The organism is Methylobacter sp., from assembly GCF_036845245.1.
In the GTDB taxonomy this organism is placed as follows: Bacteria; Pseudomonadota; Gammaproteobacteria; order Methylococcales; family Methylomonadaceae; genus Methylobacter_A.
The window spans coordinates 57,672-111,707 of the sequence record NZ_DAIUEH010000002.1 but is presented as its reverse complement, the minus strand read 5'-3'; the positions used below and the strand labels follow the sequence as shown (position 1 = coordinate 111,707).

General features: G+C 52.4%; 72 protein-coding genes and 1 tRNA gene (2 of these 73 running past the window's edge). 65 read left to right on the top strand and 8 right to left on the bottom strand.

Features of this window, described 5'->3' with window-relative positions; genetic code table 11:
* On the bottom strand, positions 1-552 hold the start of the coding sequence (gene speA, locus V7051_RS01460) for a biosynthetic arginine decarboxylase (protein WP_333873112.1). It extends 1,287 nt beyond the left edge of the window; only the first 552 of its 1,839 coding nucleotides appear in the window; it begins with the start codon at positions 550-552; the stop codon falls past the left edge of the window.
* An 89-nt stretch (positions 553-641) separates the two neighbouring features.
* Here speA and speE point away from each other — a divergent pair, with 89 nt between their 5' ends.
* The 5 genes from speE to V7051_RS01435 all read left to right on the top strand — a co-directional run bounded on the left by speE (position 642) and on the right by V7051_RS01435 (position 4,294).
* A complete protein-coding gene (gene speE / locus V7051_RS01455) occupies positions 642-1,490 on the top strand; it encodes a polyamine aminopropyltransferase (protein WP_333873111.1) in 849 nt (282 codons plus the stop codon).
* A gap of 186 nt (positions 1,491-1,676) precedes the next feature.
* Positions 1,677-1,955, top strand: coding sequence for a ubiquinone biosynthesis accessory factor UbiK (gene ubiK / locus V7051_RS01450; RefSeq protein ID WP_333873110.1), 279 nt, complete (start codon positions 1,677-1,679; stop codon positions 1,953-1,955).
* Positions 1,956-1,995: 40 nt separating this feature from the next.
* Positions 1,996-3,504 (top strand): YifB family Mg chelatase-like AAA ATPase, encoded by a 1,509-nt coding sequence (locus tag V7051_RS01445; protein WP_333873109.1) that lies wholly within the window; start codon positions 1,996-1,998, stop codon positions 3,502-3,504.
* 257 nt (positions 3,505-3,761) lie between these two features.
* On the top strand, positions 3,762-3,995 hold the full coding sequence (locus V7051_RS01440; RefSeq protein ID WP_333873108.1) for an addiction module protein: 234 nt from the start codon (positions 3,762-3,764) through the stop codon (positions 3,993-3,995).
* Entirely contained in the window at positions 3,992-4,294 is a 303-nt protein-coding gene (locus V7051_RS01435) for a type II toxin-antitoxin system RelE/ParE family toxin (RefSeq protein WP_333873107.1), read from the top strand. Before V7051_RS01440 ends, V7051_RS01435 begins: the two co-directional genes overlap by 4 nt.
* Positions 4,295-4,735: 441 nt before the next feature.
* On the opposite strand, the gene V7051_RS01430 is transcribed toward V7051_RS01435, so the two are convergent.
* Complete coding sequence (locus V7051_RS01430) at positions 4,736-5,638, bottom strand: XRE family transcriptional regulator (protein ID WP_334181107.1); 903 nt, start codon at positions 5,636-5,638, stop codon at positions 4,736-4,738.
* Positions 5,639-5,763: 125 nt separating this feature from the next.
* Between V7051_RS01430 and V7051_RS01425 the strand changes: the two genes are divergently transcribed.
* From V7051_RS01425 to V7051_RS01315, 23 genes are all read left to right on the top strand, one after another.
* On the top strand, positions 5,764-6,213 hold the full coding sequence (locus V7051_RS01425) for a helix-turn-helix domain-containing protein (RefSeq protein WP_333873105.1): 450 nt from the start codon (positions 5,764-5,766) through the stop codon (positions 6,211-6,213).
* A complete protein-coding gene (locus tag V7051_RS01420; protein ID WP_333873104.1) occupies positions 6,200-6,643 on the top strand; it encodes a hypothetical protein in 444 nt (147 codons plus the stop codon). The genes V7051_RS01425 and V7051_RS01420 overlap by 14 nt, the downstream gene beginning before the upstream one ends.
* On the top strand, positions 6,640-7,488 hold the full coding sequence (locus V7051_RS01415; RefSeq protein ID WP_333873103.1) for a DUF5131 family protein: 849 nt from the start codon (positions 6,640-6,642) through the stop codon (positions 7,486-7,488). Before V7051_RS01420 ends, V7051_RS01415 begins: the two co-directional genes overlap by 4 nt.
* Positions 7,481-9,481 (top strand): Mu transposase C-terminal domain-containing protein, encoded by a 2,001-nt coding sequence (locus V7051_RS01410; RefSeq protein ID WP_333873102.1) that lies wholly within the window; start codon positions 7,481-7,483, stop codon positions 9,479-9,481. The genes V7051_RS01415 and V7051_RS01410 overlap by 8 nt, the downstream gene beginning before the upstream one ends.
* Positions 9,482-9,851: 370 nt before the next feature.
* Complete coding sequence (locus V7051_RS01405) at positions 9,852-10,583, top strand: ATP-binding protein (protein ID WP_333873101.1); 732 nt, start codon at positions 9,852-9,854, stop codon at positions 10,581-10,583.
* The gene (locus tag V7051_RS01400; protein ID WP_333873100.1) at positions 10,580-10,831 is read left to right on the top strand and encodes a hypothetical protein; all 252 of its coding nucleotides are present in this window, start codon (positions 10,580-10,582) and stop codon (positions 10,829-10,831) included. Before V7051_RS01405 ends, V7051_RS01400 begins: the two co-directional genes overlap by 4 nt.
* Entirely contained in the window at positions 10,831-11,226 is a 396-nt protein-coding gene (locus V7051_RS01395; RefSeq protein WP_333873099.1) for a hypothetical protein, read from the top strand. Before V7051_RS01400 ends, V7051_RS01395 begins: the two co-directional genes overlap by 1 nt.
* The gene (locus V7051_RS01390) at positions 11,219-11,491 is read left to right on the top strand and encodes a hypothetical protein (RefSeq protein WP_333873098.1); all 273 of its coding nucleotides are present in this window, start codon (positions 11,219-11,221) and stop codon (positions 11,489-11,491) included. The genes V7051_RS01395 and V7051_RS01390 overlap by 8 nt, the downstream gene beginning before the upstream one ends.
* Before the next feature lie 2 nt (positions 11,492-11,493).
* Positions 11,494-11,721, top strand: coding sequence for a hypothetical protein (locus tag V7051_RS01385; protein WP_333873097.1), 228 nt, complete (start codon positions 11,494-11,496; stop codon positions 11,719-11,721).
* 9 nt (positions 11,722-11,730) lie between these two features.
* Positions 11,731-11,937 (top strand): hypothetical protein, encoded by a 207-nt coding sequence (locus tag V7051_RS01380; protein ID WP_333873096.1) that lies wholly within the window; start codon positions 11,731-11,733, stop codon positions 11,935-11,937.
* Between the two features lie 4 nt (positions 11,938-11,941).
* Positions 11,942-12,157 (top strand): hypothetical protein, encoded by a 216-nt coding sequence (locus V7051_RS01375; RefSeq protein WP_333873095.1) that lies wholly within the window; start codon positions 11,942-11,944, stop codon positions 12,155-12,157.
* Complete coding sequence (locus tag V7051_RS01370) at positions 12,157-12,552, top strand: hypothetical protein (protein ID WP_333873094.1); 396 nt, start codon at positions 12,157-12,159, stop codon at positions 12,550-12,552. The genes V7051_RS01375 and V7051_RS01370 overlap by 1 nt, the downstream gene beginning before the upstream one ends.
* 18 nt (positions 12,553-12,570) lie before the next feature.
* Positions 12,571-13,185 carry a DUF3164 family protein gene (locus tag V7051_RS01365; RefSeq protein WP_333873093.1) on the top strand — a complete coding sequence of 205 codons (615 nt, stop codon included), beginning with the start codon at positions 12,571-12,573 and terminating at the stop codon, positions 13,183-13,185.
* 2 nt (positions 13,186-13,187) lie between these two features.
* On the top strand, positions 13,188-13,895 hold the full coding sequence (locus tag V7051_RS01360) for a DUF2786 domain-containing protein (RefSeq protein WP_333873092.1): 708 nt from the start codon (positions 13,188-13,190) through the stop codon (positions 13,893-13,895).
* Positions 13,892-14,356, top strand: coding sequence for a gp16 family protein (locus tag V7051_RS01355; RefSeq protein WP_333873091.1), 465 nt, complete (start codon positions 13,892-13,894; stop codon positions 14,354-14,356). Before V7051_RS01360 ends, V7051_RS01355 begins: the two co-directional genes overlap by 4 nt.
* The gene (locus V7051_RS01350; RefSeq protein WP_333873090.1) at positions 14,353-14,592 is read left to right on the top strand and encodes a hypothetical protein; all 240 of its coding nucleotides are present in this window, start codon (positions 14,353-14,355) and stop codon (positions 14,590-14,592) included. The genes V7051_RS01355 and V7051_RS01350 overlap by 4 nt, the downstream gene beginning before the upstream one ends.
* On the top strand, positions 14,592-15,068 hold the full coding sequence (locus V7051_RS01345; RefSeq protein ID WP_333873089.1) for a hypothetical protein: 477 nt from the start codon (positions 14,592-14,594) through the stop codon (positions 15,066-15,068). Before V7051_RS01350 ends, V7051_RS01345 begins: the two co-directional genes overlap by 1 nt.
* Complete coding sequence (locus tag V7051_RS01340; protein ID WP_333873088.1) at positions 15,055-15,510, top strand: hypothetical protein; 456 nt, start codon at positions 15,055-15,057, stop codon at positions 15,508-15,510. The genes V7051_RS01345 and V7051_RS01340 overlap by 14 nt, the downstream gene beginning before the upstream one ends.
* Positions 15,500-15,991, top strand: a complete 492-nt coding sequence (locus tag V7051_RS01335; protein ID WP_333873087.1) for a hypothetical protein — start codon at positions 15,500-15,502, stop codon at positions 15,989-15,991. Before V7051_RS01340 ends, V7051_RS01335 begins: the two co-directional genes overlap by 11 nt.
* Positions 15,988-16,419 carry a hypothetical protein gene (locus tag V7051_RS01330; protein ID WP_333873086.1) on the top strand — a complete coding sequence of 144 codons (432 nt, stop codon included), beginning with the start codon at positions 15,988-15,990 and terminating at the stop codon, positions 16,417-16,419. Before V7051_RS01335 ends, V7051_RS01330 begins: the two co-directional genes overlap by 4 nt.
* A 334-nt stretch (positions 16,420-16,753) precedes the next feature.
* Complete coding sequence (locus V7051_RS01325) at positions 16,754-17,287, top strand: hypothetical protein (RefSeq protein WP_334181106.1); 534 nt, start codon at positions 16,754-16,756, stop codon at positions 17,285-17,287.
* A gap of 256 nt (positions 17,288-17,543) precedes the next feature.
* The gene (locus V7051_RS01320; protein WP_333873084.1) at positions 17,544-18,101 is read left to right on the top strand and encodes a BRO family protein; all 558 of its coding nucleotides are present in this window, start codon (positions 17,544-17,546) and stop codon (positions 18,099-18,101) included.
* Positions 18,098-18,325, top strand: coding sequence for a hypothetical protein (locus V7051_RS01315; RefSeq protein ID WP_333873083.1), 228 nt, complete (start codon positions 18,098-18,100; stop codon positions 18,323-18,325). Before V7051_RS01320 ends, V7051_RS01315 begins: the two co-directional genes overlap by 4 nt.
* Here the strand turns inward: V7051_RS01315 and V7051_RS01310 are convergent.
* Positions 18,307-18,651 (bottom strand): hypothetical protein, encoded by a 345-nt coding sequence (locus V7051_RS01310; RefSeq protein ID WP_333873082.1) that lies wholly within the window; start codon positions 18,649-18,651, stop codon positions 18,307-18,309. The genes V7051_RS01315 and V7051_RS01310 overlap by 19 nt on opposite strands.
* A 58-nt stretch (positions 18,652-18,709) precedes the next feature.
* Here V7051_RS01310 and V7051_RS01305 point away from each other — a divergent pair, with 58 nt between their 5' ends.
* The 30 genes from V7051_RS01305 to V7051_RS01160 all read left to right on the top strand — a co-directional run bounded on the left by V7051_RS01305 (position 18,710) and on the right by V7051_RS01160 (position 37,973).
* Positions 18,710-19,270, top strand: a complete 561-nt coding sequence (locus V7051_RS01305) for a lysozyme (RefSeq protein WP_333873081.1) — start codon at positions 18,710-18,712, stop codon at positions 19,268-19,270.
* The gene (locus tag V7051_RS01300) at positions 19,267-19,809 is read left to right on the top strand and encodes a hypothetical protein (RefSeq protein ID WP_333873080.1); all 543 of its coding nucleotides are present in this window, start codon (positions 19,267-19,269) and stop codon (positions 19,807-19,809) included. Before V7051_RS01305 ends, V7051_RS01300 begins: the two co-directional genes overlap by 4 nt.
* Positions 19,810-19,868: 59 nt before the next feature.
* The gene (locus tag V7051_RS01295) at positions 19,869-20,081 is read left to right on the top strand and encodes a hypothetical protein (RefSeq protein WP_333873079.1); all 213 of its coding nucleotides are present in this window, start codon (positions 19,869-19,871) and stop codon (positions 20,079-20,081) included.
* Positions 20,078-20,341, top strand: a complete 264-nt coding sequence (locus V7051_RS01290; protein ID WP_333873078.1) for a TraR/DksA C4-type zinc finger protein — start codon at positions 20,078-20,080, stop codon at positions 20,339-20,341. The genes V7051_RS01295 and V7051_RS01290 overlap by 4 nt, the downstream gene beginning before the upstream one ends.
* 2 nt (positions 20,342-20,343) lie before the next feature.
* Positions 20,344-20,694, top strand: coding sequence for a DUF2730 family protein (locus V7051_RS01285; RefSeq protein WP_333873077.1), 351 nt, complete (start codon positions 20,344-20,346; stop codon positions 20,692-20,694).
* A 10-nt stretch (positions 20,695-20,704) separates the two neighbouring features.
* The gene (locus tag V7051_RS01280) at positions 20,705-20,998 is read left to right on the top strand and encodes a VpaChn25_0724 family phage protein (RefSeq protein WP_333873076.1); all 294 of its coding nucleotides are present in this window, start codon (positions 20,705-20,707) and stop codon (positions 20,996-20,998) included.
* Between the two features lie 2 nt (positions 20,999-21,000).
* A complete protein-coding gene (locus V7051_RS01275; protein WP_333873075.1) occupies positions 21,001-21,558 on the top strand; it encodes a phage protein Gp27 family protein in 558 nt (185 codons plus the stop codon).
* Positions 21,558-23,141 (top strand): hypothetical protein, encoded by a 1,584-nt coding sequence (locus V7051_RS01270; protein WP_333873074.1) that lies wholly within the window; start codon positions 21,558-21,560, stop codon positions 23,139-23,141. The genes V7051_RS01275 and V7051_RS01270 overlap by 1 nt, the downstream gene beginning before the upstream one ends.
* Before the next feature lie 8 nt (positions 23,142-23,149).
* Entirely contained in the window at positions 23,150-24,517 is a 1,368-nt protein-coding gene (locus tag V7051_RS01265; RefSeq protein ID WP_333873073.1) for a hypothetical protein, read from the top strand.
* Positions 24,514-24,648 (top strand): hypothetical protein, encoded by a 135-nt coding sequence (locus tag V7051_RS01260; protein ID WP_333873072.1) that lies wholly within the window; start codon positions 24,514-24,516, stop codon positions 24,646-24,648. Before V7051_RS01265 ends, V7051_RS01260 begins: the two co-directional genes overlap by 4 nt.
* Positions 24,645-24,905, top strand: a complete 261-nt coding sequence (locus tag V7051_RS01255) for a hypothetical protein (protein ID WP_333873071.1) — start codon at positions 24,645-24,647, stop codon at positions 24,903-24,905. Before V7051_RS01260 ends, V7051_RS01255 begins: the two co-directional genes overlap by 4 nt.
* A gap of 211 nt (positions 24,906-25,116) precedes the next feature.
* Positions 25,117-26,568 carry a hypothetical protein gene (locus tag V7051_RS01250; RefSeq protein WP_333873070.1) on the top strand — a complete coding sequence of 484 codons (1,452 nt, stop codon included), beginning with the start codon at positions 25,117-25,119 and terminating at the stop codon, positions 26,566-26,568.
* Positions 26,552-26,767, top strand: coding sequence for a hypothetical protein (locus V7051_RS01245; RefSeq protein ID WP_333873069.1), 216 nt, complete (start codon positions 26,552-26,554; stop codon positions 26,765-26,767). The genes V7051_RS01250 and V7051_RS01245 overlap by 17 nt, the downstream gene beginning before the upstream one ends.
* A gap of 348 nt (positions 26,768-27,115) precedes the next feature.
* Positions 27,116-27,763: a hypothetical protein gene (locus V7051_RS01240; protein WP_333873068.1), complete on the top strand. Its 648-nt coding sequence runs from the start codon at positions 27,116-27,118 to the stop codon at positions 27,761-27,763.
* 13 nt (positions 27,764-27,776) lie between these two features.
* Complete coding sequence (locus V7051_RS01235; protein ID WP_333873067.1) at positions 27,777-28,730, top strand: major capsid protein; 954 nt, start codon at positions 27,777-27,779, stop codon at positions 28,728-28,730.
* 7 nt (positions 28,731-28,737) lie between these two features.
* Complete coding sequence (locus tag V7051_RS01230) at positions 28,738-28,920, top strand: hypothetical protein (protein WP_333873066.1); 183 nt, start codon at positions 28,738-28,740, stop codon at positions 28,918-28,920.
* Positions 28,920-29,381, top strand: coding sequence for an HK97 gp10 family phage protein (locus V7051_RS01225; protein ID WP_333873065.1), 462 nt, complete (start codon positions 28,920-28,922; stop codon positions 29,379-29,381). The genes V7051_RS01230 and V7051_RS01225 overlap by 1 nt, the downstream gene beginning before the upstream one ends.
* Positions 29,374-29,721: a hypothetical protein gene (locus V7051_RS01220; protein WP_333873064.1), complete on the top strand. Its 348-nt coding sequence runs from the start codon at positions 29,374-29,376 to the stop codon at positions 29,719-29,721. The genes V7051_RS01225 and V7051_RS01220 overlap by 8 nt, the downstream gene beginning before the upstream one ends.
* 3 nt (positions 29,722-29,724) lie before the next feature.
* Positions 29,725-30,036, top strand: a complete 312-nt coding sequence (locus V7051_RS01215) for a hypothetical protein (RefSeq protein ID WP_333873063.1) — start codon at positions 29,725-29,727, stop codon at positions 30,034-30,036.
* Complete coding sequence (locus tag V7051_RS01210; protein ID WP_333873062.1) at positions 30,033-30,401, top strand: hypothetical protein; 369 nt, start codon at positions 30,033-30,035, stop codon at positions 30,399-30,401. Before V7051_RS01215 ends, V7051_RS01210 begins: the two co-directional genes overlap by 4 nt.
* Before the next feature lie 9 nt (positions 30,402-30,410).
* Positions 30,411-31,034, top strand: a complete 624-nt coding sequence (locus tag V7051_RS01205; RefSeq protein WP_333873061.1) for a hypothetical protein — start codon at positions 30,411-30,413, stop codon at positions 31,032-31,034.
* Positions 31,035-31,037: 3 nt separating this feature from the next.
* Positions 31,038-31,244 carry a hypothetical protein gene (locus V7051_RS01200; RefSeq protein WP_333873060.1) on the top strand — a complete coding sequence of 69 codons (207 nt, stop codon included), beginning with the start codon at positions 31,038-31,040 and terminating at the stop codon, positions 31,242-31,244.
* Complete coding sequence (locus V7051_RS01195; RefSeq protein WP_333873059.1) at positions 31,245-32,066, top strand: phage tail protein; 822 nt, start codon at positions 31,245-31,247, stop codon at positions 32,064-32,066.
* A gap of 20 nt (positions 32,067-32,086) precedes the next feature.
* A complete protein-coding gene (locus V7051_RS01190) occupies positions 32,087-32,473 on the top strand; it encodes a hypothetical protein (RefSeq protein ID WP_333873058.1) in 387 nt (128 codons plus the stop codon).
* A 3-nt stretch (positions 32,474-32,476) separates the two neighbouring features.
* Positions 32,477-32,902 (top strand): hypothetical protein, encoded by a 426-nt coding sequence (locus V7051_RS01185; protein ID WP_333873057.1) that lies wholly within the window; start codon positions 32,477-32,479, stop codon positions 32,900-32,902.
* A 2-nt stretch (positions 32,903-32,904) separates the two neighbouring features.
* Positions 32,905-33,078: a DUF7210 family protein gene (locus tag V7051_RS01180; RefSeq protein ID WP_333873056.1), complete on the top strand. Its 174-nt coding sequence runs from the start codon at positions 32,905-32,907 to the stop codon at positions 33,076-33,078.
* 25 nt (positions 33,079-33,103) lie between these two features.
* Entirely contained in the window at positions 33,104-33,850 is a 747-nt protein-coding gene (locus V7051_RS01175; RefSeq protein WP_333873055.1) for a hypothetical protein, read from the top strand.
* Positions 33,850-34,164 (top strand): hypothetical protein, encoded by a 315-nt coding sequence (locus V7051_RS01170; RefSeq protein WP_333873054.1) that lies wholly within the window; start codon positions 33,850-33,852, stop codon positions 34,162-34,164. Before V7051_RS01175 ends, V7051_RS01170 begins: the two co-directional genes overlap by 1 nt.
* Positions 34,165-34,314: 150 nt before the next feature.
* Positions 34,315-37,605 (top strand): tape measure protein, encoded by a 3,291-nt coding sequence (locus V7051_RS01165; RefSeq protein ID WP_333873053.1) that lies wholly within the window; start codon positions 34,315-34,317, stop codon positions 37,603-37,605.
* On the top strand, positions 37,602-37,973 hold the full coding sequence (locus V7051_RS01160) for a hypothetical protein (RefSeq protein WP_333873052.1): 372 nt from the start codon (positions 37,602-37,604) through the stop codon (positions 37,971-37,973). The genes V7051_RS01165 and V7051_RS01160 overlap by 4 nt, the downstream gene beginning before the upstream one ends.
* Positions 37,974-38,036: 63 nt before the next feature.
* Here the strand turns inward: V7051_RS01160 and V7051_RS01155 are convergent, their stop codons facing one another.
* Positions 38,037-38,333 carry a hypothetical protein gene (locus V7051_RS01155; protein WP_333873051.1) on the bottom strand — a complete coding sequence of 99 codons (297 nt, stop codon included), beginning with the start codon at positions 38,331-38,333 and terminating at the stop codon, positions 38,037-38,039.
* 25 nt (positions 38,334-38,358) lie between these two features.
* On the opposite strand from V7051_RS01155, the gene V7051_RS01150 reads away from it, so the two are divergent.
* The 7 genes from V7051_RS01150 to V7051_RS01120 all read left to right on the top strand — a co-directional run bounded on the left by V7051_RS01150 (position 38,359) and on the right by V7051_RS01120 (position 49,099).
* Positions 38,359-41,898, top strand: a complete 3,540-nt coding sequence (locus V7051_RS01150; RefSeq protein WP_333873050.1) for a hypothetical protein — start codon at positions 38,359-38,361, stop codon at positions 41,896-41,898.
* Positions 41,899-41,913: 15 nt separating this feature from the next.
* Positions 41,914-42,327 carry a hypothetical protein gene (locus V7051_RS01145; protein WP_333873049.1) on the top strand — a complete coding sequence of 138 codons (414 nt, stop codon included), beginning with the start codon at positions 41,914-41,916 and terminating at the stop codon, positions 42,325-42,327.
* Positions 42,327-43,430 (top strand): LamG domain-containing protein, encoded by a 1,104-nt coding sequence (locus V7051_RS01140; protein WP_333873048.1) that lies wholly within the window; start codon positions 42,327-42,329, stop codon positions 43,428-43,430. The genes V7051_RS01145 and V7051_RS01140 overlap by 1 nt, the downstream gene beginning before the upstream one ends.
* On the top strand, positions 43,431-45,935 hold the full coding sequence (locus tag V7051_RS01135; protein WP_333873047.1) for a hypothetical protein: 2,505 nt from the start codon (positions 43,431-43,433) through the stop codon (positions 45,933-45,935).
* Between the two features lie 305 nt (positions 45,936-46,240).
* Positions 46,241-48,244: a DNA helicase Rep gene (gene rep / locus V7051_RS01130; protein WP_333873046.1), complete on the top strand. Its 2,004-nt coding sequence runs from the start codon at positions 46,241-46,243 to the stop codon at positions 48,242-48,244.
* 32 nt (positions 48,245-48,276) lie between these two features.
* Positions 48,277-48,353, top strand: a tRNA-Arg gene (locus tag V7051_RS01125).
* Positions 48,354-48,940: 587 nt separating this feature from the next.
* Positions 48,941-49,099 carry a hypothetical protein gene (locus V7051_RS01120; protein ID WP_333873045.1) on the top strand — a complete coding sequence of 53 codons (159 nt, stop codon included), beginning with the start codon at positions 48,941-48,943 and terminating at the stop codon, positions 49,097-49,099.
* A 203-nt stretch (positions 49,100-49,302) separates the two neighbouring features.
* Here the strand turns inward: V7051_RS01120 and V7051_RS01115 are convergent, their stop codons facing one another.
* The 4 genes from V7051_RS01115 to V7051_RS01100 all read right to left on the bottom strand — a co-directional run.
* Positions 49,303-50,400: a CDP-alcohol phosphatidyltransferase family protein gene (locus V7051_RS01115; protein ID WP_333873044.1), complete on the bottom strand. Its 1,098-nt coding sequence runs from the start codon at positions 50,398-50,400 to the stop codon at positions 49,303-49,305.
* A gap of 64 nt (positions 50,401-50,464) precedes the next feature.
* A complete protein-coding gene (locus V7051_RS01110; RefSeq protein WP_333873043.1) occupies positions 50,465-51,271 on the bottom strand; it encodes an SDR family oxidoreductase in 807 nt (268 codons plus the stop codon).
* Positions 51,272-51,451: 180 nt separating this feature from the next.
* The gene (locus V7051_RS01105; RefSeq protein ID WP_333873042.1) at positions 51,452-53,188 is read right to left on the bottom strand and encodes an FAD-binding oxidoreductase; all 1,737 of its coding nucleotides are present in this window, start codon (positions 53,186-53,188) and stop codon (positions 51,452-51,454) included.
* A 204-nt stretch (positions 53,189-53,392) separates the two neighbouring features.
* Positions 53,393-54,036, bottom strand: the final stretch of a protein-coding gene (locus tag V7051_RS01100) for a thioester reductase domain-containing protein (protein ID WP_333873041.1). The gene runs 12,763 nt beyond the window's last position; 644 of the gene's 13,407 nt are visible here — the last part of the coding sequence; its start codon lies off the right edge, out of view; it ends in the stop codon at positions 53,393-53,395.

Sequence of the window (54,036 nt, the reverse complement as noted above, 5' to 3'; positions counted from 1 at the left end):
TTCCTCGATAATCAGTTCCAGCTCTAAAGGCTTTTCAATGACCAGATAAAGATTTAGCCCCATTTTCAGGCCGATCAGCGCCAGACGGATATAAGCGCGGTCTTTGTAGCCGTTGCAGATCACCACGCCTTTATTGGATAGCGCCATAATCGCCAACAATTCCGGCTTGCTGCCCGCTTCGAGGCCGATGTTGTCGGCCGCCAAAATGCCTTCAACGACTTTGCGTTGCTGGTTGACCTTGATCGGGTAAACCGGCGTGTAGCTGCCTTGATAATCGTTATTGACGCAGGCTTTTTGGAAGGCGTTGGATAGCTGGGTCACGCGGTCTTTTAAAATATCGGTAAAGCGCACCAGCACCGGCAAGGATAGCTTTTTGTCGTTTAGCGATTGAGCGATTTCGTACAAATCCAGCACCACGTCCTTATCGGAGCAAGGCTTTACCGAGACATGCCCGTCGGCGTTGATGGAAAAATAGCCTTGTCCCCAGTTATCTATCGCGTAGGTTTGTGCAGACTGCTCGGTAGTCCAGGTTTTGCCATGACTTAAATTCACTATTTAACTCCGTTTTATGCCTAAAAGATGCCGAATTCTAATATAATGCCCGCTTATTTATTTGTTTATTTTTTCCAGGAATCCACACTATGAATCCATCTGAATGGTTTACCGAGCAACACTCAGACGCCGGCTCGGCCTTTTCGCTAAAAATTAAACAAAAGCTGCACGAGGAGCAATCCGAGTTTCAACACCTTGAAATCTATGAGACTGAAACCTTCGGTAATTTGATGATCATCGACGGTTGTACGATGGTATCAACCCGCGATAACTTTTTTTACCATGAAATGATGAGCCATCCGGCTATATTCACTCATCCCGATCCAAAAAGAGTGTGGATTATCGGCGGCGGCGACTGCGGCACGTTAAGGGAAGTGTTAAAACATCCATCGGTAGAGCACGCGGTGCAGATTGATATTGACGAGCGGGTCACGCGTCTGGCGGAAATTTATTTTCCGGAGTTATGCGAATCCAATAACGACCCCAGGGCCGATTTGAAATTTATCGACGGCATTAAATGGGTGAAAGACGCCGAGCCGAATTCGGTGGATATTATTATCGTCGATAGCACCGATCCGGTCGGCCCGGCTTTAGGCTTGTTCAGCGAAGAATTTTACCGCGACTGCTTCGCCTGTTTGTCGGAAAATGGCATGGTCGTACAGCAAAGCGAGTCGGCGCTGTATCACATGAAGCTGATCGGCGAGATGCGTGATGCAATGAGTAACGCCGGTTTGAGCCATTTGCAGACCTTGTTCTTCCCGCAATGCCTGTATCCTTCCGGCTGGTGGAGCGCAACGATTGCCGGCAAAGGCGATCTGAGCAAGTTCAGGGAAGCGGATAGCGCGAACAAGCCGTTCGACACGACTTACTACAACGTCGATATACACAAAGCGTCTTTGGCGCAGCCTGAGTTTGTTAAAAAAGCGTTTAATTTATAAGCAGATTTTTCACCACGAACGACTGCATGGATGCAGGAGGTAGAGCAATGCAGGAGCAATTGCCGAGGCACGAAGAACACGAAGACAAACAATAAAACTTCGTGTTCTTCGTGTTCTTCGTGCCTTCGTGGTGATGCTTTTATAGGTTTGCCCGACTAATCCTCTTATTACTATGAGATTACCCTAATGTTTGATCCTAAATCCCTTGACGATATTGCCAGCCGTCTGGCCGGCGCGATACCTCCCGGCTTGAACAGCCTGAAAGAGGATCTTGAAAAAAGCTTCCATGCCATTTTGCAAGGCGCATTAGGCAAGCTGGACTTGGTGACCCGCGAAGAGTTCGAAGTGCAAAAGCTGGTGTTGGCGAAAACACGGTCAAAGCTCGAAGACCTGGAAAAGCGCGTCGCCGAGATGGAACAGCAAGTGTTAAGCAAGGAAGACACGCACACATCCGCTCCGGACTGATTACAACATCCCCGACAGTCGTAGTCGCATACACATTGTCATGTCCTTAGCCGTTATTTACAGTCGCGGTCGCTCCGGCATAGAAGCGCCGTTGGTGACCGTTGAGGTTCATGTTGCCAACGGTCTGCCCGCATTGAATATTGTCGGCCTGCCGGAAGCTGCGGTTAAAGAAAGCAAGGACCGGGTCCGGGGCGCGATTTTAAATTCCAAGTTCGAATTCCCGATGCAGCGGATCACCGTCAATTTGGCTCCGGCTGATTTGCCTAAGGAAGGCGGCCGATTCGACTTGGCTATCGCATTGGGCATACTGGCCGCATCCGGCCAAATTCCGATAGCTCATCTTCATCATTACGAATGTGTCGGCGAATTGTCATTGGGCGGCGAACTGCGAGCTATCAACGGCGTGTTGCCGGTTGCGATACAAGCCCGGAACAACCACCGGAAACTGATACTGCCGAAGCAAAACACCGCCGAAGCGGCGCTGGTCAAGGATATTGAAATCATCCCTGCCATGCATTTGCTGGAAGTCTGCGCACATTTGACCGGGCAACACCTGATACAGGTCGAGTTTCAACAGGAAGATCGGGCTGTACCGATTGCCGATATCGACTTTGCCGATGTCCACGGCCAATATCACGTCAAAAGAGCTTTCGAAATTGCCGCAGCCGGCGCGCATAACCTGATTATGCTGGGCCCGCCCGGCACCGGCAAATCAATGCTGGCATCGCGCTTGCCGACTATCCTGCCGCAGTTGACTGAGCACCAGGCGCAGGAAACCGCAGCGATTGCATCGATCAGCGATCAGGGACTGGATGTCGCTAATTGGTTGAAGCCGCCCTACAGAAGTCCTCATCATACGGCTTCCGCGGCCGCGCTGGTTGGAGGCGGTGGAAACCCAAGGCCCGGAGAAATTTCGCTGGCCCACAACGGTACTTTATTTTTAGATGAATTGCCTGAATTCGACCGCAAAGTCTTGGAAGTATTAAGGGAACCGCTGGAGACAGGGCATATCACCATTTCCCGCGCCGCCCGGCAAGTCGATTTTCCTGCTCGCTTCCAATTAATCGCGGCGATGAACCCTTGTCCTTGCGGTTTTTTGGGCGACGCCTCGGGCCGCTGCCATTGCACGTCCGAGCAAGTGATGCGCTACCGGGCCAGGGTGTCCGGTCCGTTGCTGGACCGTATCGACATGCATCTGGAAGTGCCCAGAGTCTCGCATGAAGTATTGCGCAAAGGTTCGCCGGACGGCGAAGAAACCAGCGAGCAAATCAGGGGGCGCGTGGTTGCGGCTCGCAACGTGGCCGTTGCGCGGAGCGGCAAAGCCAATTCGGCGTTGACGGCTAAGGAAGTGAAACAGCTGTGCGTGCTGTCCGAGCAAAGCCACCAAATATTAGAACAGGCGATGGATAAATTCGGCCTGTCGCATCGGGCTTATCATCGGATTTTGAAATTGGCCCGGACCATTGCCGACCTTGCCGGATCTGAAAATATAGAAACCTCGCATTTAAGCGAAGCGATTAGTTATCGTAAGCTGGATCGTAGTGTTTAAAGCACATTGCTGTGTAGAATGTATATATGCTGGTTCCCAAGCTTGAGAGACTGTGAAAGTATTTTTGAAAATATGACGCATACTATTTAGTGACTTCTAAGTCATTGTTTTATTGATCGTGGGAGGGGCTTTAGCCCCGACTTTCGGGGCTAAAGCCCCTCCCACATGAATACTTTCACAGTCTCTTGAGCTTGGGAACCAGCTGAACTGAGGACAAACCATGATATTTTTTAAGCAACATAATCGGAGTCCTGATCATGAGTTTCACTATTGAACAAATTGCCGAAGAAGCGCTTGCGCTCCCTAGCGATGCACGCGCATTGCTTGCCGATCGATTGGTTGAGAGTCTTGACCCTTTGGAGGATGTTTATATCCGACAGCTTTGGGCGGCTGAGGCTCGTACTCGCCGTGACGATGTCAGAAGTGGTGTTGTGACTACCATCCCAGGACAGGATGCATTGGAGCGTGTGCGTAAATCTGTTGCAAAATGAGATTCGAGTTTCATCCGGAGGCGCTTTCCGAATATGAAGACGCCGCTCGATATTATGCAAGCTGTCAGCCTGGACTGGAGCTACGCTTCATGGCAGCAGTCGAGCATGTCATCCAGCAAATAATTGAAGCGCCGGAACGTTGGCCGATAATTGAAGATGACATTCGCCGATGTCTAACCCGCGTTTTTCCTTATGCGGTTCTTTATTCAATTGAAAAGGATTACGTGCTCATTCTTTCCGTCCTGCATTGCCATCGTGAACCTGGATATTGGCGTAACCGGTCTGTAAATAATCAGTAACTGATGTTACGCAGTTATTCGAATTTAGAAGACTGTACTAACAATTTTATTAAAAGTGTCGCTAGCGCGACGGTTATTTGAATCGGGTTTGTCGCACCCGAAGGCGAGTTACTTTCTTTTGCTCCGCCAAAAGAAAGTAACCAAAGAAAAGGCGGCCCGGTTGCCGCTTGCTTCCTGCGCTCCTCGCTTTTATCGAGGGTCAGCAGAAGGGGCTCCTGCCCCTCTGCTGACGTGCGGCCTCCCTGCCGCACCCCTAACGGGCTGTTCTGTGAAGAAGCGAGATATATGTCGTAAAGAGGGATTAACGGGGATTTGGCCGGAAGTGGCGGGATGATTAAGCTGAGCTTAGTTTTTGCTTAAATTTTACTCAATTTATTGATTGCGCGTCATTTGTCGGAAAATTAGCTTAAACCGATTATTTTTGTTGTTTATTTGGCGCAATTATATTTCATGGCCGTACCACCTTACGCGCCCCGCAATTTTTACCTCTTTTGCTTGCACTGAGCTGATTATACGCTTTTCATAACGCGGATTATCACTGATAACTATCAGTGAGCCGTCAAAGTCTTGCTGTATGCGTTTGACGCTAAGATGATGATCGGCTTGTATTATATAAATCGAGTCATCTTTAATGCTGTCAATGCTGACGTCCACCAACAGCAAGTCGCCATCATAGATAGTGGGCTCCATACTGTCACCTTTGGCCTTGATTAGCGCGCATTTATTGGATTGCAGGCCTTTTTGTTTTAACCAATCCTTTCTAAAGGCCATTTGGCTGATTTGCTGCTCTTGATCAACCAGTGAACCATGACCGGCCGAGGCTTCTACATCATAAAACGGCACCAGAGCCAGTTGATCTATATATGTTGACAGTTCCGCAACAGCTGATTTTACCAAATCGCTTTTCTCGCCCGCACTAAGCCATAACAGCTCCATAAAGCTTTCGAATGTTTTTTTAGGTAGAGCAACGCCTATTTCATTGGTTATTGTTGTAATGAGGCTTTGCGCTTCTTTAAATTCGGCGCAAAGCTGAAGCGTATCCGCTTGTCGGCGAGCCGCCGCTTCTTGATCACCGCCTTCAGCTTTTATGTTGTCTATCTTGATTCTCAGGCCGGGCGGCAGCTGCACGGCATCTTCCAGTAGCATCGGCCCTTCGCCAGTCATTAACCAATTGGCATTAATTCCAGCGTTAATAAAACCTGTTAGTGATTTAGCTCCTGGAGGACTTATATCCATTTCATAATTTTGGTATGTGCTAAACGATACTCCAGAAATGGAGCTTGCGTCCTTTTGACTTAGGTCTTTTGAGGCCCTCCATTCCTTTAATCTGGTTCCAATTGTCATGCATCAATTCCTTGGTGGAATTGATGCAAGGCGCTGATTTTAATTGATGCGCGCGCATCAATCCTAAGCAATTGATTTAGTTTTAATTTCATATTGACTCCATAAATTAGGCTAACTACGAATTAATGCATAAAAATTTAGGTGTTTATTGTGTTGACGTATCCAAAATTTTGGAGTTTAATGTCTACACCTTAAACAACCCCAGAGACAAAAAACATATGACTACCCAAACCGAAAAAAAAGCCAGTCCTGCGGCAGAACCCCCTGCCGAGGATTGGCACCCTTCCGACGTTGTCGCCGCCCTGCATAAGGCAGGGTGGACAATGAAGGCATTGGCCGAAGAGCACAATCTGTCGACAGGCACCACCTTATCGCGCGCACTCACCCAAAGCTACCCCGCCTCTGAAAAACGCATTGCTGCTGCCTTGGGCTTGCATCCCAAGGACATTTGGCCCAGCCGCTACTACGAGAATGGCGAACCTAAGCCACGCGGTTTCAGAGGTTTAAAGTTTAAGCGTTTCGCTCCCGGCGTCAATGTAAAAGATCAGCGGCTTCGTGAACATGAAGGCGCGTGATCCATTGACAGTCGATTTATTTGACATGGTAGTTGTGCCGGTCGAACGCGGCGGTAAGCCGGGATCATTAGATATTGGTGCGCAGCTGCGGAGTTTACTGAGCGAGCTAATCAAGCTGTCGCCGCTAAGCCGTTACCAGATCGCAGCCAAGATGAGCGAGTTGGTCGGTCACGAGATTACCAAGCACCAATTGGATAGCTGGACAGCGGAAAGCCGTGAAGGCTGGCGTTTTCCGCTGGAGTATTTGCCGGCGTTGGAAGTGGCATTAGAGACACACGATATTACCGCCTGGATTGCCGATTTACGCGGTGCAAAATTGAGTGTAGGCAAAGAGGTTTGGGAGGCGCAACTGGGCAAGTTGGAAGCATTGAAGAATCAATTGCGCCTGCAAGAGAAAGCAATCAAGCAAGCTATGAGTGGTGGAAAATGAGCGCTAAAACAAACATCGAATGGGCTGACGCCACATGGAACCCGGTAACTGGCTGTAGCAAGATGTCTCAAGGCTGCAAATATTGTTACGCCGAACGCGACTGGCCGAGAATGGCAAAGGTTCCGGCCTACGTCGGGCGTAAATTTACCGATGTTCGCTGGCATTATGACAGGCTTGAAATTCCATTGCGCTGGCAAAAGCCTCGACTGATATTCGTTAACTCAATGTCTGACTTGTTTCATGAATCGGTGCCGTTTGATTTTATTCATCGAGTGATGGTGAGTATGCAACAGGCTCCGCGACATATTTACCAAGTGTTGACAAAGCGCCCTGCAAGAGTGCTTGAGTTTTTTGATTATTGGGGTGATGAGGCAAAGGAAGGTTTTGCTGAATTAATGCCTAATGTTTGGCTTGGTGTATCGGTTGAAGATCAAAAAACCGCCAGCGAGCGCATACCGCTACTGCTGTCTGCGCCTGCTGCTGTGCATTGGATTAGCGCTGAGCCGCTGCTTGGTAAGGTTGACATTCGCAGTGGTCATATTCCGAACGGACTTGACTGGGTGGTTGTCGGTGGCGAGTCCGGACCTAATGCGAGACCGATGCATCCAGACTGGGTTAGATCGTTGCGCGATCAATGCATTGCCGCCGAAGTTCCATTTTTGTTCAAGCAATGGGGTGAGTGGGCGCCAGTACATGAGCTTCGATGCAATGAGCCGGGTGTTAAGGGAAAGATATGGCATAACTTTGACCCTGATACATCTGTATGTAGAGTTGGGAAAAAGCAGTCCGGACGCCTGATAGATGGTGTTGAATATAACGGTTATCCGGGTGTAAAGCATGAGTGAGATCGATAAAACTCTGTATGCCAATGCCGATGAGATCGCGGTAGTAATCTGCAAGCATAAAAGCTCTGTTACGAGGCAGGCGATTAATGAGAATTGGCAATGCGTCTTTGAAAACAGCCGTGGCAAGCACAAAAAGAAGTGGTTTCTGATTAAGGCGCTACCCAAAGCCATCCGTGAAGCCATGCTCAATCGACGCGCATCGACCATTCTACAAGCGCTACAAAAACCGGCCGAAACCGAGCCTGCAGCAGTAATTCCAGCTGAGGAAAAAGCGCAGCACCTAGCACCGGCCTCAGTCACGCCACTGGAAAATCTAACCGAACGCCAACGCAAGGTTAACGAGGCCCGTCATCACTTGGTGCATAACGTGCGCGTCATGGCCTTGCAAATGCGCTGGAGCTTTGGCAAGGCTGCCGATCATCTAATCGCAAAAGCAGCGGCCGGGGAATTGGAGAGCGAGCTAATGGATAGCATGCTACTGGCTCGGGAAACGCGGGGCGTGAAGCGAAATGACGGGGAACTGGTTTCACGGCGCTCGCTGGAGCGCTGGAATCAGGAGAAAAGCTCAGGCAAGCAGTTGGCGCCGGGCATTCGGCAAAAGGAAGACTGGCGGGGTAAATGGTGGCTGGCACTGTTCTTGAGCTTTTACCGCAAGCCGCAAAAGCCGTCGTTACGCGAGGCGCACCGCGACTTTGAAAAGGCCTGGCAAGCGCAAGGCTTTACCGAAAAGTGCCCGGATTACGACGTGATTTGCCGGCTGCAAAAAAAGATTCCTCAAGTCGTGCTGGCTATTGGGCGTTCGACCGGCTCGGAACTGGCTGCGTTGCGGCCGTTTACACGCCGGGATTGGTCCGGCATGAGCAATGAAGTCTGGGTCGGCGACGGCCACACCTTTAAAGCCAAGGTGCGCCATCCCGATCATGGTCAACCGTTCGCGCCGGAAGTGACGTTCATTATCGACGCGGCCAGCCGGTTCATTGTGGGCCGGGCATTCAGCTTATCGGAAAACCAGATTGCCGTTTCCGAGGCGCTGGGCAAAGCCATGATCAAACACGGCAAGCCGCTGATTTATTACAGCGATAACGGTTCCGGCCAAACCGCCAAAATCATCGATTGCCCGGTGGGCGGCATGTTGGCTCGGCTGGGAGTGGAGCACGAAACCGGTCGCCCTGGTAATCCGCAAGGGCGCGGCATCATTGAAGGGCTTTGGGACATTACCACCATTGCCGTGGCAAAAACGTTCCCGACCTTCCAGGGCACGGGCATGGATGGCGATACCTTGCGCAGAAACACGCAAGCGATCAACCGCGCTAAAAGCAAAGGCGATGTGCCTGATTTTGTACCGGCTTGGAATCATTTTATGGTGCAAGTCGAGGCGCGCATCGACTGGTACAACAACGCGCATCAACACAGTGAATTAGGCGGCAGAACTCCGGCCGAGGCTTATCAAGCCAATTTCGACCAGAGCTGGCATTGTCCGTTAACGGACGACGAGACGCTTACGCTGTACCGGCCGTTTGTGATCCGGACGCCATTTCGGGGCGAAGTGCGCTGGAACAACAATATTTATTTTAACCCGGCGCTGGCGGAGCTTCCGGCCAATACCAAGGTACGGCTGGCGTATGACTTAAGCGATGCCAACCAGGTTTGGATCAGCGATCTGGACGGCCGAGCCATTTGTGTTGCCGAGTTCGAGGCCAACAAGGTTAAAGGTTTTGCCGAATCGAAAATCGATGCCCTTAAAGAAGGACGCATCGACGGCATGATCAAGCGCGGCCAGGAAAAGATCGATCGCGCCAATGCCGAACGCGGCCATGTCATCGACGGCGAGGTGTTAAAGCGCGTGGAGTTAACGCCGGCTCAAACGGTCGAGCCATTAAAGCGGATTGTCGTTGATGGCGGGGATTTTAGCCGGCAAACGGAGAAATTGAGCTACTTGGAAACAATGCAGAAATTTATGGACGACGGCCAGCGGGCTGCCGGCAATGAATAACCGCGACTGGGCGGTTTTTTAAACAACCAAAAGTGAGAATTAAATCATGAAAGCCAGAAGATCATCTATGCAGCAAAACCGGTTGATAGCTAAGCATCGTCTCAATAGCTTCTTACTGAGAGCAGGCAGACGATTAACACCGGCACGCAGACATTATTGTCGGGAGTTACCGCCCGTGGTTACGGGTTTTTCCAGATTTGGTTATCGGCGAATGATGTTGAGATTTGAGCGTGACCTAGCCATTAAAACGCGGGAGCGACTGGATTTTGAAGAGCTCATGAACGAATAACCGCCTGATAGTTGGCGCTATCAGACGGCTTTTTACAGGTGTGAACCAAACAACTTAAACAAAAAACGAGGCTATTAAATCATGAAACTCAGTTACGTACAAACCAGCAACCACGACGCGTTTATGGCCGCCGTCAAGGCCGTTGAAAACGGCGCGGCCAGGGAAGCGATGGGCATTTTAGTGGCCGGCGAGCCCGGCGCCGGCAAGACCCGCACCGTCGATCATTTCGGCGCGGAACGCAACGCCATCTACGTGGAAGGCCTGCCCGGCATAACCATGAACTACGTGCGCGACCTACTGGCCTATGAGCTGGGAATTGGTGACTTGAAAGGTTTTGCCTTGCAAAAAGCGATAAACGAAGCCATGGCGCAACGTCGGCAACCGATCATCCTGGACGAAGCACAACACGGGCTGCTTGATAAGGCCAACGTGATCGAATATCTGCGCCGGATTGCCGAGCAGGCCGGCGTGTTGTTGATTCTGGTTTGCCATACCTCGGAAAAACACCGCTTTGCCGAACATCGTTTGGCGCATATCGCCACCCGGATCAGCGCCGTAGTGGATTTCAAGCCGGCTAACTTGGACGACGTGCAGTTGTATTTACGCCAGTTGTGCGAGGTGGAAGCTGACAAAGGCGTCGCCCAGCAGGTTCTGGAGCAGTCACGCGGCCGCTACCGGCTGATGGCCTCGGCGGTATCGACGCTGGAGACCATGGCCGGACAGATGGGCAAGCAGGCGCTGATCGCCGCTGACGTAAAAGGCTATTTGTTGTGTGAAGACGCTATGCGCAGCTTGCGCAAGGGGGCGAAATGAGCGGGTCATTAATCGTTTTGGGTGATGTTAAGCGCATTAGCTTTGACGAATTACGCATCGAGCATGGCGTTGCCGGCGAGAGCAACTACCGCATGCTCACGATTGAAAGCGGCAATGGCGACAAGCTCGAAATCAAGCTTTGCGGTGACGAGTACAGTTTAAAGTCGATTGACGATAAGGAGTTTGACCGGTTCTGTGCCGAAGACCGGGATGTTGACTGGAATGAGGTTGCGGAGGTTGCACTTTAATGGCGGCCAAAAAACGCAAAGGCTATGCCGCGCCGCGCACCGTCACCGTCGGCTTGCGCGCTCAGGCGTGGTGGGTGCTACGAAAGAACAAATCCATCACCTTGGCCGAACTGAGGCTGACCATTTGCAAAGGCACCGAGCTTACGCCGGAAGTTAACCTGCGTCGATGGCTAAACGCCTTACTGGCCGTCGGATTACTGACACGAAAGCTGGAAGACGACGGCAAGCCGGCCAGTAACGGCAGCTATCGCTATACGCTAGTAAAAGACATCGGCCCCAAAGCGCCCGTAGTGCGGATGAAAGATCGGGTTGTATTCAACCCGAACAATGGCGAAACCCTAGCAATGAAAACAGAAGATGAGCTTATTGGAACGACTGAAACAAACCGTGGCTGACAGCAACGTCACCCAGGTAGCCCGGAAAATCAAGGTATCGCGAACAACGTTGTCGCTGGTTATTAATGACAAATATCCCGCCAACCCGCAAAAGATATTGGAACAGTTCGATCGGGCATATAGCGATGTGAATTGTCCGTACAGCGGTAAAACGATAACTCGAAAAGAATGCACCGGACGGGCCAACGCACCACGGCCGTCCGGCGGCACCACTAAAACCGCCTGGTGGGATGCCTGCCAGCAATGCCTGCATAAAGGAGGCTAAACATGCACGTCATTATCAGTATCGACGACCAGGAAAACGGCGAGATCAGCGTTAAAACGCTGGTGCATCCCGCCTGGCTCACCGGAGAATACAAAGAAACGCCGGCGACGGAATTGGGTGATTTTTTACAAGCCGCAATCGACGCTTGGCGCGATACCTTGCATATGGATAAGCAGCAATTGCAGTTGTATTTACAAGCGATGACTAGCTCAGCGCCACAACATCATTGAGGTTTGATCATGAGCTTTGAAAGCAAACAAGTTTTAAGTGAGGGTGGCGATATCGCCGTCCAGACCATGGCATCAGCGCAGATTGTCCGCCTCGAAATCACCGATGACGACGGCATGAATTACGTAACACTGAAAATACACGAAGCCAAGGCATTGGTCGGCACGCTGCAAACGGCTGTTGACTTAGCGAATATCTACCAAGCAGGGGATTTGTAACACTATGAACGCCACAACAATCAACAACATCTATAACGGCTATCGCCGTTTACAAGCCGCTCAGGAAAGCCGCTCCGATGCGATAAACAGCGCCATTATTGAGCGCGAGCGGAAGATCAAGGTCTTGCGCGCCGAGCTGCGTATTGCCCGCGGCTGCATGGCCGCTGTCTTGCTTGTACTGGCAGTAGCAATCGGCTGCGAACTTTGGAGGCTGGGCTAATGGCTATCGCAATCAATGACCGGATCGGACCGGCGGCTGTCGCCAAATTGTTTGGCATCAGCCTGGTCTATTTGAATAAAGCAAGACCGTTTCTGGAAGGTTTTCCGCCCAGCGAACAGTCCGGTAGAGAAAAAATCTACTCGCTCGCCGCCATTAACGCCTGGGCAGAAGGCAAGGATGTCAAGGCGCTGGTGCGCGAAGGCGTGCACCAATACAACAGAGGTAAAGCGGCAGCCGAACAGAATCAGGAGGCCGTGCTAACGCTGTCGCGGTGCCTGTATGCCGGACAATTCGCCCCTGACAATGAAAAAAAAGCCGCAGCCTTTAGACGCCTATCGGCAAAAATCCGTAAACCCCAAACCACCACGGTCCAAGTCAGGCCGGATTGGCATTAAGAGAACACAGGAGACATCATGCAAAATCACATTCCCGAAAACTTCCGCGCCAACAGCTACGGCCATTTAGTGCCGGTGGACAGCATCAAAGCCATTGATTTACTGCGCGACGATACCGTCGGCCGCATCATCGACAATGCCCTGGCCATGCAAGAACACATGCGCGCATTCAAAAAACAGGCATTGGACGACATCACCACCTTCGTCACCGTATCGGCCGAACAATACGGCCTGAAATGGGGCGGCAAAAAAGGTAACTTGAGCCTGGTCAGTTACGACGGCAAATACAAAGTGCTGCTGGCCATCAGCGACAGCCTGAGCTTTGACGAACGCCTGCAAATCGCCAAGCAATTGGTCGATGAATGCATTCATGAATGGGCCGAAGGCAGCAACGCCAACATCAGAGCGCTGATCGAGCATGCCTTTCAAACCGACAAACAGGGCAACATTAATACCGCCCGCATCTTCGGCCTAATGCGCCTGAAGATCGATGACGCCAAATGGCAAGAGGCCATGAATGCCCTGAAAGACAGCATCCAGATCACCGCCACCAGTCAGTATTTACGCCTGTATGAACGTGTCGGCGATAGCGAAAAGTACCAACAAATAGCGATGGATATTGCGGGGTTATAGCCATGAAAACAGAACAACAAAAAGTCCTGGAGAAAATCAAAAAATGCCTGAAGCTGGCGGGCTCCAGCAATGCCAACGAAGCGGCGACCGCGATGCGCCAGGCGCAAGCGCTGATGGAAAAATACAACGTCACCCATATCGACGTGCAGGCCTCGGAGGCTAGCGAGACCAAAGCCAAAGCCAGCGTAAAAAACAAACCTACCCGTTGGGAAACCAGATTAGCGTTAACTGCCGCCGACGCGTTCGGCTGCAAGATCATTTTCAGCGCTTGCGTGTTTTTTACTAGCAAAGGCGAATGGAAATTCATCGGCGTCGGCGCGGCGCCGGAGCTGGCGAGCTATGCTTTCCAAGTGTTATTACGCCAGGTTAAAAAAGACCGGGCGGAATACATTAAAACCCAGTTAAAGCGCTGTAAGCCGGCGACCAAGACCGCTCGTGCCGACACCTTTTGCTTGAGCTGGATTTTTGCGGCAGCCGAAAAAATCACCGCCATTACTCCCAACGCCAAAGCCCGAACAGCTATTGATGCCTATATGGGCAAACATTATTCGGATACGACGACGCTAAGCCCACGCATCAACAAAGACAGGAACAATAGCGACCAAAGCTATAAAGATCGAACTTACGGCCATGCATCCGGCAAACAAGCGACCTTGAATCGCGGCGTCGGCGGCACTGAAGTCAAGCCTGGATTGGAGCACAACTCATGAGCAACAGCAAATTCCACCCCTACACCAACCCTAAAAACGCCGCCCGGCGCCGGGCTGCCATCGGCAAAATCCATATCGGCAAAACCCAGCTGAACATGAACGAGGAAACCTATCGCGCCATGCTGCTGACGCATGGCGGCGTTACCTCCAGTAAAGATTTGACCAACGAGGGTATCAATAAAGTCATCCGGCATTTGGAAAAAAGCGGCGCCGTCTTTACCAAGCCCAAGCGCGCCGGACGCAAGCCGCATAACCTGGACTCGCAATCGAGCCGCGCCGACCAGCTGGGCAAGATCGAAGCGCAACTGGCCGAAGCCGGACGGCCGTGGGAATACGGCGGCGCAATGGCTAAGCAGATGTACCAAAAAGATTCGCTCGTGTTTTGCGACCGGAAAGAGCTGGCCGGGATTATTGCCGCGCTGGCCAAGAATGCCCAGCGCGAAGGACGGAGGGTGCGATGAGTAACAAGGAACCTAGACAAGAAACTTTGGCCGCTTTAGATGCTATTTTCTCGCCGTCAATGCCTAAAGAGGCAATGTCAAAACATCTGTCGTTGATTGATGTCGCGGTCATCTTATCTTTACGCCAAATAGAAGGCGATGAATTTGTTTTGGGCTTCTTAGAATCCGCAATTGACGATATCAAGCATGGCAATGCTTATATGTTGCGCAGAGTTAAAACAGAGAGGTCGCACTAATGAAACCAACCAAACAGCAAAGGGATGAAGTTAAACAGGGGCTGTCAGGGCGATACGGCGCCGTTTATCTGTCTTGTGATGGCTATTTGGTCGCAGCAGCAATACAGCGGGACAAAATGAAGCTGGTCATCATGGTCTACGTCAATGGCTTTTTTAGCGGCAAGGACGTTTGGACTGGCAAAGGGCGTGACATGGATAAGATGGGCGACATCGCACGCCGGTTTTATTGCCTAGGAAGCAGAGGCCCGTCAGCCAAGCAAATTGCCCGCAACAAAAAGATATTTGGTGCTAAATGGTGCAAGGAAAAAGGCATCAATGACAGGACTTATTTCGCCTGGCCAACGTTCAGGACGCCGGGCGCCTTTATCACTCATATCAAAAAACACAATGAGTCCATCGAAGTGCTGGATTATGACACTTACAAGGAAGCGCTGGACGCATTGCCGAAAGAGGGAATGGACCATGCAGCTGAATAGATGCCCTGTCTGCCATACCCGCATCAGCCTGGACGCCCTCGCTCAGGACGAAGCCGGGCGCGAGCTGCTGGGGCTGTTGATCAAACTCGACACCGAGGCCGGTACCGCCCTGGTCGGTTATCTGGGCCTGTTCCGCTCGGTCACCCGCGACCTGGCTAATGATAGGGCGTTAAAGCTGGCTAAAGAGGCGTTGAGTTTGGGGCATTCCGGCAACGTCGCTCAGGCTATGCGCCAGACCGTCGAGCAGATACAAAGCAAAGGCGGCAAGCCGTTGAGCAACCATAACTACCTGAAGCGGGTATTGGAAGATGTAACGGTTGTAGGGGCGGATTCATCCGCCCAGCTTGTACCGGCCAACAGGGCGACTGAAGTCGCCCCTACAAAGCACAGCAAAACCGCCCAATCCTTGCAAGCGCTGGAGGATTTCAAACATGGCCGATAGCGATTGGCTGCGCGCCTGCGTCGTTGAAAACCTGCAACAACTGGTTGCGCTGCATTTTGAAGGCGCGCCGCCGGCGGAAACCATCGTCATGACCGCCCAAGCCTGGCTAAGAGTCATGATCGGCTGGCCGATTGCCTGGGAAGAAAAGCTTGACCGGCCGCGCCTGGACTCCGCCTTCCTGGCGCTGGCAGGACAGGCCCAACGCTGGCCCAGCCCAGGCCAATTGCGCGCATTACTGCCAGCCCGGACCTATCCCGATCCGGAACTGGATGCACCCCAATACCCGGCCGACAAAGCCGCCGCAAACCGCAAAAAGATTAAAACATTGCTTGCGGCCGCTTTTGAACTGCGTGACTTGCAATCAAAACTGACGCAGTTGCAACACGGGCCAATGAATACAGAAAAAAGCGCCCAAATCGATGCCTTAAAAAACGACATTGCCCGCCTGCAACAACAGATTAACGAGGCCGCACAACCATGAGCGAAGCACCGCCCAAACACCTGTGGCCGCTCAGCCTGCAACGCATTGCCGAGAGCTGCGGCGAGCCGGTCGCCCTGGATTTGTGGCAACACTATCCGGGCGTGCGCGTGTACATCCCCGATCCAGAAAGCCTAAGCCCGGAACATCCGCTGGTAAAGCGCATCGGCCTGGACAGCGCGCAAATGCTCAGCCGTCATTATCCCCGCGAAACCATCCTGGTCGCCAAAGCTCACCGGGCGCGCACCATGATCCGCAACTTCGTGATCCGCAAACTCAATCGCGAAGGCGCAAAGTATGCGGAACTGGGCATTCGGTACGACTTGAGCGACCGGCAAATCCTCAGTATTTGCACGGCTGACGGCCTGGTTCCGGGCGTGAAAAAACAAGAGAGTAAACAAATAGACCTATTTGCCGAGGAGGCATCATGAAAACAACAGAATTGATTGACGACTTAAGGGGTGCGGTAATGTCGGGCAGAAAAGCGCTGCCCGACCTACGGAACTGCCCCATATCGGCACCTTAACGCTTACAGAAGACGGCAGCCGAATTCAATTCAAAGCAGACGACGCGTTGGTGGCGTGTGTAACCAGAAGCCCGATAAACCCTAATGCGGATATCAATGAAGACCCGTTGGGGCGGTGAATATTCCAGACGGTAGGGCTAGAGTGTAGAATAAGCGTTTTTTGTTATGTAATGTGGAGGGATGTAATGATTTGCCAAAACTGCCAACACGAGCGATTTATAGATGATAATGATGTAAGCATGTCTTCATTGATATGCCCTAATTGTAAAATGCCTTATAAAAAAAAGCCTACCGATCCAGAGGTGCTGGCTAAGCTTCGCGCGGAACGCTTAGCATTGAAACCCAAGCAAAAAACCAAGGCTCAAAGTAAGCCCGCGCCAAAGCCCAAGGTTATTAAAGATCCCAAAAACAATACTGGGGGTTTAGAGATACTGGTGACGGTAGTCATGGTGATATTTCTTATTCGTTGTCAGATGCAAGATCCCGAACCTATTAGCCCTGAAGTAAAAGAAGCAAACTATATTGACCGGCAGCAAAATTTAATCAAAAGCACATTGAAAGATCCTGATAGCGCAAAATTTCAAAATAGTTTTGTTTCAAACCTTATTGGAGCGCCAATTGTTTGTGGCTATGTCAATGCTAAAAATAGCTTTGGTGGGTATACGGGATTTGAGAGGTTTATTTCAGGGGGAAGCATTCAGGTGTTGGAATCCCAAATGGCTAAAGGAGAAATGAGCAAATCGTGGGCAACGCTTTGCGGTAGTAAAAATTGACAAAAATAAAGCCGAGGGCTAATCTAATTGCGCTGGCATTGCTCAGCACGGGATTGGTCTCTCGGTTTCCAGGGCGTATGAAACGCCGCTTCATGCGGTTTTTTTATGCGCAACGTTCAGCGTTTCCTTTATGGTGGGCTGGGCGGGGCGCCCTTCGGGGCGGCCAGCCCTTGGACTGGTAGACCAACCCCGTTCAGCTCACCGCCAATGATTGGTCTCATTGGCGGCGTTAGAAATTACCATCCAAGGAAAAATCATGAACACATTACAAACCTATCAGTTTCAATCCCATCAATTCCGCGTCATTCCTAGCGCACAAGGCGAGCCTTGGTTTATTGCCAAAGACGTTTGCGATATTTTAGGCTACGCAAATTCTAGGGACGCTGTTAAAAAATCATGCAGATCTGTCGGTGTAGCTAATAGCTACGTCCCAGGATTATCAAACACTTACACCCTGATCGACGAAGGCAACCTCTACCGCCTGATCATCAAATCCAACAAACCCGAATCGGAGCCGTTCGAGTCTTGGGTCTGCGACGAAGTGCTTCCTTCCGTCCGCAAAACCGGCAGCTACGGTGTTGCGGATGAAACAAAACGCTTAGTGCAATCCTTGCAAGCCGAAGTGTTGTATGCAAACCCTCGCCTAAACGACGTGCTGAGCTTAATCCGGGCCGGTTATTCTCAGGCGCGCATTGCCGACATGCTCCGTATTGCCCCGTCGACAGTTTGGCGGGATTCCGGACGGCTGCGGGCCTGCGGTTTTGTGATCTGCGCCGATGCCGCACGCTTACCCGTACAAGGCGGTGCGCAATGAACCACGCCAAATATATCGCCTTGCTGGAGAAAGATAACGCCCGCCTGGAAGACGCCATTGCCGCCAGGGCCGAGAACCATAAATTACTGGATGAGAGAGTTCGGGAGTCTTTGCGTCGGGCATCGAAATACCTGGACCAATCGTGCGAGTCGGATAATGCGCAATACTTTGCCGATACCTTGGAGCTGCTGGATCTGATCAGTCATCAAGGCGGTCCGGCATGAATCCGGTTATCGAGGCCTTGGACCGCATCGATCACATCGCAGCTTGTCTGGAAGCGGTCGGCGACCTGATGAACCCGGAGCCGGACCTGCACGCGGGCAATCGCGACAAACAGGCCTTGCTGCTGTCGTTTCTGATCCAGGAACACCATAGCGCCCGCGCCCGGTTGGGCAATGCGCTTCAAGGAGAACAGGTTAAAGGGCGTTAACTTTTCCCGTTTTTCAACACTCAAAAGACCTTCCAGGTTTTTAAAACCTGGAAGGTCTACCTCAGGCAAAAGAAAAGGCCGGTTGATCCGGCCTTTTCTTTGCTGCGAAGCCCTTCGCATTACCGCCCCATCCCCTCGCGCGTAGACTCTGTGCAACCTTTACGCATGCGCAGAGCCTATGACATCCCATCCATCCACTATTTCAGCACGCGGCATCGAGCTGATCACCCGCACCGGGCATGACGATTGCAGTTTAGCGGTCTACCTGTGTCCGTCCAAGCGGGTTACGATCGGCTACGGTCATGTCTTGCTGCCCAAATTCGACTGCCATTTATTCCCCAATACCGATGCCGCGCGCTTGGCCCGCTTGATTGCCGCTTGTCGTGGCGCGGGACGGATAACGCACGAGGCTTCCGTGGTGTTGCGGATTAATGCCGACCAAGCCCGCCAGTTGTTAATCGGCGATGCTAGGCAAGCCGCTTTATTCTTAAGTTCCGTCACTCCGGTCCCGCTCAATCAAAACCAGTTCGACGCGTTGTGTTCGCTGATTTTCAATATCGGCCAGGGCAATTACGCCACCTCGACCTTACGCAAAAAACTGCATGCGGGCGATTACGCCGGTGCCGCTGCCGAGTTCGAGCGCTGGGTTATGGGCACAGTGGACGGCCAGCGGCAACGCTTGCCCGGCTTAATCAGCCGCCGCGCCGCCGAGCGCGCCCTGTTCGAGGCCGCGCCATGATCCAGCTGTTATCAATCACTTACCCGGCCACGGTAGTGGCGGTGTTCATCGTATTTTTCGCCCGCGTGTGGTTAACCCGCAGGCGGCGAAAAACGACCAACGTCTGCATGGTCATTCATTCTCAAGATGCAGAAATTCTATTGGAAGCTTTTATGTTGAAAAAAATCAGTTTGGCAGCGTCATATCTTATTGTGTCTTTGACCGGCGTCTCGGTGACGGGCGCCACCGCAGTGCTGGATGGTGCGCTGTCTGTGGTGTCGTCCGATCCGGGCGTGCTGACGGTGACGCCGCAAGAAGGCGGGCTATTCAGGGTTGATTTGATCGGTGTCGGCCAGGCGCAGCTTATCGTATCCGGCGATGCCGATTTAGGCGACGGAGTGCGCACGATCTCGCAAGAGTTCGGCTTCGAGATTTATGACCCGTTCACCGAGGCCGACCATTTCGACCTGGCGATTGTCGAGTGGCAACTGCGCGATGCGGCTGAATTAAGCGATCCGTCGGCGGATAGTCAAGCCGCCGGTGCAAGCGAAACCGCATAAGCGTCTTTTAAACAGGTTCTCAAGCTACGGCTTGGGAACCGCAAACCGGGCTGGTTATTGTGGACAGCAAACACATTTTTAAAAGCAAAACGTTTTGGTTCAATATCGCGGCCGCCCTAGTGCCGCTGTTGGCTGACAACCTGCATTTAGTGCGCAGTTATCTGCCTGATTGGGCTTACCTGGTTTATATGTGCCTGGTCTCCGCCGCCAATATCTATTTACGCAGCATCACCACGCAACCCCTAACCCTAAAACGCAAGCGAACGCTATGAAAGGACTCGAAGCCCTATTAAATCCCGATGAGCATCTAACCGATGACGACAAAGGCCTGCATGCCGAGCAATTCGACACCGAGCTGGCGTTATTGCAACACCGCCAGCGCCACGCCGTTGACCCGAATGCGGTATCGGCCGAACGGTGTGAGCAGTGCGGCAACGAAATTCCGGAGCCGAGGCGCTTGGCGTTGCCGGGCATTGAAACTTGTATCGAATGCGCCAGAGAAGCGGAGCGTAAGGAGAAGTTAGGACGATGACTATGGATGAAACCAAATTTTTGTTCGATGTTGTGCAGACATTGATGATTGCAGTGATCGGCATTATGAACTGGCTGAATAATCGCCAGCGCGTAACCAACGAAACCATCAACAAACTGGAAACCGGTATTGACGACCGGCTGGACGATCATTCCGAACGCTTGACGCGGCTGGAGCAGGACGTCAAGAACGCGCCCAAGCATGATGACTTGGCCGAAATTTACCGGGAAATGCGCAAGATGGCGGACACCCTGGGTACGATGAATGCCGCGTTATCGGCACAAACCGCAGCCCTGACCGCACTGAAAGAACAAGTCGGGCGCATGGATTCGTTCTGGCGCGATCATAAATAGAGGAGGCATTATGGACTACAACGAACACATGACCGCCCACCGGCGGTTGACGATTTTAAACCTGTTATCGGCCGGTGCAGCCTATACCCTGCACGAGGTCGACCTGAAAACGGCATTGTCCCAGCACGGCCAAGCGGTCGGAACCGATACGTTGCGTGCCGATCTGCAATGGTTGCACGAACAAGGCTTGGTCGTGGCCAAGCACGAAAATAGCTTTTGGTTTGCGACCTTGACCGCCAAAGGCGACGATGTGCGCCAAGGCTTATCGACTGTGCCGGGTGTCGCCAGGCCGGAGCCGAAGTAATAATGCCGCCACGTCCAGCAATCAGCCAATTACCCGACGCGGTATTGACCGAGCTTAACCAGCGCCTGATTAGCGGCGGCTTTAGCGATTATTCCGGATTATCGGATTGGTTAAAGGCGCAAGGTTTTCAGGTCAGCCGTACCTCGGTTGGTGACTATGGTAAAGACCTGAAAGCCAGCATGGAAAAAACGATCATGCGCGCACGGGAGCGGATGGAGATTGCCAAAGCCATGGGCGGTATGAGCAACGAGGAAAAAGCCGCGTTGCTGGAAGCCAGTGAAATGGTTGCCATCGATCAGATGATGGATGTGCTGGAAAGCATGCAAGGCTGGGAAATGGCCGACAAAGCGACCGTTATCCCGAAGCTGGCCAGGGCCATTGCCGATATTGGCCGTAGTGCCATCGGCTCGGCCAAGTGGCGGAAAGATTTTGAGGTCGAAGCCAAACGGCAAGCCCGCGAGGAAGCGGCTAAACAAGTTGATGAAATGGCAAAAGCAGCGGGCTTTGATGATGAGCAAGCCCGGTTCTGGCGTCAAAAAGTATTGATGGGCGGCGTTTAATGAGCCTGGCCCCGTTAGGCGACACCCAGCGTATTGTTGAATGGGATGAACTGCCTGAAAAGGTGCGTGACATTCCGGACGGCTTTAATCCGATGGATGACGGCGTATTCATGAAGCACCAGGTCGAATGGGTGCGATTGATTCATTCGGTCGATTTAGCGATTGGCGAAAAATGCCGCCGCTCCGGGATTACCCTGGCCACGGCTCTGGATGACACCATCACCGCAGCATCCAGGAAGTCCGCAGGCGGCTCCAATGTGTTTTATATCGGCGATACCCGCGAAAAAGGCCTGGAGTTTATCGGTTACGTTGCCAAGTTTGCTAAGGTGATCGTATCCGCCCAGGGCGAAGGCGTCAGCCAGATCGAGCAGTTTATTTTTGCCGACCAGGACAAGCGCGGCGAAGCAACTCAGGATATTACGGCGTTTCGAGTACGCTTTGCATCCGGGTTCCGGATTGTGGCGCTATCCAGCCGCCCGGAAAACATCCACGGTTTGCAAGGCATCGTCGATATTGACGAAGCCGCCTTGCATAAAGATGTCCGTAAAGTCATTGAGTCCGCCACAGCGCTGCTGATCTGGGGCGGAAAAATACGCATTATCAGCACTCACCGGGGCATTAAAAACCCCTTCAATCAATTAGTCTCGGACGTGCGCAACGGCTTGTACGGCAAATCGGCGGCAGTTTTTAAGATCACTTTTGATGAATGCGTCGCCAATGGATTGTATGAGCGGGTGTGCTTTATGCAAGGAAAGCCGGTCACCGAAGAAGGCAAAAAAGACTGGTATCTGCGTATCCGTAAAGCCTATGGGCCGCGAAAATCAGCGATGCGTGAAGAGCTGGATACGGTGCCGCGCGATGGCGACGGGTCGGCCATACCGGGTTTATGGATCGAGCGGGCTATGAAAGCTGTGCGGCCGGTGCTGAGGCTATCGTTTGATGAAGACTTTAAAAATTGGCCGGTTGAAACCCGCACCCGTGAAATAGACGCCTGGATAAAGCGCGATTTAATGCCCTGTATTACGGCACTGGATAAAACCGAGTCGCATTTTTTCGGCATGGACTTTGCCAGAAAAGGCCATTTGTCTGTCATTGTGCCATTGATTAAAAAAAGTGATTTAAGACGCCAGGTGCCGTTTGTGGTCGAGTTGCATAATTGCCCGATTTTACAACAGCAGCAAATACTATGGAGTTTGATAGCACTACTCCCTAATTTTAGCGGCGGCGCAATGGATGCGACCGGTCCAGGGCAAAACCTGGCGGAGCTGACCTGGGAAAAATGGAATTCTGTTGTGCAGGTGACGCTGTCATTGGCTTGGTATCGCGACAACATGGCGGCATTCGTGCAGACCTTTGAGGACGACATGATGGACATCCCGCGCGATCTTCAGCATGACTCTGACCTGCGGGATCTGGAACGGGTCGATGGCATTATTAAATTGCCGAAAGACACGACAGAAAACGACGAAGGCATTGAACGGCACGGCGACTATGCGATAGCGCTGGCTTTGGGCGATTTTGCGGCACGGACCATTAAGCCCATCGTGGCTGCCTATACACCTATCCACTTTAAATTTCTATAAGCACCATCATGGCTATAGCGACATCAACCAAACTTGATAAAACCTCCGACCAGTTTTTGCTGGACAGTTATTCGGGGCTCGGCGGTTATGCTTCAGGGGCTTACTTGGTGCCCCACGGCCGCGAAGAAGAAGACGATTTTGAGGCGCGCAAAAACCTGGCGGTTTATCGCAATTTCGCCAGAAAGATCGTTGACGTGTACATGGGATTTTTATGGAAACAACCGCCCAATCGCGAAGTCGACGATCTTTACACGCAATTTATGGCGAATGCCGATGGCGCCGGCGGCAAGCTGGATTCGGTATTATCGAGCCATCAACGGCTGGCGATGATATTAGGGACCGTCTATGTGATTGTCGATAAGCCTCAGCAGCAAGGGCAAAGCCGCGCCGACCAAGCCATTCCTTATCTGGCGCTACGCATGAAAAACCAGCTGGTTGCAGAGACCAAGAATGCGGCCGGTGTTTGGCAGTCGGTAACCTTCGTCGAACAGGAAGGCAATGAAAAAGTGTATCGAACCTTTACGACCACCGGCTGGCGGCTCACCAAGGATCAGGAAGGTAGCGAAGTGATTACCCGCACTCTGCCGGATGGCAGCACAAAGGCGGAGCAAGGCGACTATAAAATAGGCAGGGTTCCGGTCGTGCGTTTGCATATCGCCAAGCCGTTAAACCCTACCGACAGTTACAGCCAGTCGTTTTTTTACGATCTGGCGCAACTATGCTGGGAGTTGTACAACATCGGTTCAGAGCTTCGGGAGCAAGAACGGGAGCAAGCATTCTCGATTTTGACTATCCCGGCCGCGGACAAGGAAGAGCGCGAGCGCTTGCAGAACTTGACCATCGGCACCAAAAACGGGCTGACCTACAACCCGACCGGCGGAGGCCAACCCGGCTATATTGCCCCGCTGCCCGATCCGATGGCGCATTGCATGCAGCGTATGGCCGCAATAGTTTTGGATATTTATCGCGTGGCAAATCTGGAGTTTGTCGGCAGCGTGCAGCCGTCCGGTGAAGCGCTGTCGTTCCATTTTATGGAGGCCAACTGTTCGTTGAGCGGCATGGCCGAGATGTGCGAGTCTGCCGAAACCGAGATAGCGCAGCTGGTTAGCTTGTGGCAAGGCGGTAAATTTACCGGCAATATCAGTTATCCGACCGATTTTAATCTTTCCGATGTGATCAAGGCCATTGGCATTGCGATGGACTCGATTAACTTGGGCATGGGCGCCGAGTTCGATAAAGCCGTTAAAAAGTTGCTGGCCAAGCAGGTTTTAAGAAATGACGTTTCGTCCACGACGATGGCGGCGATTGAGAAAGAAATTGATGCGATGGGGGATACTTACGGCGATAGACTGGCACGGCAGCAGGCGGGAGCATGAATAATGATATTTTGATAGCGTGGTCGATATTTTTTATCCAATGGCTTTTGGCCCACGATATAGCTTTGCAATGGAATGCAATCGGCATGATGGTGTTGTGTGTCATTCTGGATAAACGGGAAAGATTATGAACAAGGTAGTTGATCTGTCGGTTGTATCCGACTCAGCGTTGCATTATTCGCCGATTGACATGCTGCGCGATGCAATCGTCGACATCGAAAACAATAACGGCGCTTATCAAGGCAAAAAAGCCTTTTTCATTATCGTGGACGATCAAGGCGATGGTTATTCGTTTGCCTGGAAAATGTCTGGGATGCGCAAGCACGAAGCGATCGGCGTGTTGGGTGTCGCTAAAACCAGGTTAGCCGCAGATTTGGCTGGATTATGACTGCATATAGCCAAGCGCATCTTGATCGATGCCGAGAGATTGTTGCCAGTCAGGCTCGGCAGTATATGAACGTACGCGAACAAATCAATTGCGGAGGTTGCGGCAAGTCAACCGTGATATGGTCGCAATTTCGTTGTTTCCATTGTGGCATCTACTATTGTAGTGGTTGTGCTAAAGATCATTTCGGCCCTGATCTGGGGCCAGTTGGATAATGCCCGACTACGCCGAACTCTACAAACGCCTGGCGCAAGAAATCCTCAAGCGCGACGGCCAAATAACCGCCGACACCGGCGCATTCGTCAAACAATTTCTAACCCAATTAAGAGCCCAAGGTTGGCGGCTGTCAGGCGATGCCGAAGCCGCCCTGAATGCGCATTTATCTACCGTTAATAACACGCTTCAAGAGGCTATCAGTAGCGCGGTAGTAGTGGCATCCGGTTTGCCGCTGACCGTTGCCAGCCTGCAATCCGAAACAGTCCTGAAGCTGGCCGAGCAAGCTTTTATTACGCGTTGGCCGGACGGTTTGACCTTGTCCGATCGTATTTGGCGCTGGAAAACCGACACGCGTCGCGGCGTGCAACAACAGTTACAAGCCGGTATTCGCCAGGGCAAAGCGACCAGTGCTGTCGTGTACGATATGCAACGGGCCATCGAACGCGGCGGGAACCGCTTTAAGATTGTCACCAACCATGCAGACGACTGGGTCAAAGAGTTGCACGAATCGGCAATCGGCCTGATCCACGACCCGAACGCCCGCGCCGATTGGAACAAGGTTGTCGGCGAAGCGGAAGAGCGTATAGCGATGCTCAAAAGCACGGGTTCCCGCTCCGCCGCCGAGCAGGTGTTAAAGCAAATCAAGGCCGCCGTCGACAAAGGTTCCGAGGCATTAGTCGACAAGGCCGTCAAATGGTGGGTGTACGACAAGCAACTGTACAACCTAAAACGCATTGCTAGAACCGAGATGGCGGACGCCGCACACAACGCGGTGATTGCCTCGGTCGAGGGCGATGAATCGGTCATCGGCTTCCAGTGGCGCTTATCGTCCAGCCACCCGACTACGGATATTTGCGATTATTACGCCAATATCGAAATGGGGCTTGGCAAGGGTGTGTTCACCAGGGATACGGTGCCGCAGCACAAAGCTCACCCCCATTGTATGTGCCTGTTGGTCCCCAGGGTGACGCCGATCAAACAGAAAGGCTCGAAAAATTACGCCGAATTTGTCAAAAACGCCACGCCCGGGCAGCGGCAAACCTTGTTGCCGAACTGGGCGCAAAGCGCTTTGCAGGCCGGCGTGCCGTTGAATGACTTGATAAGGTCCGACGGTTTGGGGCTGGTAACGCATAAAGCCCTGAAGGCGCAATCTCCGTTTGAAGCTGCCCGGCATAAAGGCGGCGCGCATCACGGCTGGTATTTGAAATCTCAGGAATTAACCGACGCCGAGCTGGAAAAAGGCATAAAATCGCTACAAAAGCAGATCGATAAACACCGGCTTTGGATTAGCGACCCGACTACCAAAATCCCCGGCTTTACAAGCTTTCATCCCGATAGACAACGGAACTTAATTGAACGAAAATGGCCGCAAGACATTCAGCGTCAGCAAGAACAAATCACCATACTCACAGGCATTTTAAGGGAGCGCAAACATGACCCAGCAAACTAAATACGCATTGATACTGAACACCGTGATTGAAATAGCCAAAGCCCGAGGGATGGAGAGTCCCGGCAGCAACGAGGCGGCTTTGTGTTACGACTTGATCGAGGCCGCCATATCGGAAGCCGAAGTGTGGGATGTACCGTTGGAAGAAATCGGCTTGGATAACTTCGATACCAACCAACTGTTGCAGTCAAAAGCGGCTTAAACAAAAAATGTAGGTTGGGCTGAGGCACGAAGCCCAACGGACCGAAGCTTTAAAGTGTTGGGCTTCCTTGCGTCAGCCAACCTACAAAATATGATTAAAACGAGAAACTTAAAATAAGCTCATTTAAGCCTCAAAAGCACCTCAAGCGCTGTCGTTGTATTCTAAAAAAAGTTAACACCCATTTAACGGGCCTTCTCGTTGCTTTTAGGCTGATTTTCAGCCGGTCTTTTTAGTCGTTCTCTAAATTATCCCTTCATCCTACTGCGAAGCCCTTCGCATTACTTCCAACTTCATCACCCGGTAACCTGTGCTGGAAATTTATTTTTTCCTTTGTACAGGATTTCGAGCATGTTCAGACCCAGTCATAAATTATTCAACGCCGAGCCCGATCAAGCCGCTGGCGGAGCACCCCAGAATACCCCTACCTCTACTGTCACTCCCGAAGCCGGTGCTCCGGCTTCGGGTGCGGTTGATGTACAGGCGCAAATCAATGCCGCGCTGGCTCAGCAACAAGCTGATTTTGCCGGGCAATTGAAAGCAGCAACCGGACACAGCGACTTAAAGGCGCTGACTGAGGCAAATCTTAAAGCACAGGGCAGGCTGCAAGAGCTGGCAGACGCTAGAGATGCTGACGCAAAAAAATGGCAAGGCAAGTACGAGAAAATGGCTGTCGCTCATGCACTGCTGGCAGCGGCGACCGAAGCAGTCGATCCGGCCACGATTAAAGAGCTGTTAGCCGTCCGTGCCAAAGTTGATGACAACGATAATGTCACCATCGACGGCAAACCCGTTGCCGACGCGGTTAAAGCATTGCTTGAAGAACGGCCGTTTTTAGCCAAGGCCCAAGGCGACACCGGTTCTGGCGCGCCGCCCAATGCCGGTAGCGCGGCGAAAAATCCTTGGTCGAAAGAGCATTGGAATTTGACCGAGCAAGTCAACCTCAACAAAACAAATCCAACCCTGGCCGCGCAATTTAAAGCGGCTGCCGGCCACTAATTAGGAATCGATCATGGCAAAAACCACTATTGCAAACTTGTTGACGCCTGAAAACTGGGCAGCTTACCAGGTCAACCCGACCGCTGTTAAAGTCGCCATGTGGGCGAGCGGCATTGTCGGCGCGCTGACCGACCTTACCTTGCCCAGTGGCGGCGGCACGGTCAACCTGCCGTTTTTTGACGACTTGACCGGCGATGAAGAGAATCTAAGCGGCACTGATGCGTTGACTGTCGGCAACATTGGCGCCGCGAAAGATGTCGCGGCGGTGATTGGTCGCGGTCGTGCCTTTAGTGTCAACGATCTGGCCAAGGTGTTATCCGGCGCCGATCCGCTCAGGGCGATCATGGAGTTGATCGACAGCTATCAAATGCGCCAATCGCAAAAAGAGCTAATTAATATGTTAGCCGGCGCATTCGCTGCCGCGTCGATGGCCGGCAACGTCTCGGATATTTCCGGCGGTGCTTCGGAAGCGGTTCGCGCAATCAATCAAAATACGTTTCTGGATGCTTGCCAATTGCTGGGCGATGCCAAAGACGGCGTGTCGGCGGTGGCTATGCATTCGGCCACCGAGACGTACTTGGCCAAACAACAAATGATTGTCTACGAAACCACGGCTGACAAGAGTCAACGGATTGGCCGTTATCAAGACAAAGTCGTCATCGTGGATGACGGCCTGCCGGTCTCGTCAGGCACTTATACCTCGTATATTTTTGGTCCTGGCGCTGTTGGTTTTAAACAGGACACCATTGGCGAAAGCGACATTGAGACCGACCGCGATATTTTGGCCGGCGACACCGTGGCTACGTACCGTCGGCGCTTTATCCTGCATCCGCGCGGTATTAAATGGAAGGGAACGTCGGCCGGCGACTTTCCAAGCCGTACCGAACTGGCGACCGGCACCAATTGGGAGCGCGTGTACGAGAACAAGAAAATCCGCATCGTGCAGTTCAAACACAAACTTGCATAGGTGACGTATGGGATTGACAGCATTTAATCGGGCGCGGCGGGAAGCCGCAGCCCAACAAAAAACCGGTACTGAAGACAGCGACAACGCCAAGTCCGTCAAAAAAGGTAAAAGGAATGAGAAAACGGCTGATAGCCCTGATGCATCAACGTCTGCGGCTGCATCGGACACAGCTGACGGCCAGAAAAGCTAATGGACATTCGTCTCGACCTGGGCAATGTGCCGTCGGTGCTGGCGGCATTTAGCGATCCGCAACTGGCGCAGCGGATTGTTAACGCGGCCGCCGAGCGCTACACCGACGACACGCTGGACTGGATTCATGCCGGGCATGCCTTTACGACGCGTAACGGGCAGCTTGAACAATCTATCGGTTGGCATCCTAACGGCAACGGCTCGGCCACGGTTTATGTCAATGCCGATTACGCCATGTATGTTGAGGATGGCACCCAGCCGCATGTCATCAGACCGAAGGACCGCAAAGCCTTGCGCTTTCCTGTCGGAGGCGGTGCCGGTTTCGGTTTTGCCCGAGTCATTAACCACCCAGGGAGTAAAGCGCACCCTTTCTTTTTTGCTGATAGGGACAACCGAGTGGACAACATGCAAGCGGCCGCGATGTCGGTCTTGGCTCATACGATGGCTAATCAACATGGCTAAATATGCGCAATTAACCGATTGTACCGATCCGTCAATCACGGTAACCGAGACGCACCTGGATGCCGCCGACGTCTACGTCGACAGCGAATTATGGGCGCGGGGTATCGATCCGGTCGGCGTGGCCTTGCCCAATGCCGCGCTGACCAAGCTGGCCGCAACCTGGGCCATACAGTTGGCATCGGTTGAAGGTGCGATTACCGACAACTCGCCGCTGATCGATAAAGCCAGGCAATATCGCATCATTGCGGAAGCTATCGCCAAAGGCATTACCCGTGAATCTCTGGGGCTAACAATCAAGGCGGGTTCCGGCTTCGGCAATGTCAGGATTGGGCGCGGTTAGTGCATGAACGGGATCAAGTTCAAACGCGGCACAACCTTGGTGTTGCACGGTCAGTATCTGGACGATGCCGGCAACCCGGCGCCGCTCACCGGCGTAACGTTGAAAAGCCAGGTACGCGATAAGGACAAACTGATTGCTGACTTGACAATTACAGTCATTGACGAAGACGCAGGCGATTATGAGCTATCGGTCCCGGCCGGAACGGCGAAATGGCCGGTCGGTACGCTGGTCTGGGACATTAAGGAAACTGTCGCGGGTGTACACCGGTATACGCAGACCTTGACGATGCTGATTGAGGACTCGGTAACCGAATGAAGCATGCGTTTACCGCGTTGCCGGGGTCGGACATTGCCATTGTCGGCCAGGGCGTTGTATCGACGACGCATGCTTTAACCGCACTGCCGGATGTCGGGGCGGAGGTGTCAGGCGGCCATGTGATGGCCTTACACCGGCTGAGTCTGGCGGCGGCCTCATCGATTGAGGTGATCGGGGGCGGCGGCAGTGTGACGGTCGCGGTGTTGTCTGAGTTTGGCATGCCGGGGCTAAGCGCCTATCAGGTGGCGGTATTAAATGGATTTGTCGGCGATGAGGCGGCTTGGCTGGCGTCATTATCCGGTCCGCCTGGTGGTGAAGTTAGTTTTGATGTGGATTTAGTCACGATTTACAACCTAAGTAAGTAGGAAATAACCATGAGTTTGGAAACACGTTTAACCGCTCTGGCGCAGGCCTTGGGCACCGATGTTAAAGCATTGACCACCGCTATTGGCGTGTTGTCCGGCTTGAATACCACCACTAAAACCAGCTTGGTTGCCGCTGTCAACGAAGTATTGGCCGCGGGTGCTGCCAATGCCGGCAAAATCGGCGACACCAGCGCATTAACCACCACGGCGAAAAGTAACCTGGTCGCTGCCATCAATGAGATCGATGCGGCGCTGGATAACCTTGATTTGACTGGATTGATTGACGATCTGGCCGCATCGAGCGTGACCGACAAGACCTACTCTGCAAACAAGATCGCCAGCCTGATTGCTGCGGCGATTGCCGGGCTGGTTGATTCGTCTCCTGCGACGTTGGACACGCTGAATGAACTTGCGGCCGCATTGGCGAACGATCCTAACTTTGCGGCCACGATTGCGGACTCTCTAGGCAACCGGGTCCGGGTCGATGCGGTGCAGACCTTTACGGGGCCGCAGCAAACTCAAGCGCGGGATAACATCGGCGCTGCGAGCGCTGCCGATCTGGCGGCGTTAATTACTGCGCTGGGCGACCTCGATCATGATTTTGTCGCCGACTATAGCGCAGCCAAGGCGTAAGTCATGAGCTTACAACAGAGGCTGATTGATTTAGCCGAGGCCATTGCCGTGGACATCGCGGCATTGGAACAGCGCAACACGTCGATGGGCAATACCTCTAACATTATCGCCGTCGATACCACGATTGCCGCAGGCACCTCGTACATCGTGATGGATACGCTCGATGTGAGCGCGACTTTGACGGTCAACGGTTATTTGGGAGTTTTATAAATGACAGGACAAATCATATTACTGAGCGGGACAGCCCCTAATCCGCCGTCCACGGGTAAAGTTTCGATCTATTCAAAATCGGACAAAACTCTGTATACCCAAGACGACCAGGGAAACGAACAAGCCTTGGCGACCAATGTGATCGGGGCTGTATCCCGCTGGCCGGGCATGACGGTGCCGAATGGTTTTGCCGTATGCAACGGGCAGCTGCTCAGTGTCAGCCAGTATCCTGGGCTGTTTACGGTGCTGGGCAATAGCCACGGCGGCGATGGCGTAACCACATTCGCTTTGCCCAACTTGCGGAGCGCGGGAGGCTATCAAACGATTATACGGGTTTGCAATGCGGCGGAGGCTGTCGCCCCAGTTACCGTTATAGTCCCTTGCGTCATTCATGGTCCGATGCCCGATGGCTACTTAGTCGGCGATGTGTTGGCCTTTACTGTGCAGCTAATCGAACCTGTAGCAGTGGCGGGAGGCCCGCCTAAATTATCTATAACCATTAACACGACCACTTACTCATTGACACGGCAAGCCGGAGCCACGGCAACCGAGTGGCACTACCAGCACACCATGACAACCAGTGATAGTGGCACATTATCCGCCGCGATCGATTTGAACGGGGCCGCCTTAACCGTCGGTTCTGCGTCCGCCACGTTAAACGCGGCTTATTTTTCAAATAACAAAAATCTGTCTACCGATCCTGATGTCCTGAGTGCCGCGATGACGCCTGCTGCCGAGACGTCTTCGATTTCGCAAAATCACGCGCTTTCGGCGATTGAAGCAACAACGACACCCACTGCCGATACCGGTAGTGTTTCATAAAATTAATTTCTGAGGTTTATATGGCTAAATATTTACACCCTAATGTACTGGACGGCGGACCGTTGCTGATTAAAACATCGGCTCAGCGCGTGGCCCTGGTAAAAGCATTCGCTGTCGGTAATTCCTACGCGACGGTGACAGGCAATATTGTTGCTGCCGCAGCCACAACGTCAGCCGATTTTACCTTGGCTAACCAGGGCGGCAACGGCCGGAAGATTACCTCGGCGACTAAATCGCCCACGGCGTCGGCGTCAAGTACGTCAGGAGACGATTTGCATTTTGCGCTTCTCGATGACACTAACAACTTAGTGCTTGCCGTTACCGATGAAACCAGTAACCAGGTCATCACCTCGGGCAACACGGTCAATATCCCCGCGCTCACGTTCAATTTCAACCAGCCGGTTTAATCCATGAGCCTGGGAGCGTTATTAGCCTTACGTCAACGCCTGAGTACCCATGCGGCGCTTAATGCGTATTGGCAGGTCCGCTACGGCAAACCGGCCAAACATTTGATCGGCTACAAGAGCGCTCCCAACGCTAATGATTTTCCGTTTGTTTGTTACGTACCGACCAAGGCCAAGCGCAAATTCAATGCGTCCGGCCATATTGCCGCCAGCGTGGTAGTCGGAGTGCATGAGCAAGGCATTACGGACGATGTCTTTGACGGCCTCAGTCGCTTGGACGAGCTGGAAGAATTGATTATGAGCGCCTTAGTACCGTTAAAGCTGGATACCGAATTTACCGTTGCCGCAGACGAAGTTGCGATTTTTTACGACCTCGGCACCCGGCATCCCTTCCACGAAAAAGAAATGCAGTTATCAATCATCAGGAGATGAACATGGATATCGAACCGGAAAGTGAAGTTAATAAACTCAAACGCGTCAAAGTCAAACTGAAAAAGCCGCACACCCACGCAAGTGTCGACTATGACGAAGCGGCCGTTAAGACGGGCGTCGAAATCGAAATCACGGAACAACAAGCCAAGTCTCTGAAAGAGCTGGGCGTTATTTAATACGAACGTCATTTAGGAGTACGTTATGTCAGGTTTTTTAGGCTCAGGCCGCATTTATATCGATCGCAAAGTCGGTGGCGTTTACAGAGGTTTTAAATACATCGGTAATGCCACTAAGTTTGAAATCAAAGAAAATACCGAAAAAAAGGAGCGGGTATCAAAAGACCGGGGCAATTATGGTTCCGCGCTCAATACGGTGTTCATCAAAAAACCTGGTGAGGTCAATATTTCACTGGACGATTTGGATAAAGACAATCTGGCCTTGGTGTTCCTGGGTGATACCTCTAATGTATCAGTGACCGGCGGTACCGTCACCGATGAGGTCGTTATCGCCTATCAAGGCCTCATCATTAAAACAGCCAAACGCAAAATCAGTAATGTGGTGTTGACTCATTCGATCAGTACGCCGACTTACGCGTTAGATACCGATTATGAAATCACCGACCCTGATCTGGGATTAATCAAGATTATCGGCGGCACCATTACTGACGCGCAATCGCTAAAACTCGACTACAGCTACGGCAGCATGACCAGCAGCAAAGTCGCAGGCGGTACTAACTCCAGCATTATCGCCAGGATTTTGTTTGACGGCGTCAACCAGGCCGACCAATCCAAAGCAGTGGTCAATGTGTTCGAGGCGGTGTTATCGCCCACGTCGGGCGTTGATTTTCTTGCCGATGATTTCGCTAAACTGGATCTGGCCGGTATCGCCAATGTGCCGGTAGGAGGCACGGCGGCTTATGAAGTCGAGATGGATGTGGTGTATAGCTAATGCGCAGGCAAAAGCTAATTCCATTGGATGACAATCGGTCGGTAATCGTTAAGGAGCTGCACGTCAGAACTGCCCGCAATATGATGGAGCAAGTCGAGAAGCTGGCGCAGGTTGATATTATCGATCTGTTTACTAAACGCTTCAATGAAGTGCTTGAGCTGTTAGACGATTGTGTACAAATGCCGCCGGGTGAATCGCTGGACGATTTAACCGGTAGCGAATTAATCGAGGTAAAAGAGGCATTGCTGGAGGTCAATGCCGGTTTTTTAGACCTGCTGGGACTGGTGGCGGCTCCAGTCCCTCAAGAAACGTAATAGAAGCGCTCGACAAAGCTTGTATCACCCTGATCGAGCGAGGCCACGCCGGGGTTTTTGACTACGGTTGGCAGTTTTTCATCACCGCGTTGACGTGGGATCGTAAGTAGGGCGCGCTGTTGCCTATCCTACACATATTTGAAAATAAACATGGCATCCACTAGAGATTTAATTGCACGTATTATTCTACGCCTCCAGGATGAGGCGAGCCGCGGCCTGGATGTTGCGCGCGACCGTGTCCGTGGAGTCGGTCAGGAAATCAATCACGTCAAGCAGATGGCAATCGGCCTGTTTAGTATTGCCGCCCTTAAACAAGGGGCTGAAAGCTTGACCGGCTTGTCAGACAAATATGCCGGTTTAACCGGTCGCATTAAGCAGGCCATCGGCCCGACCGGCGATTTAGCCGGAAAACAACAGCAACTGTTTGATATTGCCCAGCGCACCAGCGTGGCGCTTGATGGTACTGTGCAACTGTATGCCAGAGGCGCTCAGGCTCTAAAAAACCTGAATAACGGCCAGGAGATCGCGGCTAAGTTGGCCGAAACCGTTAACCTGTCGTTCAAGGCGCAACAATCCGGCGCGGCTGAAGTTGCCTCGACCATCACCCAGCTTACCCAATCGATATCGACAGACGCTGTAGAGTGGGAGGACTTCGGCCAATTGGCAGACACCAACCTGATGCTGGTCAACGTTGCGGCCAAGAATTTAGGCTACGACGGAATTGGCTCATTAAAACAGGCGATGGCCGACGGTAAAGTCGGCAATGTCGAGCTGGTTAACGCCATTGTGTCCGGTTTCGATGAGATCAAGGCGGCTGCCGACAGTATGCCGAGCACAGTGGCTGCATCCTGGACGAAGCTGGAAAACCGGTTGTTAGTTTTTGTCGGTCAATCGAAGTCAGCCTCTGCAGCCGCTGAACAAATTGCCAACGGTATCGGCTTTATCGCCGACCATCTTGAGCAGTTTATTGAAGTCTCTATCAAAGCCGGTGAAGTGGCGCTGGCAATGTTTGCAGGCAGTAAGCTTAAATCTCTGGTGATATATACTCAGGAGATGATTGCAGCAAGGGCAGCAGCCAGGGCTCTGGCTGTTGAGCAAGCGGCAGCGGGTACCGCGGCAGGCGCGGCGGCCGGACAGATGAGTATCTTTGCAAAAGCTATTACTTTGATTAACAAAGCGGTCGGCGCATTAGTCGCCTGGGAGATCGGTCAGACCGTTGGTAAATGGGCGTTGCAGTTTGAGTGGGTTCAATACGTCGGAGCTAATGTCGCGCAAATGACCGCCAAGTTTGTTGCGTTTGCCGATTTTATGACTCGCCCGCTGTCGTTAGAGAGCTGGAAAGCATTCAGGGATGAACTTGGGAAGATAGACGTACATTTCGATGGCGTTCGGGCGCGCATCGGCGAGGCCGATTCCGTCTATGCGGAGAGCGCACAAAAAGTATCAGCTTCCGAACAGGCTAAAACCCAAGCTATAGAAACCGAAGCGATCAAACAAAAAGAAGCATTCAAAACCGTGCAGGACGCAGTCAAGGCGCTGACCGCCAGTATCGACGCCGACACCAAGGCGCAAACTGCAGCGATTGCGCAAGGGCTGGCTGAACGCCTGGCTGCGATCGACGCGATGAATCGCAGCGAAGCGCAAAAAGACACGTTGCGTGTGGCCGCCAAGCTGGAGGCGTCCGATCTTGAGTTGCAATTACAGCAACAGGCCAGCGTGGCCAAACTGGCATTGATCGATCAAGAGTATCAAGCGGAACTGGCCGGCGCCGCTAAAAATGCTGCCCGTACTGCAGAAATAGAAAACCAAAAAAGACAAGACAAGTTGGCGGTTTATACCGGTCTGGCCGACTATTACCAGGGCGAAGTCGGCCGCTTGTCCCAAGTCTACGCGACGGAATACCAGGCGGCACAACAAGCCAAGCAGCAATTGCAAGCCTTGAACCAAAGTCACGAACAAGCCTTGTTTGAAGTCAAGTTGATGGGCATGACCGAGCGTGAAAAGCTGGATGCTGAGGAGTCTCGTTTTAATGAACTCACGCGAAAAATTGAGGCTGAACAGCGCAAGGGGGATCAGGCCGATCAAGAAAAAATCAAGGGATGGTTGATAGAGGCAAAAGGCTTGCACGATAACATCACCAGCGCAGTCAAGGACTCCGGAGATGCACAGTCAGAAGTCCGCGGACGTATCGACAAGCTATTCAAGATCGAACAGAAAACCTTGGTCGATACGGCCAACGCCCATACACAAAGTGCTGAGCGCGCTAAGCAGGCATGGGCTGAAACTGCCGATATGTTGGAGGCGACGCAAAAAACAATCGCAGGTATTACCGAATCGCTGAACAAGGATTATGCGTTAAAGATCGGCATCGACAGTGCCAGTTTAACGGCCGCTCAATCCGCCATTGCCGCGCTGACTGCACCGGCGGAAAAAGTCATCACGATCCGTACGGTTGAGGCAAATGGCAAGGAGCCGGCAGCACAAGCCACCGACGCAGGCAATGCGCCTGCGGCACAGGCGACCGGCGGCCCGGCAGGCTTACCGACCGGCGAGCCGTGGCGTCTTGCTACCGGCGGAACGGTCGGTGACTTCATGCGCCGATTAGACGGCCATAAGCCGTTGGCCGGACTGCTGCCCGGTTACGGTGGCGGCGACAAGGTTAAGGCGCTCTTGGAGCCCGGCGAATTCGTTGTCCGCAAGGAGGCGGTACAAAAGTTGGGGCTTCCTTTTATGGCATTGGTCAACGCGGGCCGGGTTCCGGTCGGCGATGTGATTCGCCGCGCATTGGGTGGCCCGGTTGATGAGCCTAATTGGGACATGATCAATAGCCAGTTATTCAATATCGTCCAGTCGTCTGCCCGATTAGGCTCGGCTGGTGCGGGCAACATCCAGGCCGTCGCATCGGGCCAGGCCCAGCGCAGTGATAGCATTATCTGGAAGGCCATGACCACACAAATTGAGGATTTGCTAAAGCGTGCCCATGCGCCCTGGCTCAAGGATGAGGCGATTGATGTGTTACGGCTGGCCACCGAGGAGTTTCAGCATAACGGCGCTGAAGCCGATATGGAGGTGATAAAAAATCGCATCAAACAGATGATTGATAAGCGTGTCGCTCAAGTCGTACCATCCTCCGCAAAGCAAATCGCAGCACTGCCGGCCGGGAAAACCTTGGGCGAGGTGTTAAAGTCTCCGTCCGTCGGCGTTACACCGTTTGCCGATATCCGTGCCGCCATGCAACAGCGGGCTAACACGTTTAGTGTACCCATGCCGGTTATACCGGCTCAGCCTGTTGCTTCAGCCAGTCAATCGACAGCATCCGGAAACACGATGCGTGTGCAGTTTGTCTCTCCGGAAAACTCAAAATCAGAGGGCGTGTTTAAGCCATCGGATGCAACGGCATTATTGAGAGTGCTGAAAGATGCGGGAGCCCGGACTGTATGATGCTGGACGCTATAGAGCTGCCCGAAGACCTGATCTGGTCGGATGAATTTGCCTGGAACCCGGTGCAGCGGACCAAGTCTTATACGTTAACCGGGGCTTTGGTTTTGGAAACCGGCGTCAAGCAGGCGGGGCGGCCGATCACCTTGGTAGGCGGAGCCGATGCCGCTTGGATCGACCGTACTACACTCACCGCGCTGCAGACGAAACTGGCTACAGACGAAACGATGACATTGACGCTGAACGATGCGCGCGTATTCAGCGTGGTGTTCGAAAGCGATCAACCGATTGAAGCGACGCCGGTGATTGACTACTCGACGCCTGCCGGCACTGACTGGTATTCCTTAACTCTTAAGCTCATGCAGGTTTAAAAATGGCTGACATTTTCGCGGAAATACACGCGCTAAACGATTTTTATAGCAATTTCAGGTTCGTCACTCGCACTGATCGTCTGCGTCGTGAGCGCGTGCTCGACCTGGACGGTTTAACACATGCTCTAGCTCAATCAGCAGACGCTGTAGGTTCTGTTTATCCTGCATCTCAGGCGGAACCTGCGCCACAGCCTGTTCCCAAAGCCCTACATAATCATCACGCAGACGGGCCAGGTCAATGTTCGGTTGTTCGAATACAGCAAGGGCAAACGCACGTAACGATAGAACTTCGCTCGTGAGTTTTTTCAGGGTGTTGTGTTGGTCTACAACGGCTTGCTCAAGTTGTTGTAAGCGGTCCATAAAGATTTAAGTAAAAGGTTAAAGAATGGCAATCTTATCAGGCGACATTAAGTTATTAAAATCCGACACGATGTCGGACGCGCCGGAAGGCGGCGGCGCGATCACAGGGCAGGTGATTATCGACGGCGAAAGCAATAACATTTTCGACGATATCTCTACCCTGGATCGGGTCTACGGCGCTGTCCACATGCGCAAACTATTCCCTGCCGTGCAAACGCCGAGCGTCGATCGATATTTCGGCTCGCACGTCATTATCAGCAAACTGCCGGGCGACAGTAAAATTGGCGTCAATTTATTCAACACCGGCGACTATTTCGACCGCCGCCCTTCGGCCAAAAGCCGGGTTGAGAATTATCGTGCGCGAGGACCTTTGTATAGCGGTTTTTTGTGGGCTACCCAATACCAGGGTAGCCGGGCCATTGTGATTTTTCAGGGCGAGACTGCGGCAAAGCCGGGCATCGGCGATGTGTTGGATTTGGTGACAGCCACTACATCGCAGGCGGTTAAGATTACAAAAATGACCGATTCAGTACAAACATTCTCCGACGGCACCGGGGCGTTCCAGCGCCGCATCCTCGAAATTGAAATATCCGATGTGCTGGTTACCGACTTCGTCGGCGCACAAATCAGTAAAGCGGACCCCACGTCCCCGGCCGCGGTGATTTACAAGACCGTAGTGGCTAATGCGGCTCGGTATTACAGCGCGAGGCCATTAGCGATACCGGCGGCATCGGGGTCGTTAACGATTAAGACCGATTCGGTCTATTCGCAAGTGGTGCCGTCTTCGCAATCGGAACTGCCGCTAATCGATATTGGCGCCGGAGGTAACGCTATCCCTTTAATTGAGAGCAGTAGTGCCGATGTCACCATTAATGTGGCTAATTCCGGTAGTACGTCTGTTTTGATATTTTCCCGTTATCTCGGTAGCCCTATTACTCCGGGTACGCTCAGAATTGTAATGGTGGCTGTAGGCACCTTAACTGATATTGCCGGATCATTGATGTATAACGGTATTGCGTACGGCACTGTTATTTATGCCACCGGAGAACTTAAATTTAAATTCCCTGCAAACCCGGCACCGAGTTCCGCTTTATCTTGCACGTTCCGCCCGGCTGCTGCCCCTATCCGCGTAGCTGATACGACATCTATCCGCGTCACCGCTGCAAATCGGGGCTACGTGTGGACGATCAACCTCAACCCGGCCCCTAAACCGGGTGCATTGTCAGTCAGTTATCGTGCCTTAAATACCTGGTATGAATTACACGACAACAGCAACGGCGGTTTGATCGCTGAAGAAGTCGGTATCGGCTCGGGTAGCCTTAATTACGTGACCGGCTCAGTCACGTTGACCACTGGGGCGCTGCCGGATGCGGATAGCGATATCATTTTTGCTTGGGGACAAGCGGCCGATTTCTTTAATCGCTCGGCTATTACGCCCGGGAAGGTGAAAGTGACTCATCCTCTTGGCCAGGCCGGTTTCGATGCCTCAACGTTGACAATCGATTGGGATGACGGCGATGCACGGACGGCATCGGTTAATGCGGCCGGTGTAGTTTCCGGAGATGCTACCGGGCAGCTTAATTTAACGACCGGACTGCTTGAATTTAGCCCGGCGGCATTACCCTTGGGCGGGACTGACTTTACCGTTGCTTACAATCACGGCGCTGCAATCAGCAAAACGCTAAGCGAATTTAATGTGTCCGGAAATATGATCACCTTAGATCTGGGCGATACCAATATCATTCCAGGATCATTGAAGATCACCTGGTCGGCGCCTTGGGCCGCCGATCCTCAGTACACCGTGCCGGTGTCATCCGGTACACTTCAACAGCAGGATGCCGACGATGGTGCCGGGGTTTTGCGGGGTGGGCGGTCATCGTCGATCGACTACACAGCCGGTACATTGACTTTTGACCCGACCAGTAGCGTCACCTATAAAGCCGCTAATTGGTTTAGGAGTGGCCATACGCCGGTTGTCGGTAGTATGGCCGAAGGCCTGTATAACACTATTACCGGCTACAGTGATGCCAGCGTACAGACCTCAGTCCCGTCTGCTTTCAGCGTTATCTACAGGACGGCGTCGGCGGGGTCAACGGCTAATGAAACGTTAACATTATCAACTATCAAACTGGATTTAACACCAGGCTATGCCGAAGCCATTGTGGCAGGTTCAGTGCGCTTTGCGTTGGGTCCACGTACGTACGTGGATCGTAACGGTCAGCTCTATTACGATATTGATGCTGTCACCGGCGCGGGCACTTATGCCGGTACGATAGACTACAGCACCGGAGATTGCATTGTGACCGCCTGGGCGCCACTGGCATCGGCCGACATAACCTTGCAATCGTTACTGACTACAATGAATTTCCAGCCGATTGAGTTTGCGATCGGGCGTACACCGGCGGCGCCGGTCAAGGTTGGCGTTTTCCAGATCAGGGCAACGCCTGCAGACGGCGGCGGACAAATATCGGCAACGGCGGCGAGCAATGGCGACATTATTGCCGGCGATATTGATGGATTCATCGAATACGAAACCGGCGTCTGGCGAGTGCGTTTCGGTCAACGGGTGGCGGCGGCGGGCCACGAAGCCGAGCCGTGGTTCGATCCGGACGCAGTTGTCGAAGGCCACATTTTTAAACCCCGTTTTGTCTACGCGGATACCATTTTGTACAGTACTGTGGCTTACACCTATTTGCCGCTTTCTTCGGCGATTCTCGGCCTGGACCCGGTGCGTTTGCCTTCAGACGGACGGGTTCCGGTTTACGCTCCCGGTGACGTTGTGGTCATTCTTAACGATCAAACTACCGTCGGCACGTTTACCAGCGGACAAGCCATCAATCTGGGTGCCGATCGGGTAAGACTCGCTAAGCTCACTGTTAAAGATGCGGCGGGCAACCCTCTTGCGGCCGCTAAATATCTCGCTGATCTGGATACAGGTGCTATCACATTCGGCGATTTGAATGGCGTCTCGCAACCGTTGACTATTGTCGACCGCATTGAAGACATGGCCGTATTAAGCGATGTACAGATTACCGGCACTCTATCGCTATCCAAGCCGATCACTCATAACTTTCCGTTGTCGGGAACTTTGGTATCAAACGCTATTGTGTACGGCACTCTCTATGCACGGACCTCGGTGCCGTTTACCCAGCAAACCTGGACCGGGGTGTGGTCCGATGCGCGGGTCGGCAACAGCATAGCGGCTCAGTACAACAATACGCAGTACCCCATTCTGGTCGATAACGCCTCGGCCATCCAGGAGCGCTGGGTGGTGGTATTTACGTCGGCCTCGGCGTTTACGCTAACCGGCGAGCATATCGGGCAGATTATTTCCGCCGGCTCGATTGCAACTCTCACAGCGCCGATTAATCCCAATACCGGGCAGCCTTACTTCAGTATTCCTGCGGCGGGCTGGGGCACAGGCTGGGCATCCGGCAACGTGATGCGCTTTAACACCTATTCATCCAATGTGCCGACCTGGGTGATCCAGGCTATCGCTCAAGGCGAGGCTACGGACGATGATTATACCTTCGCCCTGGAGTTCAGGGGCGACATCAATGCTTAACAAGAGGAGACCTTTATGAGCGCATTAGCTTTTTCAACAGCATTGAGAAACAGTCGGGCGCAATGCATTGCCGCTGCGCTCGATGCCGGCGCAACCCCCGGAAAAATCCTGCTATACACCGCACCTCGGCCAGCCACCGGCGCCGCTATCACTACGCAAACGCTGATCGGCACCTGTATGCTGTCGGACCCGTGCGGTACAGTGTCAAATGGTGTGCTGGTATTCGATGACATTAACGATGACGACTTGGCCGACGCGACCGGTGTGATTGCCTGGGCGCGAGGCGTGGATGGCGATGACGCATTTGTGTTGGATATGTCCTGCGGCATCGAGGGCAGCGGCGCGGCGTTAATATTTAACACGTTGTCCGCGCAGATGGGTGGGGCTATTCAGATTCTATCGGGGTCTATTACCGAGGGTAATGTGTAATGGTAGGTGATCCGCATTTCAGTAATGTGTCGCTGTTGCTACACATGGATGGCGACAATAACTCAACGGCATTTATTGATAGTTCATCTGCATTAAAAACAGTGACCAGTCATGGCGATGCTAAGATAAGCACGGCGCAGAGCAAATGGGGAGGGGCATCGGCATATTTCGACGGGACTGGTGATTACCTCACCGTCCCTCACTCGACAGGGTTGGACCTAACGACAGGTGATTTCACCATAGACGCGTGGGTTTACTGTACCGCATTAATAGCGTTCACTCAGGAGATTATCGATAAAGACGGCGTTTCAGGGTCTAGCTATCCCTCATACGCTCTTGGTATAACCTCAGGTGGTTATCTGTGGGCGTTTCTGGGTAACGGCGGCGGAGTATCGCCTGCTGGCACAGCGTATACCGGCTCATCCACCGTAACATTGAATGTTTGGCACCACGTAGCACTTGTAAAAACGGGCTCAACCTGCAAGGGGTATTTAGACGGCGTTCAACAATGGTCGAGTACGGCGGCAACAATGTACAACGGTAGTAAGCCGTTGATGATTGCTAGTTATCAGGGGCAGTCATCGGGAACATCGTTTAGAGGTTACGTCGATGACCTGCGTATAACCAAAGGCATCGCACGATACATCACCGACTTTACCCTCCCTGCCGCCGCGTTTCCAGGACAGGCATTACTCTCTATCTCTGGTTTGATCTCTGAGTCTCTAGCCGCCAATATCTTCATAGCCCGTGCTTACGATGTGGAGACAGGGGTATTGGCCGGCAGCAAAGCGTTTACTGATACCAATGATTTTACTATCGATATAACAATAGATGCCAAAGCCTGTAACGTCACAGTAGGCGTTAATTACAACATTTGGGAACCTGAGACCGTCTACGGCCTGGATGACTTAGTATTTCCTACCAATCCGGTTGCCAAGCCCTACTACTACAAGCGCATTGCCTCCGGTACATCGGGTGCAACAGAACCCGTATGGCCGACAACGCCCGGTGGTTTTTGCAATGATGGGGCTGTATCCAATGCTTGGGAGCTGGTGGAAAGGTTGGTGCAACCGGTAACGCACGGCCCTTTAATCCCATCATAAATGACTTATACGCCCACTTCTGATTTCGAGCTGTCAGGCGGCGATTACACGCCGTCTACGGTCTTTGATTTCAGTATTAATCTGGCTGGTAATCTGACTGCTACAACCGACGCAGCTATTGCAGAGTTTATTGGTGTAATTCCTGGTGTCCATTCCGATTTATTAGCCACAACCGATGCGGCTATCGGTTATTTTGTCGCGACCAATGCGCCTCAAGGCGTTCTGTCTGCACAAATTGATGATGCGGTTGCCGCGTTTGCTGGCAGCAACGAATTTAAGCCAAACTTCATTCTTGTAGGCGGCTACACGCCGTCTACGCTCTTTAACTTCAACGGCACTGCTAATTTACAGGGGATTTTATCTGCGGCAGCTGATGAGGCTGTCGCTGTTTTTACTGGCAGCAACCCGGTAATCATCAACCTCGCTACCACAACAAATGCTGTAGCGGCTTTCGTTGCCAAGAACATCAACAACCACGGAGCTTTTTTTGTCACAACCGATGAAGCTAGCGTAAATATTGCCGGTAGCTATGATCCGCACGTAGAGCGGTTAACAGTCTCTACCACTTTCAGTCGGCAGGAAAGTACGGTAGGGGTGCCTTTGTCAATATCGTCGCCACGCGATCAAGCGGCATATTTTCCATCCCAGTGGGCCTTTGTTCAAGAGCAAACGATACCTGCAAACCTTGCCACGTCGATTATTTACGAGCACACCGACCTACTGCCCGTGGTTGTTGCTGGGCAGGTAGATCAAGCGACGCCGCTAGGGACATCCGTATTAGTTCCAACGGAGTCACTAACCCGGCAGGATTACACGCTGACCGGCGACAACGAACAAGCTGTACCTTTATATGTAGATGCTACCGCCGAATTTAATGAGCTGGTATTTACTTACAAGGGTTCCAGTCATCCCGTGCATGATATGGGCATCACTATTCATGACGACCTACACAAGGTTTACGATGAGCCATCGTTAGCGTTCCGCTACACGCCCAGTGTTAATTTTCTATTGCAAAGTAACGAGGACTACAGTCCTGACAACCCGTTTCTTTGGCCGTACATAGTGCCGGAAATCTTTCTGCAGGTATCTCAGCAACGCGGTGTGATACGGTCGGCAGTCAGCGCCCACTTCCAGTATGCCTCACAAATGGGATTGGAAATTCGCTCAAACGTCCAGGACGCCATGCAACCTTGGACAGGCGGCAGCAGCACGTGGGAGCCAGGCGGCGTATTCCCGCCGCCACCGCCTCCGGTTGACCCGCCCGGCCATGTCACAATACATATACCTGCACAGGATGCCTATATCATGCAACATACACTTTCTGTCACTCTACTGGATTCCACCCCGATCTCGATGTCGTCAGTCAGCCTCAGTCTCGATGCTGATTCTTATGCCTGGCAGTTCAACGGTACTTTGCTCGATAAAGCCGATCTGGACAAAGTCCAACAAATCGGCACCGATGAGCCGGTACAGCTGATTATTACGATTAATGGCTACCCTTTTAAAGTCCTGGTGGAGCGTATCCACGAAACGCCGGAGTTCGGGAAAAGCAACATTACATTGTCTGGAAGGGGCTTAACCGCACTGCTTGGCCAGCCGTACGAACAACCCGCCAGCGCCACCCAAAGCAGTGACCTGACCGTCCAGCAACTCGCTGAATTGCAATTACCGACCGACTGGACAATCAACTGGACTGCAGCTACATGGGTAGTGCCCTCCGGTGCGTACAGTTACATACATCAAACCCCTATCCAAGCGTTAGCTGGTTTGGCTGCCGATATTGGTGCTATGGTGGTGCCCAATCCGAATAACCAAGTCATTAATATCATGCCGCGTTATCCTGTGTTGCCCTGGGATTTTGCCCTATTGTCTCCCGATGTGACTATTCCTGATTCAGTGGCAATCGGCTTAGTGCGTAGCAATGTCGCGCCGTATCAAGCCAACGGCGTTTATGTCCACGGCTCAGAGGTGGGCGGTACATTAGCGTGGTGCCGGCTGGATGGGACAGACGGCGCAAGGCTGGCGTCTACTGTAAGTAATGCCTTGATGACTGATGTCGTGGGTTGCCGGGCGCTGGGCGAAAGGATCATTGCCGGGCAGTACGAACAGCCGTCCATCCAGGCAGTCACCTTGCCCTTGGACGGCGAGACAGTGCCTTTATTAAAGGTGGGCCAATTCGTTGAAATCACGGTTGACGGCGTGGGTGTGCGCGGTATCATCAACAGCGTCAGTATTCAGGTCGGCTTAGGCAGCGTAAGACAGACTATCCAAATCGGCGAGGAAACAACAAACACTTGGGCTATGTTCAAAGAGCTGCTACCACGTGATCCTTTACTGGTTGCCACCCTATCAGTCACCGATGGCACCACGTCGCTGATGACATTGCTTGATAATGGCGTGGTACGAGTCAGAGGCACCGGTACCATAGGGGGCAAATATTACATCCGAGGCGGGAAAATAGATGGCGCGGCGCCAAATATGAGTCAAAATGAGGTGATTTTATAGAGGCACTGGATTTGGCTGTAATATTCCGCAAAATTACTTATTCTTAGCCGCAAAGTTAACGATTTACATATAATTAATTTGGGCATATCGCATTACTAAATCATCGACAATTATAGCGCAAAAAACAGCCAAATATCGCGCCGCGCTACAGTTCTCGATAAAAGCTCCGGTGCTCGGCGCGGCAAACGGGAGAAATACGGTCCGTGCGTAACATCAGTCAGTAAGATAAGACACAAAAAACACCACGAAGACGGCAAGAAAATTGACCTTCGTGGTGAAATTTTTTAGCTATTGCATAGGCATCAATGTCCAAACTAAACCCCCAACAACAAGCCGCTGTTAAAGCGATTGATCATCCCTTATTGGTGCTGGCCGGCGCGGGCAGCGGCAAAACGCGGGTGATTACCGAAAAAATCGCTTACCTGGTCAAGCAGGGCCTGCCTGCGCGCCATATCGCGGCGGTAACTTTTACCAATAAAGCCGCGCGCGAAATGAAAAGCCGGGTTTCCAAACTGCTGGATGACAAGCAGCAGCGCGGCCTACGAGTCTCTACCTTTCACTCCCTGGGCCTGGATATATTACGGGCGGAGTCCAAGACGCTGGGCTATAAAGCCGGAATTACCCTGTTTGACGAGCAGGACAAGTACACGCTGCTGCGTAACTTAATTAGCCACGGCGCAAAAGATTGCGACATCGACAACATCGATAGCTATTCCCGGCAAATCGGCCAATGGAAAAATGCTTTTGTCACGCCGGAGCAATCCTTAACTATAGCTAAAGCCAACGAATACCCGGCGGCGCGTCTTTACGTGGATTTTACTCGCAGCCTGAAAGCCTACAACGCGGTCGATTTCGACGACCTGATTTTATTGCCTGTGTTGCTGTTTCAACAGCATCCGGCCATTCTGGAAAAGTGGCAAAACAAAATCCGCTATTTGCTGGTCGACGAATACCAGGATACCAATATCACTCAATACCAGCTGGTGCGCCTGATCGCCGGTAACTTGGGCCGGTTTACCGTGGTCGGCGACGACGACCAATCCATTTATGCCTGGCGCGGCGCGCAGCCGGAAAACCTGGCGCAATTGCAAAAAGACTATGCCCGCCTGCAAGTCATCAAGCTGGAACAGAATTACCGCTCCACCGGACGCATCCTGAAGGTCGCCAACCAGCTGATCGCCAACAATCCCCATGCCTTTGAAAAAAAGCTGTGGAGCGAGCTGGGTTACGGTGATCCACTACGGGTTTTAAGCCATAAAGACGAGCAAATTGAAGCCCAGCAGATCGTGTCCGAGATCATCCATCACAAGTTCAAAACCGGCAGCAATTACCAGGACTATGCGATTTTATACCGCGGCAACCATCAGTCCCGCTTGTTCGAAAAAGGTTTAAGGGAAAACAATATCCCGTATTTCATCAGCGGCAGTACCTCGTTTTTTGCTTATTCGGAAATCAAGGATATCCTCGGTTATCTGCGCTTGTTTGTTAACCAGGACGACGACGCAGCGTTTTTGCGCGTGATCAACACGCCCAAGCGCGAAATCGGCCCAAGCACCTTGGAAAAGCTCGGCGCGTATGCCAATGAACGCCATATCAGCCTGTTTGCGGCCAGCACCGAATTTGGTTTAAGCCAAAAGCTGTCCGAAAAAGCCATGCACCGGCTGACAAAATTCCGCGACTGGACGCTCGATACCGCCGACCGCATCGAGCGGGGCGATACCTTTGCGGTCATCGAACAGTTCATCGACCAGATCGGCTATTCGCAATATTTGCAGGAAGAAAGCAAAACGAAGGAATCCGCCGACCGTAAAATAAAAAACGTCTACGAGCTGGTCGAATGGCTAAAACGCATCGCCGACAAGGAAACCGACGGCCAAAAACCGCTGGCGGAAATCGTCTCCAAAATCATGCTGATGGACATCATGGAACGCAATCAGGAAGACGAGGCCAGCGACCAGGTCAGTTTGATGACCTTGCATGCCGCCAAGGGGCTGGAATTTCCGCATGTGTTTTTGATCGGCATCGAAGAAAACATCCTGCCCCACCAAAACAGCATCGAAACCGACAACATCGAAGAAGAACGCCGCCTGGCTTACGTTGGTATCACCCGCGCCCAGCGCACCTGCACGTTCAGCTACTGCACCCATCGCAAACGTTACGGCGAAATCGCCGAATGCGAGCCCAGCCGGTTTTTAAGCGAATTGCCCGCAGACGACCTGGAATGGGTCAACAAAAAACAGCTGGACCCGGAAGTCGTCAAAGAGCGCGGCAAGGCAAGCTTGGCGCACTTGAAAACAATGTTGTCGTAATTGCTGCGCCGATCGGTTAGAATACACGCTACGCGCCCGTAGCTCAGCTGGATAGAGTACAGCCCTCCGAAGGCTGTGGTCGGACGTTCGAATCGTCTCGGGCGCGCCATTTATGACTCACTTCTACTGTCTTATGTTTGCCTAACTTGAGTTTGGTGACCGGAAGACAGGCTTCACACATTAGCTATTCTTTGTTTTTAAATTTGTCATTTGGAATATGCTCAACCTGTTCTTCAATATTGCATTGAATTACTGTGGCATAAAATGAAATATAAATACCGCTTTTCAAAATATTAAGACCCTCGCAGCCTTAGCCCAATACGCATAATTACCAAACAACGCGACGTAAAATAATTGATTAACACACTGATCAACTACAGTTGATTCAACTTGTCCGCGCATTTGGTTCATGTCTGCCGACCCGAACGGCTTCAATTCTGCTGCGTCGTCAAACTGAAAAAATGTCGTTCAAGACGTTAATGACGTGTGTTGACAGGTCGAAGAATTTCACCGCGAACTCAAACAGCTGATCGGCTCCGAAAAATGCCAATGCCGCAAGGCCCGTTCTCAACGAAATCACATCGCTGGCTGCTAGCCTATACAATGGGCTTATGTTTTTCCACAACCGGCCGATAACGATTTTGCTTTGCAGATTTAGAAAGCAGATTCGTAATCAATACCGATAGGAATAAGCATATGAAAGCTGAAATACAAGACGAGTTTTACTCTGAAATTGAATGCCTTACGAACCTCATTGAAAAAATAGACAGCTCTCAGGACTTCAAAAATCCACGAGAGTTGATTGCTTATACATTGACATCGATCATTGATGCTAATCGTGTTGGCGCTGATTGAAATTGACCAGGCGTTTTAAGACAAGGATAGTTTTGAGCTCCTTCTATGGATGAATGGGCGTATCTAAAAAAATTACTTTGAAACGAAGACGAAGCGGCCATTATTATCCGCGGTAACCGGCGACTTTTGCCCGGTCTGAGATAAATCTATTTTGGATGCGGCTTAATCGCAGATATTTGACCGTCTACTAAACGAAGCCAAAGTTATTTGAGGTGCCTTTGTCCGGAAATCGCTCGTTGTTGCTCGGGACTGAGCAAAAATACCCTGATCTTCAATTCACGGCAGCAAAACAAAGTGGTATGAATCAACTGTATGGCGCACATGCCGACCGCCCATAGCGCCAGGATCGAAAGCAGGACCGTTTCGGCATAAGCCGGCACGACGCCTTTTAGCGTAATATGCATAATCAAAAGCATCGCACTAAGACTGATCGAAATAACATTGCACGGTTTATAAGCAGTCCCTATCAGGATATTACGCAGAATGTCGCCATTGTATTTCAGCACAAGCGCGGCACTGACCAGTAAACCGTAAATCCATTGCTGTCCTCCTTCGGCAGCGACCAGTAAAGACCAGATAACCAGCGGGCCGATGCCGAGCATCATGCAAAACAGGCCGGTTTTTTTGCCGCGTATTTTGGCGATTGCGCTCCAGCCCGCACTGACAAAGCCCAGGCATCCGACTGCGATGAGTACATAAATGTCAAATTCTGACGAAGATATCAGTGAAGGAATCAGCGTAGCGCTTGTGAAAATGCTGATCACCAGAAAGTTCGCTTCCATTGCGCCGAAGACCGGGAGAATAAGCGCGCGATTTTCCCTGCGCTCCAGGTTGTTGGCGGTCCAGCCGAAACCATAACACAGCGTCAATATGCCGAGAAGATGGGGCGGAGCGTTCAAAGCCAGAAACAGCCCTATAGGAATGGTAAAGCCGATAAAACAATCGAACCAATGATCGTAGAAATCGCCCAAGGGCGTTTCCACTTTCCAGTAACGGGCGTACATGCCGTCCAGACTGTCGCAGATGCAATAGACAAAAGTCAATGCGATAGCGATACTGAAAGTTGCTGCGTGCGGCAGGGGCAGGCAAGAGTCGAACTGGTCCAGGTAAATCATTAAAAAAGCAATCCATGCCGATAAGTGCCCGATAAAAGTAAAAATATTTGGAGACAGGCCGGAAGGTAAAAGGCGCAACAAGCGGTCATTAATTACCCTATTGAAATACGGCTGAACCCATGATCGATCGCTGCAATTAAAGATATATTGGTGGACACGGGAACGGTCTTCGAAGCTGAAATTCATGGTGTTATCGGCGCAAAAAGTCTTTGTTAAAAAATGTATTCCCGGGAAGGACGCTTTTAGTAGTTCAACCCGCGCAAAGAAAGCGGGTAAGTCGGCTGATCAGATAATCGGGTGCGATGCGTTTTAGCAGGTACGCGGCCCTGGCGTCCCAGCCCAAAGGATAGCGCAGTTTGGAACTATTGCTGGCGGCCGCGCGGTATACCGTTTCGGCAATCCGTTCGGCCGAATTGCCGAAACGGTAGAAGCGATCCATGCGAGCGAGTGAGCGTTCGCAGTGAGGTTCATAAGCCGCTAAGGCGCTGCTGTCTTTGGAGCGCGTATGAAAATCGGTTTTGACCACGCCGGGCTCCACCAATTTGACGCGGATGCCGAAAGGCTCCAATTCGTAGCGCAATGATTCCGAAAAACCTTCCACCGCCCATTTGCTGGAATGATAGAGACTGTAGTACGGAAAGCACGAGTATCCGGACATAGACGATATATTGACCAAAGCGCCGTTGCCGGCTGCGCGCATCGAAGGCAGCACCGCGCGAGTTACCGCCATCAACCCGAACACGTTCACCTCGAACTGGCGGCGAACCTGCATCTCGTCGGCGGCTTCGAACGGGCCTATAAGTCCGTAGCCTGCGTTGTTAACCAGCACGTCGATTCGTCCCCAACGTTCCAGCACTTCATTCACTGCGGACTGGATGGACTTGGGATCGCATACGTCCAATTGCGGCCGGATCAGTCCGGGGCGTTCGCCCAATATGTGGTCTTGCGTCGGATCGCGCATCGAGGCCGCGACATTCCAGCCTTGGCGATGGAAATAGTCGGCGGTGGCGAGGCCGATGCCGCAGGAGGCGCCGGTGATGAGTACGCATTGGGTCATGTCATTAAGATTCTGTTGGTTTAATAAATTGTACGAATGTCCACGAAAGACACAAAAAGCACGAAAAATAGGTCCAGGATTTCACGGGCCGGTTCAGTCCTCAGGCTAAAAGATCCGCCGAGTAGGGCGTGCCGTGCGCGCCTTGAATTCTCTCAAGGCGCGCACGGCACGCCCTACCAATCAGCTGCGGTCAAACAGATTATTGCCCGCGCCAAACACATTGCCCGGATCAAGCTCCCGTTTCAGCGCCACCAAGGCATTTTTCGTCGATTCGGAATAAAGTTGCGATATAAACGGCGCACGCAGTTTGCCTATGCCGTGATGATGGGACAGGCTGCCGCCGTTGGCCAGAATAACCGCCCGCATGGCTTGTTCGACGGCATGGAATTTCCGATCGGGATCCTGCATGCCGAATATCGAGGCGCCATGCGTAAAATAAATGCACGCGCCGGTCGGATAAATCTGGGTAACCCTGGCCGACACATACGGCTTGCCCTGAAAACCGTAGCGCTCGTGCTCCCGCTCCGCCGCCAGCTTGACTTCGTCGCAGATGGTCTCGATGCAATCCCAGGAAGCCGAGGTTTCATAGGTTTCGCCGATGATGCTGTAGCGCATCAAAAAATCCCGGATATAAGCAATCGCATAGGTCAGCTGATAGCCGCGCCGGCCGTTTTCCGCGCCGCCGTAAAGTGCGCCGTAACGGCGAACCAGCTTATCCAACGCGCGCCGCTGGGCGATAACTTCATCGGTGCTGCCTTCAAGCACGATGGTCGCGGCCGCCAGCGTTTCCAGATCGAACTTTTTAACCGACGTCAGCAGCCATCGTTGCAGGCGGTGCTTATAATCGGCCCAGCCGCTTAGCGCCGGTTTCAGCGATTGAGCGAAGCGGAATTGCGGGTTATCGACCAGCCGGATGCTGGCGGGCCAGATAGTGCCTTTGGACAACTCCTGCAAAAAAGCAATGCCGGTCGAAAAATCGCGAAACAGGATCGATTGGTATTGGGTGACTTCGGGTAAAGGGCGCAGCTTTAACACCGCTTCAGTGACCAGGCCGAAATTGCCTTCGCTGCCGAACAGCAAATGATGCAGACGGCTTCCGGCGGACACGCGCGGCGCCCGCATCGCTTCTTGCAACGTCCCCGATGGCGTCACCACCGTCATCGATTCAACCACGTCTTCGATGTTGCCGTAGCGGTTCTTCTTCATGCCGCTCGCATTGGTCGCAATCCAGCCGCCGACCGTCGAAAACTCGATGCTGTCCGGCTCATGGCCCAGCGTGAAACCTTCGGCACGAAGCTGTTGTTCTAAATCCGCGCCGCAAATACCCGCCTGCACCGTGACCCGCATGTTGCCGTGTTCCAGGCTGATGATGCGATTCATCCGGCCGGTGTCGACAGCCACCACCATGCGCCGCTCGTCGGCCGGAACGCGCAACGCATTGCTGACGCTGGTGCCGCCGCCATAAGGCAGCAGGCAGACATCGTGCTCGGCCGCCAGCTGCACCAAAGCTTGCGCTTGTTCGGTATCGGCGCAATAAAAAACCGCGTCGACCGGTTTCGGCAGCTCGCCGTAAAGCACTTGGTAGACTTCATCGACAGTGGTTTGTCCGTGGCTATGCGGCAAACGCACTGCGTCGGCAAAACTGATCTGCTCTGCGGGAAATTCCAGAGCCAATGCCGCGCAAAAAGCCTCGTTGCGCTTGGGCTCAGGCAGTTGAACCTCGGCGCGTTCGATGATCGGCTGTTCCGTCGGCAAGCGCACTTTCAGCAAGCTTTCGACGAACGGGATGAAATAGGGCATCGCATAACCGCATATCGAGTAGCGATTGCCGGTCAGCGCTACGGAACCGTCCTGGTCGAGGGTGAAGCGGGTATCGCGAAAGCCCCAGCGATGAGGTTCTCTTTGATTATTCGGCATGGACTGATTCTCTGGGTTATGTGTTTTAGATAGCAAGTGTTTTTCCCTCATCTTTAAGCATAATGACACTGTAGGAGCGGGCCGTGCCCGCGATGTTTGGGGGCAATTGCAGGGCTGTCGCTTCTTCATCGCGGGCACGGCCGGCTCCTACATTGCTTAACTTAATAGCAGTGACGCGCTACGTGGAAATGAAATAAGTCTACATCACAAAAATCCGCTGTTTTCAAAATAGAGCAAATAACTCTCCAGTAATTCCGCGGAAGAATGAAAGCCGATCCCGGCTTGCGCGCAAATTTCGCGGCAGTTGCTATCGTCGACCGGCGGGAATTCCGCATGACGCTGGTCCATTCCCGAAATCATGTTCCGGAACGGAATCAATGCATTGCCGCTGTCATCGTCGGTACCGGCCAGGACGCGCTGTTGCCACTCGGCATAAGGCACAATATCCATCGCATAACCTTTAGCACGCAACACCTCGACCACCTCGGCAATAACCAGCGGTTCAGGATGGCGGATATGAAAAGCCTTACCCAGACTCGAAGCGCTCTGCAAGCCTGCGACAATCACCTGAGCCGCAAAATCCACCGGCAGCATCTCGACGCCGTTTTCCAATGCAGGAATGCAACCCAGCTGGATACTGCTTTTCAGGAAACGCGCAACGAACTGGTCGGTGTTCACAAAACGCCCCGAGCTACTGTCTCCGGTCAGCAAGCCTGGGCGATAAACTGCAATAGGCATACCGCTGTCTTCGGCCAGTTTCAGGATATGTTCGGCCACCCATTTGCTTTGTTCGTAACCGTTGACCAGACTCTCGCCTTCACAATCCGGCGGCCACGATTCGAGGGCAG

Bases quoted from the DNA above. Each gene is read 5' to 3' on its own strand.
- speE (WP_333873111.1), top strand. From the start codon at position 642: ATGAATCCATCTGAATGGTTTACCGAGCAACACTCAGACGCCGGCTCG.
- ubiK (WP_333873110.1), top strand. From the start codon at position 1,677: ATGTTTGATCCTAAATCCCTTGACGATATTGCCAGCCGTCTGGCCGGC.
- V7051_RS01445 (WP_333873109.1), top strand. From the start codon at position 1,996: ATGTCCTTAGCCGTTATTTACAGTCGCGGTCGCTCCGGCATAGAAGCG.
- V7051_RS01440 (WP_333873108.1), top strand. From the start codon at position 3,762: ATGAGTTTCACTATTGAACAAATTGCCGAAGAAGCGCTTGCGCTCCCT.
- V7051_RS01435 (WP_333873107.1), top strand. From the start codon at position 3,992: ATGAGATTCGAGTTTCATCCGGAGGCGCTTTCCGAATATGAAGACGCC.
- V7051_RS01430 (WP_334181107.1), bottom strand. From the start codon at position 5,638: ATGACAATTGGAACCAGATTAAAGGAATGGAGGGCCTCAAAAGACCTA.
- V7051_RS01425 (WP_333873105.1), top strand. From the start codon at position 5,764: ATGCATAAAAATTTAGGTGTTTATTGTGTTGACGTATCCAAAATTTTG.
- V7051_RS01420 (WP_333873104.1), top strand. From the start codon at position 6,200: ATGAAGGCGCGTGATCCATTGACAGTCGATTTATTTGACATGGTAGTT.
- V7051_RS01415 (WP_333873103.1), top strand. From the start codon at position 6,640: ATGAGCGCTAAAACAAACATCGAATGGGCTGACGCCACATGGAACCCG.
- V7051_RS01410 (WP_333873102.1), top strand. From the start codon at position 7,481: ATGAGTGAGATCGATAAAACTCTGTATGCCAATGCCGATGAGATCGCG.
- V7051_RS01405 (WP_333873101.1), top strand. From the start codon at position 9,852: ATGAAACTCAGTTACGTACAAACCAGCAACCACGACGCGTTTATGGCC.
- V7051_RS01400 (WP_333873100.1), top strand. From the start codon at position 10,580: ATGAGCGGGTCATTAATCGTTTTGGGTGATGTTAAGCGCATTAGCTTT.
- V7051_RS01395 (WP_333873099.1), top strand. From the start codon at position 10,831: ATGGCGGCCAAAAAACGCAAAGGCTATGCCGCGCCGCGCACCGTCACC.
- V7051_RS01385 (WP_333873097.1), top strand. From the start codon at position 11,494: ATGCACGTCATTATCAGTATCGACGACCAGGAAAACGGCGAGATCAGC.
- V7051_RS01380 (WP_333873096.1), top strand. From the start codon at position 11,731: ATGAGCTTTGAAAGCAAACAAGTTTTAAGTGAGGGTGGCGATATCGCC.
- V7051_RS01375 (WP_333873095.1), top strand. From the start codon at position 11,942: ATGAACGCCACAACAATCAACAACATCTATAACGGCTATCGCCGTTTA.
- V7051_RS01370 (WP_333873094.1), top strand. From the start codon at position 12,157: ATGGCTATCGCAATCAATGACCGGATCGGACCGGCGGCTGTCGCCAAA.
- V7051_RS01365 (WP_333873093.1), top strand. From the start codon at position 12,571: ATGCAAAATCACATTCCCGAAAACTTCCGCGCCAACAGCTACGGCCAT.
- V7051_RS01360 (WP_333873092.1), top strand. From the start codon at position 13,188: ATGAAAACAGAACAACAAAAAGTCCTGGAGAAAATCAAAAAATGCCTG.
- V7051_RS01355 (WP_333873091.1), top strand. From the start codon at position 13,892: ATGAGCAACAGCAAATTCCACCCCTACACCAACCCTAAAAACGCCGCC.
- V7051_RS01350 (WP_333873090.1), top strand. From the start codon at position 14,353: ATGAGTAACAAGGAACCTAGACAAGAAACTTTGGCCGCTTTAGATGCT.
- V7051_RS01345 (WP_333873089.1), top strand. From the start codon at position 14,592: ATGAAACCAACCAAACAGCAAAGGGATGAAGTTAAACAGGGGCTGTCA.
- V7051_RS01340 (WP_333873088.1), top strand. From the start codon at position 15,055: ATGCAGCTGAATAGATGCCCTGTCTGCCATACCCGCATCAGCCTGGAC.
- V7051_RS01335 (WP_333873087.1), top strand. From the start codon at position 15,500: ATGGCCGATAGCGATTGGCTGCGCGCCTGCGTCGTTGAAAACCTGCAA.
- V7051_RS01330 (WP_333873086.1), top strand. From the start codon at position 15,988: ATGAGCGAAGCACCGCCCAAACACCTGTGGCCGCTCAGCCTGCAACGC.
- V7051_RS01325 (WP_334181106.1), top strand. From the start codon at position 16,754: ATGTCTTCATTGATATGCCCTAATTGTAAAATGCCTTATAAAAAAAAG.
- V7051_RS01320 (WP_333873084.1), top strand. From the start codon at position 17,544: ATGAACACATTACAAACCTATCAGTTTCAATCCCATCAATTCCGCGTC.
- V7051_RS01315 (WP_333873083.1), top strand. From the start codon at position 18,098: ATGAACCACGCCAAATATATCGCCTTGCTGGAGAAAGATAACGCCCGC.
- V7051_RS01310 (WP_333873082.1), bottom strand. From the start codon at position 18,651: ATGCGAAGGGCTTCGCAGCAAAGAAAAGGCCGGATCAACCGGCCTTTT.
- V7051_RS01305 (WP_333873081.1), top strand. From the start codon at position 18,710: ATGACATCCCATCCATCCACTATTTCAGCACGCGGCATCGAGCTGATC.
- V7051_RS01300 (WP_333873080.1), top strand. From the start codon at position 19,267: ATGATCCAGCTGTTATCAATCACTTACCCGGCCACGGTAGTGGCGGTG.
- V7051_RS01290 (WP_333873078.1), top strand. From the start codon at position 20,078: ATGAAAGGACTCGAAGCCCTATTAAATCCCGATGAGCATCTAACCGAT.
- V7051_RS01285 (WP_333873077.1), top strand. From the start codon at position 20,344: ATGGATGAAACCAAATTTTTGTTCGATGTTGTGCAGACATTGATGATT.
- V7051_RS01280 (WP_333873076.1), top strand. From the start codon at position 20,705: ATGGACTACAACGAACACATGACCGCCCACCGGCGGTTGACGATTTTA.
- V7051_RS01275 (WP_333873075.1), top strand. From the start codon at position 21,001: ATGCCGCCACGTCCAGCAATCAGCCAATTACCCGACGCGGTATTGACC.
- V7051_RS01270 (WP_333873074.1), top strand. From the start codon at position 21,558: ATGAGCCTGGCCCCGTTAGGCGACACCCAGCGTATTGTTGAATGGGAT.
- V7051_RS01265 (WP_333873073.1), top strand. From the start codon at position 23,150: ATGGCTATAGCGACATCAACCAAACTTGATAAAACCTCCGACCAGTTT.
- V7051_RS01260 (WP_333873072.1), top strand. From the start codon at position 24,514: ATGAATAATGATATTTTGATAGCGTGGTCGATATTTTTTATCCAATGG.
- V7051_RS01255 (WP_333873071.1), top strand. From the start codon at position 24,645: ATGAACAAGGTAGTTGATCTGTCGGTTGTATCCGACTCAGCGTTGCAT.
- V7051_RS01250 (WP_333873070.1), top strand. From the start codon at position 25,117: ATGCCCGACTACGCCGAACTCTACAAACGCCTGGCGCAAGAAATCCTC.
- V7051_RS01245 (WP_333873069.1), top strand. From the start codon at position 26,552: ATGACCCAGCAAACTAAATACGCATTGATACTGAACACCGTGATTGAA.
- V7051_RS01240 (WP_333873068.1), top strand. From the start codon at position 27,116: ATGTTCAGACCCAGTCATAAATTATTCAACGCCGAGCCCGATCAAGCC.
- V7051_RS01235 (WP_333873067.1), top strand. From the start codon at position 27,777: ATGGCAAAAACCACTATTGCAAACTTGTTGACGCCTGAAAACTGGGCA.
- V7051_RS01230 (WP_333873066.1), top strand. From the start codon at position 28,738: ATGGGATTGACAGCATTTAATCGGGCGCGGCGGGAAGCCGCAGCCCAA.
- V7051_RS01225 (WP_333873065.1), top strand. From the start codon at position 28,920: ATGGACATTCGTCTCGACCTGGGCAATGTGCCGTCGGTGCTGGCGGCA.
- V7051_RS01220 (WP_333873064.1), top strand. From the start codon at position 29,374: ATGGCTAAATATGCGCAATTAACCGATTGTACCGATCCGTCAATCACG.
- V7051_RS01215 (WP_333873063.1), top strand. From the start codon at position 29,725: ATGAACGGGATCAAGTTCAAACGCGGCACAACCTTGGTGTTGCACGGT.
- V7051_RS01210 (WP_333873062.1), top strand. From the start codon at position 30,033: ATGAAGCATGCGTTTACCGCGTTGCCGGGGTCGGACATTGCCATTGTC.
- V7051_RS01205 (WP_333873061.1), top strand. From the start codon at position 30,411: ATGAGTTTGGAAACACGTTTAACCGCTCTGGCGCAGGCCTTGGGCACC.
- V7051_RS01200 (WP_333873060.1), top strand. From the start codon at position 31,038: ATGAGCTTACAACAGAGGCTGATTGATTTAGCCGAGGCCATTGCCGTG.
- V7051_RS01195 (WP_333873059.1), top strand. From the start codon at position 31,245: ATGACAGGACAAATCATATTACTGAGCGGGACAGCCCCTAATCCGCCG.
- V7051_RS01190 (WP_333873058.1), top strand. From the start codon at position 32,087: ATGGCTAAATATTTACACCCTAATGTACTGGACGGCGGACCGTTGCTG.
- V7051_RS01185 (WP_333873057.1), top strand. From the start codon at position 32,477: ATGAGCCTGGGAGCGTTATTAGCCTTACGTCAACGCCTGAGTACCCAT.
- V7051_RS01180 (WP_333873056.1), top strand. From the start codon at position 32,905: ATGGATATCGAACCGGAAAGTGAAGTTAATAAACTCAAACGCGTCAAA.
- V7051_RS01175 (WP_333873055.1), top strand. From the start codon at position 33,104: ATGTCAGGTTTTTTAGGCTCAGGCCGCATTTATATCGATCGCAAAGTC.
- V7051_RS01170 (WP_333873054.1), top strand. From the start codon at position 33,850: ATGCGCAGGCAAAAGCTAATTCCATTGGATGACAATCGGTCGGTAATC.
- V7051_RS01165 (WP_333873053.1), top strand. From the start codon at position 34,315: ATGGCATCCACTAGAGATTTAATTGCACGTATTATTCTACGCCTCCAG.
- V7051_RS01160 (WP_333873052.1), top strand. From the start codon at position 37,602: ATGATGCTGGACGCTATAGAGCTGCCCGAAGACCTGATCTGGTCGGAT.
- V7051_RS01155 (WP_333873051.1), bottom strand. From the start codon at position 38,333: ATGGACCGCTTACAACAACTTGAGCAAGCCGTTGTAGACCAACACAAC.
- V7051_RS01150 (WP_333873050.1), top strand. From the start codon at position 38,359: ATGGCAATCTTATCAGGCGACATTAAGTTATTAAAATCCGACACGATG.
- V7051_RS01145 (WP_333873049.1), top strand. From the start codon at position 41,914: ATGAGCGCATTAGCTTTTTCAACAGCATTGAGAAACAGTCGGGCGCAA.
- V7051_RS01140 (WP_333873048.1), top strand. From the start codon at position 42,327: ATGGTAGGTGATCCGCATTTCAGTAATGTGTCGCTGTTGCTACACATG.
- V7051_RS01135 (WP_333873047.1), top strand. From the start codon at position 43,431: ATGACTTATACGCCCACTTCTGATTTCGAGCTGTCAGGCGGCGATTAC.
- rep (WP_333873046.1), top strand. From the start codon at position 46,241: ATGTCCAAACTAAACCCCCAACAACAAGCCGCTGTTAAAGCGATTGAT.
- V7051_RS01120 (WP_333873045.1), top strand. From the start codon at position 48,941: ATGAAAGCTGAAATACAAGACGAGTTTTACTCTGAAATTGAATGCCTT.
- V7051_RS01115 (WP_333873044.1), bottom strand. From the start codon at position 50,400: ATGAATTTCAGCTTCGAAGACCGTTCCCGTGTCCACCAATATATCTTT.
- V7051_RS01110 (WP_333873043.1), bottom strand. From the start codon at position 51,271: ATGACCCAATGCGTACTCATCACCGGCGCCTCCTGCGGCATCGGCCTC.
- V7051_RS01105 (WP_333873042.1), bottom strand. From the start codon at position 53,188: ATGCCGAATAATCAAAGAGAACCTCATCGCTGGGGCTTTCGCGATACC.